Genomic DNA, 47,165 nt, shown 5'->3' on the forward strand with positions numbered 1-47,165 from the left:
CAAATCGAGCATATTTATAGTTTAACCCTTGCAGCCGATTTGCTTGGCGAATCACTTCCTCAAAGTTACCAATTTGAGCGGCTGCGTACAGGCTAAACAACTCTTCGACGGGAGGCATTACCAAGTCTTCTGACTCGCTGGTATTAGGATCGATGGGACTGTTTGAGGTGGAAAAAATCCAGGACAGTCCGAGAGAATTCTCTATTTTTTCTAACAATTCCTCTAGTTGGAAAGGTTTAGCAATAAAATCCGTATAGCCGGTTTGTTCTTGCTTCTGGTTCTCCAACTCGAATATCCCACCAGAGATAATCAGGATCGCCGTATGCTGAAAAGCGGGCAACGAACGCAGTTGGCGACACAGATCAAAACCATCCATTCCAGACATCTTTAAATCGGTCAGAATCAAATCCGGTTGATGGACAATGGCTTTTTCTAAAGCTTCTTTACCAGAACTGGCTTCAATTAACTCAAAGCCAAGCGGTCGCAAAAGTGCCACTATGATAAAGCGTTCCTCTCGCCAGTCGTCAACTACCAAGATTTTGCGCTTTTTGCCTTCGTAACCCGTCACGATTGATTGGGGTTGTACAGGGGTTGGTGTGGGGTGTGGTTTTACAGAAATCGGCAGTTCGATTTCAAACCAAAACTTACTCCCAACACCCAAACAACTTTCTACTTGGAGAGAACCTCCCATCATCGAGACTAACTTATTGGTGATGCTTAATCCCAGACCCTCACCCTTCGCTAGTTGCGAGAGATCGCCCACTTGCTCAAACGGGAGAAATATTCTTTCTAATTGGTCGCTGGAAATGCCTATACCTGTATCTTCAACTTGAAAGCGAATTTTGGTAATTGGGAATGGATTATAACTTTCCCTATTACCGATTACCTCAACTTTGAAAATCACGCTGCCTTTGTTGGTAAATTTAATTGCATTACTCAACAAATTCATCAAAATTTGACGCAAGCGCTTTTCATCACCATTGACGTGATTGGGAATCTGCCCTTCTGTTTGGTAGGTGAAATAAATACTTTTTTTTTCGGCTTTGCTCCGACTGATTATTGATAAATTAGCCAGAAAAGAAGGGAGATGAAAATCTTTCTTAATTAAATAAAGTTTTTGATCTTCAATATTAGACAGATCTAAAATGTCATTAATTAGACTCACCAGGTGAGAACCGCACTGCTGAATCAGGTGAATCCGTTCTTGGTGACGGGGAGTTAGATCTGGCTCGCGCAAAAGAATCTGAGCATAGCCTAGAATGCCGTTGAGGGCAGTTCGCAGTTCGTGGCTCATATTAGCCACAAAAGCATTTTTAGCTTGATTGGCGACTTCGGCAGCTTCTTTGGCGGCTTTTAGTTCGGCGGTGCGTTCTGCAACGGTTTGCTCTAGAGAGTTATTGAGTGTTTCGAGTTGTTCGTTAAGCAGCTGTAGTGCTTGATTTTTTGCTTCTAGTTGTTGTTCCTGGGTATAGCGACGCAGTGCTTCGCTGACGGTCAAAATCAAGTCGGTTTCGTCCCAAGGTTTGGGAATATAGCGGTAGAGGTTAGCACGATTGACGGCATTGACAATGGCTTGAGTATCCGCTTGTCCGGTTAAAAGAACGGTCATCGTTTTGGGATAGTAAGTATGAACTTGGATCAGCAATTCATCTCCCTTCATTCCCGGCATAATTTGGTCTGAAATTACCAGCGCTACGTCAACATTATTTTCTTGCAACTCTGCGATAATCGCCAGGGCATCTTTGCCGCTGCTAGCAATTGCAATGTCATAATCTTTACCAAAAGATAGTTTTAACTGCTCTTGGAGACTCCTTAAGACGATTTCTTCATCATCTACACAAATAATTGCTAGCTGATTCATCAAATTTCCCTATCCTGACCTGGAAATAAACGCGCCGCTGCCGACTTGGCAATAACGTAAAACACCGGCACGACGTAAAGGCTCAATATCGTAGAAACCAACATCCCGCCCAAGATTGCCATCCCCAATGAAATGCGGCTAATTGCCCCTGGACCAGTTGTAAATGCCAAGGGCATCGATCCTAATAGGGTAGATAATGCTGTCATCATAATCGGGCGAAAGCGTACTCGTCCCGCTTCTAGTGCTGCTTTGACAATCGGTAACCCTTGGTCGCGCAGTTGATTGGAAAATTCCACCATCAGAATCGAGTTTTTGGTGACGATGCCGATGAGCATAATTAACCCAATCTGACTGTATACATTTAAATTCATTCCCGATAGCTGGAGTGCCACAAACGCTCCCAAAAGCGAAGGCGGTACGGCGAGGAAAATAATCAAAGGATCGAGAAAGCTTTCAAATTGGGCTGCCAAAATTAGGAAGGTAAAAACTAAAGCCAACCCAAAAATAAACAGCGTCGATTGTCCTGCTTCCCTCAACTCTAGCGATTGTCCCGCCAAAGCCGTGCGAATTTCTGGGGGTAGTTCTTGCCTTGCCAAATTTTCCAATGCAGCGATCGCCTCCCCTAAAGTATATCCCGGCGCGGGAGAAGCCGTAATTGTGGCAGCACGCGCGCGGTTAAAGTGATTAATTTGCGGCGGTGTAGTTGAGGGAGTAACCGTTACCAGGTTAGTCAAGGGAATTAATTGTCCCTGGTTAGATCTGAGGTAAATTTCGCGAATATCTTGCGGGGTGGCGCGAAACTGTTTTTCTGCTTGCACGACGACTTCATAGCGACGATTTCCCTGATTAAAACTGGTAATTTCCTGCCCGCCTAAAAGTATTTGCAGCGTGCGGGATATTTCCCGCACCGAAACACCCAAATTAGCAGCTTGTTCGCGGTTAATCCTCAAGGTTAATTCTGGTTTATTCAATTTTAAATCCGTATCGGCATTGACTAATTGGGGCAGTTGTCTGGCTTTTTGGGCTAAATTTTCGGCTGTGGCGGCAAGTGTTTCCAACTCGCTTCCTTGCAATACAAATTGTACCGGCTGACCAAATCCAGACCCCGGTAACGCGGGTGGGTTAATTGGTAACACCAGCGCGTCGGTAATTTGAGAAAATCGACCAAACAATTGACCAATTGTTGCTTGTTGCGACTGTTCGGGTTTTGGACGTTCGGACCAAGGTTGCAATCTGGCAAAAGATATTCCTTGATTGACTTGTCCGACTCCAGTGCCACCGCCGAATGCACCGATGACAAAGTAAGTGCGGATATTGGGGATGGAAGAGAAAATCTTTTCCACTTGCTGCATCACCCCGTCGGTATAGTTAATCGTAACGCCTTGGGGAGCGCGGACGATAGTGAGGATCGAACCTCGGTCTTCGTTGGGTAAAAGTTCCGAAGGCAATTGTAGATAAACCCAGCCAGCTAGTCCGATCGATACTAAAAAGCTTAATACGACTGCGGCTTTTAAATGCATCAACAAACGCAGCGACGATGCATAACCATCCCTGACCCGGTCTAGGGCCCAATCAAAGGCGTCAAAAAACCACCTTGACCACCAGGGTAATCGGGTTTGTTGGCGCAGCAGTCGAGCGCACATCGCCGGCGCTAGAGTTAAGGCGACGACGGTGGAAAATACAACTGCCCCGGCGATAGTAATGGCAAATTCGTTAAATAGGCGTCCCGTGGTTCCCGTGGCGAAACCGACGGGCAAAAATACGGCGATTAAGACAACGGTGGTAGCAATGACTGCAAACACGACTTCCGATACCGCCGCATAAGTTGCTGGGAAGGGAGCCATCTTTTTTTCTTCGATGTAGCGGACGATATTTTCCAGCACGACGATGGTGTCATCCACGACAATCCCCGTGGAGATGGTGAGGGAAAATAAAGTCAGGGTATTAATGGAAAACCCTAACGCGAACATCAAGCCAAACGCGCCGATAATCGAGACGGCGATGGTGACGGCGGGAACTAGAGTACCGCGCCAGTCTTTGAGAAATAGAAAGATTACCAGGACGACGAGAAAGACTGATAGGTAAAGACTGCCCCAAACTTCATCGATCGCCAGTTGGACAAAATTGGAAGTATCGAAGGCAATTTGGTATTCCATCCCGGTGGGAAAAGTCCGGGATATTTCAAGAAATTTGGCTCTAGCGCCTTTGGCGACTTCGATGGTGTTGGCGTTGGAGAGTTTGACGACGCCTAATGCTACCGCAGGTTGACCGTTGAAGCGGACGAAAGAGCGATCGCTTTCGGCGCCAATTTCCGCCCTCCCCACATCTTTGAGTGTGACTTGAGAACCATCTGGATTGCGTTTGATTACCAACGCTTCGTATTCTGGAGGCGTTTGCAGGCGTCCCAAAGTACGGATCGAATATTCCGAACTTTGCCCTTCAATTAAACCGGAAGGAATCTCGACGTTTTCGGCGCGCAGTGCCTGCTCTAGATCCAAAATCGTCAGGTTGCGCGCCGCTAACCGCTGGGTATCGATCCACAAACGCATCGCATAACGACGTTCGCCGCCGATAGTGACGCTACTCACCCCAGGGACGGTTTCTAAACCGTCCACAACGAAGCGGTCGGCGTAGTCACTTAATTCTAAGGTAGAAAAATTGCTACCGTAGAGAGCAAACCAGATAATCGGGGAAGCATCCCCCGATTGTTTGCGGACAATGGGTGCTTCTGCGTCATCTGGAATATTTCTAGCGGCACGGGCGACGCGATCGCGCACGTCTTGGGCAGCGGATTCGATATCGCGATTGAGTTGAAATTGTACGGTAATGTTGCTAACCGATTCCCGACTTTCGGAACTGAGGGTTTTAATTCCTTCTACACCGTTGAGTTCGGCTTCCAGAATTTCTGTTACTTCTGTTTCTACGACTTGGGGACTAGCACCGGGATAAACCGTGGAAACGTTCACCACGGGGGGGTCAATGCTGGGATATTCCTGCACTGGCAGGCGGGTATAACCCACCAACCCTACCAAGACGATGAGCAACGAACAAACAGAAGCAAAAACGGGGCGTTTGATAAAAAAGTGGGTAAACATGATGGGTCGTGGATCGTGGGTCGTCCGTCGTGGGTCATATTCCGTTTGTAGTAGGCGCTTTAGCGCCCCCGGGGGCTTGACCGCTTGACCGATTGGCAAAAATTATCTGGGGCAGGAGCGATTGCGAAATTATTTGTGAAGCTTTAGTCGATCCTACGAAAGCGTGCGCCTGATGCCGCGACATCTGAGTCACCCTGCCTACTTTAATTTTATAATTATTATTAAAGTTTTTCACAATTTTTTCACCCACATGTTCCAGAGCCGCCTGTAAATTTAAACTAAGTGCAAATCCCTAATCCGATATGGAGTTACCAAAATTTATACAAACGCAACAAGTAGACTTATCCAACTGCGAACCCGAACCCATTCATACTCCTGGTAACATCCAGCCCCACGGCGTCCTGCTGGTTTTACAAGACCCACAGTTAAAAATTTTACAGGCCAGTCGGAATACCCAGGAGTTTTTGGGGATTCCAGCCCAATCGTTAATTGATCGGGACTTAAGTATCTTATTTGATGGCGAGCAAATTGATAGGTTAAACTCCTATGTATTACAGGAAAATATAGAAATTTTTAACCCAATTAAACTATCAATTGAAGTGCAGGGGCAACCTGTATTCTTCGACGGTACTATCCATCGAAATGATAAAGTATTAATTTTGGAATTAGAGCCAGCCAACTATAACGATACGGAATTACCTTTGGGATTTTACCAGTTAATTAAATCAACAATTTTAAAGCTTAAACAATCTTCAGACTTTCGCGAAACAACAGCAATACTTGCCCAGCAAGTCCGCAAGGTGACCGGGTATGACCGCGTGATGATTTATCAGTTTGAACCCGATGATAGTGGCGTTGTGATTGCAGAAGATAAGCCAGAAGAACTTGAGCCTTTTTTGGGTTTGCATTACCCGGCTTCAGATATACCTGAATTGGCGAGAAAACTCTATTATAACAATTGGCTCCGGTTAATTGTAGATGTTAATTATCAGCCGGTAGAAATCTTCCCAAAAAATAATCCTATAACTAACGCTCCACTCGATTTGAGCTATTCAATTCTCAGAAGCGTTGCCCCCGTTCACGTGGAATATTTACAAAATATGGGGGTTAGTGCTACGCTGTGTATTTATTTATTCAGAAAAAAAAGGATTTGGGGTTTAATTGTTTGCCATCATTATTCACCCAGATGCGTGAGTTTTAAAATCAGGAAATTTTGCGAATTTTTAGGGCAATTAATGTCGGTAGAACTAGCGTCAAGGCATGAAAGAGAGTCGGAGCGATACCGAGAAAGAATTAAAAAAAATCAAGAGAAGTTAAAGGGGATTTATTGCAGCATTGACCAAGCTAACCTAATAGAATATTTTCAGGAAAATGCAGAAATTTTATTAGAGTTGGTGAAGGCCAAAGGGGCAGCAATTTATTTAGAGGAGAATTTAACTTTACTTGGTACAACTCCACCGGCACAAGCCGTGGGGGAATTAAAATTTTGGCTGGTGAAATATAGCAGAAAAGAAATATTTTATACGAACCATCTGGCTCAACTTTATTCAAAAGCAAAGGAATTCAAAGACATAGCTAGTGGCTTGCTGGCAATTTCTATTTTTCTCAATCAAACTTCCTATCATATTTTTTGGTTTAGACCTGAAGTAATTCAAACAGTAAACTGGGCAGGAGATCCGGATAAAAATATATCGGTTGGTTCAAACGGAATTTTGCAACTTTCACCGCGGAACTCTTTTGAGTTGTGGAAACAGGCAGTTATAGAAAAATCAAGACCTTGGAAACAACTGGAAATTGATGCAGCACTGGAATTAAGGAATACTTTAATGCTAGCGCTTTTAGAGTTTTCTAAAGCGGCGCTGCAAGCAGCAGCAGAACGAGCAGAAGTAGCGAACCGAGCCAAAAGTCAATTTCTGGCTAAAATGAGCCACGAACTGCGGACTCCCCTCAACGCAATTTTGGGTTTTACCCAACTCATGACCCGCGATACTTCGCTTTTACCCCAACAAATAGAGCCATTAAAAATTATTAATCGCAGTGGGGAACATTTGCTAGCTTTAATCAACGATGTTTTGGAAATGTCGAAAATTGAAGCAGGCAGTTTGACACTGAATGAAACCAGCTTTGATTTGTATCAGTTGCTGTTTTCAATCGAAGATTTGCTGCGGATAAAAGCTTTAGAAAAAGGGTTACAGATTGTCTTTAAACGGAAGCCAGAAGTACCTCAATATATCATTACCGATGAAAGTAAGTTGCGTCAAGTTTTGATTAACCTTATAGGTAATGCGATTAAGTTTACTGCTTCTGGTAGCGTAATTGTGCGAGTGAAAGCGGCGATGGTTGATGACAATTACCAATTAGCAAGTAGCAAGTACCAATACTTAATTTTTGAAATAGAAGATACCGGGTATGGAATTGCTGCCGAAGAACTTGAATCTTTGTTTGACCCATTCGTGCAAACTGAAACCGGACGTAAGTCAATGGAAGGAACTGGGTTAGGTTTACCCATTAGCAGACAATTTATCAGATTAATGGGAGGAGATATCGAGGTTCGCTCTCAATTGGGTATGGGAACGATTTTTACATTTGATATCAAATTGCGCTTGGCTAATGCGGGTGATGTTGAAACAAATTTAAAGACCAAGCGGGTGATTGGTTTAGCAGATGGACAACCCAAATATCGCATTATGGTGGTTGAGGATGTAGAGGAGAACCGCCTTTTTTTAGTCAGACTTTTGCAAGCAGTAGGTTTTGAGGTGCGTTCAGCTGAAAATGGCATTGAAGCACTAACTTTGTGGGAAACTTGGTCACCCCATTTGATATTAATGGATATGCTAATGCCGCAGATGGATGGGTATGAAGCGACTCGACGCATTAAAGCGACGCTTAAAGGTCAGGCTACTGGGATTATTGCCTTGACTGCAAATGCTTTTAACGAGGATCGAGCGGCTATTTTGCAGGCGGGATGCGACGATTTTATGCGTAAGCCTTTCCACGAAGAAATACTCTTTGAGAAAATGGCTCATCATTTGCGAGTGCGTTATCTTTATCAACAGGACTCTCCTGGCGCGATCGCAGCCAATCAAAACCCAGATTTACCCTATAGCATCGATGCTGCGTCCTTACGGGTAATGCCCCGCGAATGGGTCGTACAGCTAAACCAAGCTGCACTGGCACTTAATCACGAACCTATTATGGAGCTAGTTGGGCAAATTCCTCAAACCGAAACCAACTTAATTACCACCTTAACAAACTGGGTTGATAACTTTCGCTTAGATATAATCATCAATTTAACAGAAACCGCACTTAAATGAATGAACTTACTGCATCTACATCCCCAGGGGATATTCTCATCGTTGACGATGCTCCAGAAAACCTGCGACTTTTATCAGCAATCCTCAAGACACAAGGATATCAAGTCAGGCAATCGATCAACGGACAACTCGCTTTAAGAGCAGCCCAGTTAAATCCACCGGATTTAATTTTGCTCGATATTAGTATGCCCCAGATGGATGGCTATGAAGTTTGTAAACATTTGAAATCTTCTGAAAAAACTCGCCATATTCCCGTAATATTTATTAGTGCCTTAGATCGCGAAGTCAATAAGGTGAAGGCTTTTGAATTAGGGGGAGTGGACTACATTACCAAGCCGTTTCACCTCAAGGAAGTATTGATGCGCGTGCAGCATCAGATTGCGCTGCATCGGTTACAAAACCAACTGCAAGCCCAAAATTCCCGACTTCAGCAAGAAATTACCGAACGTCAGCGTGCCGAAGAAGAAATTCGCTTTCTCCTAACTACCACCAAAGCGATTAGCAAATCCCCAGATTTTCACGCGGCCCTAAAGATTACCCTGCGCTATATTTGTTTGATGATTGGCTGGGATTGCGGTGAGATTTGGAGTCCTAACAGCGAGGGAACTAAACTCGAAAGCAGTATTTGGTTTGTGAGAGATGCCAAACAAGAAGCCTTGACCCATCCGAGCGAAACTTTTAAATTTGCCCATAACTTTGGACTCCCGGTACGAGTTTGGTCTTCTAAACAACCTGAATGGATAGAAAATGTTTTAGTCCAAGACATTTCGGCTTTTCTCCGCAGCCAGATGGGGTCTAATATGGAACTAAAAACCGGGTTGGGGATTCCTATTCTTGTGAATGACAGGGTTTTAGCGGTTTTAGTTCTATTCAAAAAAACTCGCTCTCAAGCGGAACAGCGATTAATTGAGGTCGTTAATACTGTAGCCGCCCACTTGAGCGAGTTTATTCAGCGCAAGAAAATTGAAGCTGAATTGGTTGTAGCTTATAAAGAACTTAAGCGGCTTTAGAGAATGGGTAATTGGTAATGGGTAATTCTCACCCCCACACCTGCTCACTTGCTCACCTGCTCGCGCTCCTCCCCAGGAAGCGGTACGATGGGAGCGCCGTCCCTCAGTTTTTGAGTACCGGAGACGATGATTTGAGTTCCTGCTTGCAGTCCAGATACGACTTCGGCTTTGTCGCCTTTGACCAATCCTAATTGAATTGGTTGCCGTTTCGCGATTAAGCTAGGCGCAGGGGACCCGGAATTCTCTCCTGGTGCTTGGTTACTGGCGACATACACAAAGCGCTCTTCTCCTTGGAAAATTATCGCCGTTGTGGGGATGACTACGGCATTCGGTCGGGAATTCCAAATAATTTTGGCTCGCACAAATTGCCCGTCTCTTAGCTGTCTGCTGGTATTATCAAATGTCGCTTTGGCGAGGATGGCTTGGGATTGGGTATTGACTTGGGGTGAGATAAAGCCGATCGGTCCAGTGGCGATCGTTTCCCCTTTTGCTCCTGTTAATTTTACTGACAGACCAGGTCGCAATTGCGACGCTCTTTCTATCGGTATCGACAGGTGCAAATCTAACGCTTGGTTCTGAGTCAGGGTGGTTAAGGTATCGCCTTTTCTGAGATATTCTCCCCGCTTCACGGGGATGTCGCCGATGATACCGGCAAACGGTGCGCGCAGGTTGCTGTCTTCTAGGCGCACTTCCGCTGCGCGGACTTGCGCTGCGGCTTGGGCGACTTGGGCTGAGGCTTGGGCAATTTCTTCCGGACGGCTGCCGTTTTGCAGCTGGCGTAGGGCTTGTCGTTCGCGTTCGACGGCGGCAAGGAGGCGATCGATTTCTTCGGGACGGCTGCCGTTTTGTAACTGTCTTAAGGCTTGCTGTGCTTCGGCGACGGTGGCTGAGGCTTGGGCAATTTCCTCGCGACGAGATCCGGATAGCAACAAGTTTAAAGCTTGCTGGGCTTCTGTGACTGCGGCTTGTCGTTGGGCAATTTCCCCTGGGGAGGTGCCATTTTGGACTTCTGCCAAACGGCGAGAAGCTTCTTGCAGGCTTGCTTGTGTGGTGCGGTATTCTGCGATTACCTCTTGCAGACGCTGTTGGGAAATTGCTCCTTGCTGTGCCAAAGATTGATTTGCCTGCAAGCGCTGGCTTGCCAAATCTAACCTTGCTTGGGCTGCTTGTACTTGTGCTTGTGCTTGGGCGATTTGTTGCGGGTTAGCAGTTTGCGCCGCCGTTAGCTGGGCTTGTGCTTGTGCCAAACGGGCGCGTGCTTGGGCAATTTCTTCTGGACGAGATCCGGCACGGGCCTCTGCTAAACGGGCTTGTGCTTGGGCTAGACGGGCGCGTGCTTGGGCAATTTCTTCTGGACGAGATCCGGCACGGGCTTCCGAGAGACGCGCTTGGGCTTCGGCTATACGGGCTTGGGCTTGGGCGATTTCTTCCGGACGGCTACCGACTTGCAATTGTTTGAGACGAGCTTGGGCGGCGAGTAAATTTGCCCTAGCTTGGACTAATTGGGCGCGCAGTTCCTCACTTTCCATGCGGGCGATGATATTGCCTGGGCGGACAAAGTCTCCCGCTTTGACGAAGAGTTCGCTCAAGCGCCCGTCAATTTCTGCACGTAACGGTAGAGTGCGCTGGGCTTGCAATGTGCCGACAAATTCAGAACTCTCTTCCAAGGTGCTTGTTTGTACGACTGCCAGCTTGACCGGGACGCCTATCGGTCTGGATCGTTGAGCCGATGCGGGGGGGTGGGTGCTTTTTGTCTGCCACCACTGCCAAGCAAAACCGCCACCTGCGACTAAAAGAAGCAATGTCAATGCTAATGATACGCCGCGAGTGCGCCCCGTTTTTGGCGCTGGTGGGCGGGTGGGGTCTGTATTTGGTACGGTGGAATATTGCTCGAGTTCCTGCTGGTCTGTTTCATCGGCGACGGGTGACCATACCCGTTGTGGAGACCGATCTATATCTGCACTAAGCCGATCCTGTTCCAGGAGGGACGGTTTTGCAGATCCATTCACCGAATTGGAGTATTGCTGGCGATCCATCGTTTTTTTTGCTCCAGCCTTGGGGAGTTTTGCTCAACTCAGTACTGAATTCTGAGTAATTAGAAATACTTTATTTAACGATATTGATATAATTTAACATTCTTAGCATGATATTACTTGGTGTTTGCAGCCGTCTATCCGTAGGCAGATTTAATTTTAATGGGGGATATAGGTATAAAAAGCAACCTCCTTGCCCGCTCTTCGGGCAAGGGGGTTAAGGGGTGATTTAATTGAGAGGGATCGCTATTTGAGGGGAACCGCATCCACGTCAACGGTTTCGCCTTCTTTCTTGGCGCTAGATGCTTGATCGGAATTTTGAGTTTGACGCAGTTTGACTTGATCTACCAACAGTTGGGATACTTCAGAAACCAGGAGCGTCATCACGACTGCATCGTCAATCCATCCCAGAACTGGAAAAATGTCGGGGGCAAGATCGATGGGGCTAAATAAGTAAAGGAAGGTTCCCAAAATCAACCACCAGCGGTATTTGGGATTGCGAATCGTGTTGCGATACCAGTTATAAAAAGATTGGACGATATTGTTCATTGTTTAACCCTCGCAGTTACTTTTAATTGTGGCAAATGGCAATTGCTTTCGCGGGTGTGGATCTCCACACGAGGTTTTGATGGCATTACGATAGAGTAGCTTCTGGAATTGGCGGACTTACACTTGGGCGACGTATCACCTTTGAGAGAAACCCGGTTTCTTTGCGTCACTGGAATTGAGTTTGCAGCAAAATTGGTTTTTTGTCGTCAGTCTGAGGGATAGGAAGAGAGACAAGAGGAAGAAGACGTGGGGACATTTTCACTCGACCCTCTCGCTTGTCTCACCCTCACCGGCGTCTTCTTTTCTCTTTGCGTCAGAGCGTCTCACCCTCACCGGCGTCCTGTTGGTCATCTGCCTGACGGTACACTCTTTCTTTACAATTAAGTTGCCCTAAACTGGTAACGGTTCCTGGGGCGATGGGAACGTTGAGCCGGTAATGTACGGAGGAAGCGGAAAACCGTGAACCTGATTAAAGATTTTTTCGAGAAGGGCGGGCCAGCGATGTGGCCTTTGCTGGTACTGTCGATTTTATCCGTCAGCATCATCTTGGAGCGCTTATGGTTTTGGGCAACAACCCTGACCAAGGAACGGGAGATCGTCAACCGGGTTTTAGAGGCGGCGAGTCATGATTGGCAAGCGGCTAGGGATATTGCCAAACGGGCGACGAATAAACCGATCGGAAGATTTCTGTATGCACCGTTGCGGCTAAACCAACCCGATCCGGAAGTGTTTCGCCTCGCCCTGGAGGCGGCGGCGGATGACGAGTTGGGTGCAATGCGGCGGGGGGACAAAATTTTAGAAGCGATCGTGGCTTTATCGCCGCTGTTGGGTTTGTTTGGCACGGTTTGGGGTTTGATTAATTCGCTGCTTTCGATTAGTAAAAGCCAATTAGGTGTAGCGCCTACGGATGCGGATCCGACATCGGGAATTGGTCGAGCTTTAACCGATACTTCCCTGGGAATTGGCGAAGCGCTGATCAGTACGGCTAGCGGTTTAATTGTGGCAATTACGACTCTGGCATTTTATCGCTTGTTTCAAGTCTTCTTGTTCAACCAAATCAAGATTTTTCGCAAGTCTGGGAATGAGTTAGAGTTACTTTACCGCATGGCTTGGTCTGGTAACGAAAATGGTTATGCTGCCAATAAAAACAGCAATTCGGGGATGTCAAAGCCAAGTGTAGATAGTCCTAACAACACTATTGAAAGTGCTGAATAATTTTCACAACTGTAATCTTTCCCTATTTAGACCATGAAAATTAACCTGGATTCCGAATCAGAAGATCTCCGCATAGAAATCGTCCCGCTGATAGATGTTATTTTTTGCGTTTTGACATTCTTTATGCTGGCGACTTTATACTTTGCGCGCTTGCAACTCAACCGTCAGCAAGCGGTTAATGTAGATTTGCCGAAAGCTAGCACCGGCACGACGCCGCAACAGCCAGAGCGGCTAATTGTCCGCATCGATCCGCCTTATGGTCAAGTTTATGTTGATGATATGGTAAATCCGCCGGAGCCAATTATCTCAAAAGACCAACTCCGAGAAAAATTGCAGCAGTTTCGCGCCGCTAAGCCAGAGGGATTGATGGTTCTTTGGGCTGGCAAAGATGTGCGGTACGAGGATGTAGTTCAGGTGTTGGATCAGATGCGGCAAGTGGGAGGCGATCGCGTCGCACTGGCAACCATCCCCGAATCTTTGAACCAATTACCAGGTTCGGGTTCGCTTCCCCCTACTGGTATCCCCGGCTTGCCTGGTGGTGGCGTTAATCCCCCTGTTCCTTATAATCCCTATAACGTGCCAAATCCAGTTACCCCGTTTAACCCGAATCAGCCCCAATTGCCAGCACAACCAGGGGTTACTCCGGTTCCACCAGGCGGGAATTTTCCCACCCCACCAGGTACAGGGGTAACTCCCACACCCACTTTGCCCAGACGCAATTGATTAAAACATTCCGATTAATTGACTGCTTTTGCAGTTTTTTGCTGTAGGGTCGTGTTGGCTTTCAATCGGTTAATTAAGAGGTTTTGAGATGGATCCAGAGCTGCTTAGACTTTTACTCACTTGGCTTGCTACAACTGCCAGTTTGCTGATTGTTTCCAGCTTGCCTTTGGGGGTGGAAATAGACAGCTTTCAAAAAGCGCTGCTTTCGGCTGCGGTTTTCGGCGTTTTGAATGCTTTTTTAACCCCAATTCTACAGCTTCTGGCTTTGCCAATCACCATTCTGACATTGGGTATATTCGCCCTGATCGTCAATGCGATTGTTTTTGGTTTAGCAGCATGGCTGGTAGAAGGGTTTCGCTTGCGTTGGGGTATTTGGAGTGCGCTTTTAGGTTCGATTGCTCTGAGTATCATCAATAGCATCATTTTTAATATTGCCCGCGTCCCTCGCTAAGAAATCTAACTGTTCCCCGGAAGTCCTGCAATTTTGAACCGCCATAGACGCGCAGCGGCTTCCCGTAGGGTAGACGCCAAGGACGCCAAGAAGAGGATAAGAGGAATGGAGGGGGTGTCCAAGTCTGTTTGGTATTCCTGCCAAAAGGTAGAGAGGATTTACCCCATTTTGCAGATGGAACCCTCGCTCTCGATTCGTTACCTTCTGATTGTGGTTGTTTTTACCCCACGCCGATTAGATTTGAGGGGTTTAATATGGATTTCGTCGATATTTTGATTACTTGGTTGGTTACGGCTTCTAGTTTGCTGATTTTGACTAAACTGCCCTTAGGAATTGAAATCGATAACCCTGGCATCGCTTACGTTTCGGCTGCCGTTTTTGGGATTTTAAATACGGTTATCACTTTCTTTACTTTAACCCTGCCGAGTACTCTAACCTTTGGTTTGTACGGATTTTTGATTAAAATTCTCACCCTGGGTTTGTTCTCGTTTTTTATCAACGTTATCGCTTTGACTATTGCCGCTAGATTGGTCACCGGCTTTCGTTTAGAAAAGGGCATTACCAGTGCTGCCTTTGCCGCCATCGCTCTCTCTTTAATTAGCAGCTTAATCTACACTCTCTTTATCAATCCCAGCCCCGCTCTTGCCTAACTCTCTCCTTCTTTTCCTCCAACTGAGATTTCCTCCCTTGGAGGATTTCTCTTTTGAGCTAAAAGCTTAATTTAGGTCATACCATGCCTAAAGATTGTACCCTATTTTTTATATAACAGGAACTAATCGTTTTTGTCAATTTCTGAAACAACGCATTTTGGTGATTTAATTGAGAAGATTTTTTAATCTTTTTTGAATGCAATAATCTAAAACCCGTAAAATGGCGTTTTTTACAATTTGTAATATAAAAATTAGTACGGAGTTGCAACAGTAGAATGGGGGATACAGCGGATAGAGTATACAGTTTTCCTATAAATGGGCGGCACAAGGGGCGGGGCGGGTTTAGTTAAATTGTTTGTTTGCATCAAAGGCGATTGGAAAAACCCGTCCCTACGATCTGTATATGTTGAGGTGTAGCATTATCAAGGGAAAGAGGTATGATTTGTGAAACTGATATATCGGCATTAACGCAAAAAACCGGGTTTGTTTAATTGAAGACCTTGCAAGCGCCTTCTAGGCGCTGCTGTAATAAAGTATTTAAAGCCGCCTGCCGTTGTTTTAAACTAACAATCTGGGGATGTGTGTCGATAAACTTTGTTTTTGCCTCGATTAGTTGAATATCTACTTTTTGGGCTTCATTTGTAATGGTTTGGACGCCAGGAATGACGCCCAAACTGGCAACATCGATGGCTTTTACTTGGCGCTGACGTAACTTGTAACAAGCTGCTTGCTGAGCTTCTTGTTGAGTCCGCGCAACGTACCCGATCGGTCGAGTAGAACCGAAGCACCCAGCTAAGGGAAGTGATAAAGAGAAAGCTGCAATGATGAGCCAACGCGGCTTTTGTGGAAACATACGATCGGTTTTGGTCAAAGAAACCCGGTTTCTTGAATAATATTTTCGCCAATTTTGTCAAACGCCTCCAGGCTCAAGCCTGGGGCTACACAAACGAAGCCCACCGACCTGGACTAAAATTTTTACAGCCCTTGCCTTGCGGGCGAGAGTTTGTATAGCGATACGCTTTAGGGTGTCGGCTTTTTGGTGAAGGTATGGTTGAAGCAACCGGGTTTCTCGATTAAGCGGGAACTTGGATTTTCTGACTACCGGAAAGACCGAAGGCGCTGTGGATGGCTTGCAAGGCGGTGACGCCTTGGTCTTGGTCAACGACGCAGCTAATTTTAATTTCGGAGGTGGCGATCATTTGGATGTTGATTTGGTTTTGGGCGAGGGCTTCAAATAAGCGCGCGGCGACACCGGGTTGTCCTTCCATTCCAGTACCGACGGCGCTGACTTTGGCGATCGCATTATCCACGACAACTTCGCCGCAACCGATTTCTTGAATAACGGTTTCCAGGGTATTCTTAGCTGCTTGGGCATCGCTTTGGGCGACGGTAAAGGCAATATCGCGACGGGGAGTACCATCAACGATGCGACAGCGCTGGGATTGAATAATCATATCGACGCTGATATTTTGCTTTGCCAATGTTTGGAATATCTTTGCCGCCATTCCCGGACGATCGGGGACGTAACGAATGGCAATGCGAGCTTGATTGAGGTCGAGGGCGACACCGCGTATTGGGGAAGAGGACGCGGGGAGGTGGGGAGGCGGGGACGCGGGGACTTCTTTACTGTCCGCGTCTCCCTGTCTCCCCATCTCGGCGTCTTCTTTACTCTGCGCGTCAGAGTGTCTCCCCATCTCGGCGTCTTCTTTACTCTGCGCGTCAGAGTGTCTCCCCATCTCGGCGTCTTCTTTACTCTGCGCTTCAGAGCGTCTCCCCATCTCGGCGTCTTCTTTACTGTCCGCGTCAGAGTGTCTCCCCATCTCCCCATCTCTTCGTTTAACGGGGGAACTATTAACATCGAAGGCGGAACAAAGGGCGGTGATGGCGCGATCGCAATCATCGGCATCGACTACGCAGCTGACTTTGACTTCCGAGGTGGAAATCATTTGGATATTTACGCCTGCATCTGCAAGGGTAGCGAACATTTGGGCGGCGACGCCGGGGCGTCCGATCATTCCGGCACCGGCGATGCTGACTTTGGCGATTTGTGCATCTACGATTACTTCAGCTGCTTCTGGGATATCGCTGTTACCGCGAAGGACGGGTGCGATCGCCGATGCGACTGCTTCGGCTTTTTTCAGTACGTTTTTGCTAACGGTAAAGGCGATATCGTTAGTAATGCTTTCGTGAATTGACTGAATAATTAAATCCACATCCAAATCTTGGGTGGCAATTTCGCCAAATAAACGCGCCGCGACGCCGGGACGATCTGGTACGCGCAACAGCGCTACTTTTGCTTGATCCGTATCGAATTCCACCGCATCGACTGGGTGAACCAATTCTAAACCTTCGATGGCGCGCGGTTGAAGTGCGGGTGCGACGACTAAAGTACCGGGGTCATCGGTCCAACTCGAACGCACAACTAAAGGTACGCCATAATTGCGAGCAATTTCTACGGCGCGGGGATGCAAAACCTTTGCGCCCAAACTTGCTAATTCCAGCATCTCATCGCAAGTAATTCGATCCATTAATTGGGCGTCTGGTACAAGGCGCGGGTCGGCGGTTAAAATACCCGGAACGTCGGTATAGATTTCGCAGCAGTCTGCACCCAATGCTGCTGCCAAAGCTACCGCAGAAGTATCCGAGCCGCCTCTACCCAAGGTGGTAATTTCTAACTCTTCCGTACTGGTAATGCCTTGAAAACCTGCGACTACGACAACTTTACCGGCATTGAGGTGGCGTTGCATCCGTTCGGTTTCAATGCGTAAAATTCGCGCGCGGGTATGTTCCGCTTCGGTGACGATGCCGACTTGCGCGCCAGTGAGAGAGATTGCGGGTTGTCCTAATTCTTGCAGTGCCATGCTGAGGAGGGCGATCGAAACTTGCTCGCCGGTGGAGAGTAGCATATCCATTTCCCGGCGACTGGGATTAGTAGAGATTTCGTTTGCCAGTTTAACCAACCCGTCGGTAGTTTTGCCCATCGCCGAAACCACGACTACCAGCGAGTTACCCGCAGAGACTGCTTTCAACACCCGCTGTGCGACGGATTGAATGCGTTCAACCGAACCAACCGACGTACCACCGTATTTTTGGACTATAAGTGCCATAACCTGTTTTTCCCAAGCGCCTCCGTTTCAAGGATGGGTAGAGGCGACCGACCTAATTAAAGGTATCAGACTATTGGGACTAGAATCCCTATGCATTTACATTTTTTTCTAATTGTACAGATGGCGTGCGTTCGCTGCTTCCGTAGGTTGGGCAAGTGGAACGAAACCCAACAAAGGCTAAAATTGCGTTCGAACCCCAGTTTTTATTAATGCCATGACTGCTGCAATTCCTAAAGTCATTCATCCAGATAGGGTCGAAACTTTACACCATTGGAAACCTGCCACTTGGGAAGATTACATAGCCTATCGCGACGATACAACTAATGAGAGAATGAGGTTGTTTTTTAATGAAAAGTCTCTTTTAGTAATTGATCTGAGTGGAGAAGGCATCGACCACGGAAGTATCTGCAACCTGTTTACCATGTTGTTTTATATCTGGTTTAGTCAAAATCCAGGTCAAATTTTCAGTTCATTAGGGCGTTGTTTGCTCGAAAAACCCCAAATTAAAGCCTGTGCGCCCGATCTAGTGCTTTATTTAGGCGAAGACTATCCCCGGTGGCAAGAAGGAGAACCGCGCCGAATTGATTTAGATCGGTGGCGAGTTCCTAATTTAGTTGGCGAAATAGCCGATACAAGTTTGGCAACGGATTTGGATGAAAAGAAACATCTGTATGCTGAATTGGGAATTCCTGAATATTGGGTAGTTGATGTCCGAGGTCAACGGGTGTTTGCGTTTCAGTTACAGGAAAATGGTGAGTATAAAGAATGCACTATTTCTTTAGCGCTGTCGGGATTACCCATTTCTTTATTAGCCCAAACTTTGTCCCGTTTGAAAGAAGAAACAAATGGCACTGCTGCTTTGTGGTTTGCTCAACAAATTACTAATTTAAAGACAGAGTAGGTAGGGAAAAAAGGTGCGAACGCATATCGTGGCTAAGAAACCCGGTTTTTTAGAAAAACCGGGTTTCTGTAAATGATAGACTCAATACAGATACACTCACGCTTGTAAATATGCCCAAGTACCTGACTATCGAAGAAGCACAACAACAGTTACCCGACTTGCCGAATGAATTGGTAGCTGAACCAGCTATTATTACTCAAGATGGCAAACCCGTGATGGTCGCCATGAGTTTGGAACAATTTGAATCTTTATTAGACCTCTCCAAAAAACAAACTCAAGGACAGGCGAGACGCCTATCCCACAAGAGTTATTGCCGAAGTCTATTGGAAACCATCGATATTATTGCCGAGCGAGAATTTATGGCACAGTTGCGAGAAGGCATTCGACAAGCAGATGCGGGAGAAACGATTAGTTTATAACAATTAAAGGCTAAGTTAGGATTTTAACAGCACCAAGTTATCCCGAATAGAAGTGAGAGAATAGGAGCGGGTTTTGTGCGATCGCAAGTTTTTCCTCATACCTGACTCAACATGTCCAAAAACTCTTGCACAACGAGATCTGGTTGTTCGCGGCAAGAGGTGGAGTCGTAGTGCTGGATGATGGGGATACCGTGGGATTGGAGGATGCGATCGCGTTCCTCATCTACCTCACCATCAACCTCAAGAATACCCCACTTGCCATTGTGGAAGATGAGAAAGTCAGGTTCTTGATTTTCTCTGCCTTCAGTTGTTGTAATCCTTGCCTTGGAATTAGGGAAAAACAGAACACCTGCGCGATCGAGTGCTTCGGCAATTTTTATTTGTGCATCTGAGCGAAAATGGAAACCATTCCAGTGATAGATTTGTTCTTCAGAGTTAGACTTAATTCCTTGATTATGTCCTTCTTCACCATCTATGCTTTCTTCCTCTAGTTCAGCCTTATCATCAAGCATGACTACTTTCTGCTTATCTGCTTGACAAAAGTCTGTTTCAATATTTGCTACGAGTCGAGTCCCACTTAGGTTAGCACCACTAATATTTGCCCCGCTAAGGTTTACTTCAATCGTAATATTTTTCTGGACATTCACTTTATTTCGCCGCAAATAACGCTTCAATACTGATTGCAAATTACCTTTCTTGACCTTTTCGTCAAATGCTATTGATAGCAGCTTCCAGAGTTCAGCACCAGCAACTCTGATAGAATCATATTCATATTCGGAGCTTCTAGCAATTTCCTTATAAGAGCGTCCTTCCCAAGACTGGCGAAACACAAGTTCTTGAACTTTATTGAGGTGTTGATAGTCTAGGACAATTTCTACAAGCTCCAGTGCTTCGTCAACGGTCATGTGTTAAAATTCCTCAGTCGTGGAATGTTGAGCCGCGTCGGTCGTGGCGGAATCCCTTGAACATGGGATCTCTCACCAGACATAGATTTTACCCCAGCAGCCACCAAATATTACTTTTTTATTACTTTTTTATTACCTTTTTACCCTGTCAAAACTTATACATAGTTACTACAATTGCCTCAAAGGCAGAAATATTTGAATGGCAATAAGGCTGAATAAATATGGGTAGACTCAAAGAAGAGCTAGAAAAAGTAATGGAGAATTTAGCTTCTCCTAATATAGCTGTGATTGGTCGAACTGGGGCTGGAAAAAGTACCTTGATTAACGCAGTGTTTGGTGGAGAATTAGCTAAAACTGGAACGGGTTTACCAGTCAGCGATGCTTTTATCCGATATCCCAAAGACGATCGAAAAGTCCCTGTTGTTATTTATGACTCAGCAGGCTATGAGATGACCAAAGAAGAAAAATTCAAAAATGACGTATTTGAATTTTTCGATCAAAAAAAATCTGAACCTATAGACAAGCAAATTCATCTGGTTTGGTATGTGATTCATGCAGGTTTAAAAAGGTTTGAATATTTTGATGCCCAAATAATTCAAGCATTGAAACAGAGAGGTTTACCTTTGATAGTTATCCTCTCTCAAACCGATCTCGCTCGAGCCGTAGAAATTTATGAAATAGAAAAAACAATTAAAAATTATCAATCGGAATACAAGCTCGATAAATTAGCGATTCTTCAAATTTCAGCGAATCCGATTATTGGCGAACCTTTTGGTGTAAAAGAATTAGTCAATAAAACAATTGATTTACTGCCAGAGCTTTATACAGAAGCGTTGATTATTCAGCAAAAAGCTAACCTAAAACTCAAAAGAAAAACAGCCATTAACTATATAAAAGTTGCAGCGAGTTCATGCTTTGCAGCAGGATTTGTTCCCATACCATTAGCAACTCCCGTAGCGGCGATTGGAACGCAAACCGTTCTTTGTACAAAGATTGCTGCTCTCTATGGTTATGCTGAGTGGGTTGAAATTATAGACGAAGTTGGTGGTCTTACAATTTCATCTATATTGACTTATATCGCAACTGGTGTTGCAGACTTAATAGCTGGTATGACTTTTGGTGGTAGTGTAATATTAGGCGGTGTTTCAGGAGGAATAGCTGCCAGCTACATAGTAGCTCTGGGATTAACTTATACATCAGTTTTTGAAAAGTTAACTGAACAAGACCTAAGTGGGTCTGGAATGCAGGAAATTGAGGAATTAATTAAGAAAACTTTTAGGAAAGAGTTTCAAAAATACGCCTCAATTAAGATACTATCTCCTGGGGATTTAGATAATTTACAATAGTTTAAAGGTAGAGGAAAATCACAGAGCCATAAAAGCGATCGCCCAATTCACTTACCAACATTCTCCGCTTGCTTTTGCCAAGGGTTTTGTTGTGCGATCGCCTGACTATAAAATACTAATATAGAATGCGATCGCATACTATATTTCCGATGGGGGATGAAGTCCAGCGATAGCCAATAGACGACGCAAATTAACAACACCCGTTCTGTTCAAACGAAGTGCATTAACTGTAACTCTGCCACAAGGAGTTTTTCCCATAACTTCAGTGAAGTCATCACTCCAGCCAAAATGCTCTGTCCAAACTTGTTGTCGGGGATTAAACAGAGCCACTTTTTCACCTGTTTCAGGATCGACATCATCAGTTTTGGTATGCTTGTGACCGTTACAACCAAAACAAGCCCAAGCTAAATTGTCTAATGTGGTTTCGCCACCTGCTTGACGGGGTTTGATATGGTCAACTGTAAGACCATCGATAGAGTAATCACCTGGACTCCGGCAATACTCGCAATAATTTTTTGCTCTCTTTGAAACAGCTTGTTTAATAGCAGATGTAACTCGATCAGATGTCATTCGATGTTGTTTCCTCTGATCTAAACTCCCCGTTCAAGGTTGCCAAATCAACCTTTCTAATTTTAGCCAGTTCAATTAATGCTCTGACTCGCTCCACATTTAGACTTTCTACCCGTTCTTCATAGGCTAATAATTCATTATATTCTGCTGGATTTAGTTCACCCCATTCATTGCGATCGCGTAAATCATCCAGTCTTTTTTGGTCATCTGCGGGTAGTCGGCGTCCAATGATTTGCAGTAATGCACTTTCTTCAGAGATTGATGGTTTTTCATCTCCTGCTTGATTAGCCTTTAAGCACAAAGATTCAAGTAAGTCAACGGCTTCAAATAACATTTCTTTTGGCAATTGATCGACTAACTCAATTGCTCTTTGGCGAAGTTCTGTTGGTGTTGTCATATTACACCTCGCTAGTTCATCCTCATTCTATTCTAGCGGCGTCAGGGAACAGTAGGACATTCTTTGCGATCGCACAACTCACTTAGCAACATTCTCCGCTTGCTTTGGCAAAGGGTTTTGTTGTGCGATCGCTTCAAAGTCATCAAAAACAAATACCATTTCACTCCTGAGACTCGAACTCAACTTTATCGTAAATATCGCCTAACGCAATTTGAAATGGCAAGGAAGTTAATGCTAGCACTGCATTTTCTCCTTCATACTCCGAGAGTATCCATTTGTTATCATCGGTTTTGGAAAATTGTTCTACTTGCATTTCCGATTGAGCAATCAGAATATATTCCCTCAAGCTAGGAATAGAACGATAAAGTTTGAATTTTTTACCTCGGTCATAGTCTTCGGTGGAGTCTGATAAAACTTCGGCGATCGCTACTGGATTGGTAATCGTATCTCTACGCCCTTCAGCATACTCTAACTCACCCGAAACTATCATCACATCTGGATAAGTGAAAAGTCGCGTCTGGGGTATCCACAAGCGTAAATCGCTCATAAATACCTGTGCTGGTTGTCCTTTGAATGCGAAATTTAGCGCGGCATAAAAATTGCCTGCTATCTTATTGTGATTCGGTGTTCCACCTGGCATAGGAATTATCTGACCCTTGTAATATTCGCTTTTGGATTCTGCTGCTGTTTCTAGTTCCAGATATTCTTTTGGAGAGTAGTAGCGCTGTTCTTTATTTTCTATCGGGTTTGGACGAATTTCTGTTGTTGTCATTATCTTATACCAAATTAGGTTATTTGAGCTTATATTGTAGCAATAAAAGAAGCTTTGAATTAAAATTCAAGCTTAAAGCTTAAACCAGTTAAAACTGGTTTAAATATTAATATGCTCGGTTTTTGAGTCAGTTTAAATTGAGATCTTGCACCATTCTCAATAATCCGGAGGCGGAGCCTCCAAACCCTCGTTCCCAGGTTGAACCTGGGAACGAGAATCTAGAGGCTCTGCCTCCAGTTGCAAATGGTGCAAGATCTGAGTTTAAACAGACTTATAGAGACGTTACATGTAACGTCTCTACTTCTGGCTGTGAATTTTAATTCAATGCTCCAACGCTATGCTTGCGGATGTCTTTGGTTGGAAGATTGTGCCAGTTGGCAGATTGTCCACTCGCGGGGTGTGGGATTGGTGTGCGATCGCACACCCCATAACTCTTGCTGCGAGAGAACTCTAGCACTCGGTGTCACATCGATGGGGACAGCGGACACCTGCTAACAGAGGTCACATTAACCAGTGACACAAACAGCGTCCCCAGGTTGAGCGGGTTTTTTTAATCTAAAAACATAGCAGGAAATTCGCTAACCAAAAGCAGCAAACAAGGAGCATCAATTTTATGACAACCGATACCAACCTATCAACAGTAGCTATTATCAACGATCTGGAAGCTCTAATCTCAGAAATAGATAATAACCCCGAACTGTCTCCTTGGGTGGTGCGCCTAATACTAAAATCGATTAAAGATAAAGCTAAAAAAATGGCAACCGAGTTTCCGCCTAGACTTACTTCCGTCCCCGAAACAGCGAAGTCAGAAGTTTTCTCCGATTCACCCTTTCTTGGTACGACAAAAGTCAAGGTTTTGCAACAGCGGCGGTATGTTTGAACGTGAGTAGAAAGCGAGAAGCGGTGACGCGGAAAGAGTTGTGGAAAAATTAAAAGCGTCCCCGCGTCCCCGCGTCCCTATGTCGCCGTGTCTTCTTCTCCCAAGTGGGGAATGTCGATTTTCTATCCAATTGCGATCGCGGCTACAGATCGATGACTGCGTTCTTGATAATGTGAATCTAGCCAGCAAATTGGTAGGGCTTCACCAGAGGTAAAAATTAACTCTGACTTCAGGAAGGTTTCTGGGTCTTGCAGTTCTTCTCCCGCGTGGTATCGCCCTATAATCTCGTTCGTGCAAGGGTTATAAAGAGCATCCACTGTCAGCACTTCTACCAAGTCGCCACTGCGAAAGTGTTTGAGAAACATACCATCTCTCCTTTATGACTAATAGCTGAGCCTATTAGTCACATAGCACATTTTTAATATCAAAAACATTAATATTTGTCAAGTACATACCTCACCCGTGGGGGGATAGAGTCTGATGTATTGCTTGGGAGCGATCGCGGGCATTATATCCATAGGACAGACCAAGAAACCCGGTTTCTTTGAAACATCGCCGGTTTGGTAACGAGAGATCGACGCAGAAACCGGGTTTCTGTCGCCGCTTGTCTTCTCTGGCAGGCACATTAAGATAGAGTAAATTCTGTAAAGAAGCATTGCCCGCAGGTTGACAAAAATCAGCTTGTAAGCAATCTCAATCGAAGGAAGGAAATCGCTCTTATGGTAAATGGCGCAGAAAATCAGTCTCCACACCACGTAGTGATTATCGGCGGTGGTTTTGGCGGACTTTATGCTGCTAAAGCACTGGGTAACGCACCAGTGCAAGTGACGCTAATCGATAAACGCAACTTTCATTTATTTCAACCGCTGCTGTATCAAGTTGCAACGGGGACATTATCTCCGGCGGATATTTCCTCGCCCCTGCGCTCCGTCCTCAGCGAGAATAAAAATACCAAAGTGCTGCTAGGAGAAGTAACAGACATCGATCCCGATGCTCAAAAAGTCATCTTGCGGGGCGAAGAAGTGAGTTACGATACATTAATTGTAGCGACGGGTGTGAGCCATCACTACTTTGGCAAAGACGAATGGGAAACCGTTGCACCGGGATTAAAAACAGTAGAAAATGCCTTGGAAATGCGGCGGCGAATTTTCTTGGCGTTTGAAGCAGCAGAAAAAGAAACCGATCCGGAAAAACGACGTGCTTGGTTAACATTTGCGATTGTGGGAGGAGGGCCGACGGGTGTAGAATTAGCGGGAGCGATCGCCGAACTCGCCTACAGTACCCTGAAAAAAGATTTCCGCAACATCGACACGGCGGAAGCCAGAATTTTATTGCTAGAAGGCATGGATAGAATTCTGCCACCTTACAAACCAGAATTATCCGCCAAAGCCGCAGCATCGCTCAAAAAATTGGGCGTAACGGTGCTAACAAAGGCGCTAGTTACCAACATTGAAAATCACGTAATTACCGTGAAGCAAGGCGAACAAATCGAACAAATTCCGGCGCGAACGATATTATGGGCAGCAGGGGTCAAAGCATCGCCCATGAGCAAAGTTTTAAACCAACGCACGGGTGTAGAACTCGACCGAGTAGGGCGCGTCATAGTCGAACCAGACTTAAGCATAGCAGGACATTCTAATATTTTTGTAATTGGCGATTTGGCTAATCTTTCTCAAGACGGGAAACCCTTACCAGGCGTTGCACCTGTAGCAATGCAAGAAGGGGAATATGTCGCTAAATTGATCGAACAAAGATTGGCAGGTAAACCAGCACCGCCCTTCCGCTATCTTGACTTTGGTAGCTTAGCAGTCATCGGGCGCAATGCGGCGGTAGTAGATTTGGGTTACGTGCGATTTACAGGTTTATTAGCTTGGTTGTTTTGGGTATTTATCCATATTTACTACCTGATTGAATTTGACAACAAATTGGTAGTAATGATTCAGTGGGGTTGGAACTATTTCACCCGCAAACGCGGCGCGCGTTTGATTACTGGTAACGAGTCGATGGGAATTGTTGCAGTTGATGTTAACGGCGATTATTACGTGCCAGATAAAAGTAAGTCAACGGTTGAAGTGTAGCATCCCAATCCGCCAGGAAATCAATTTCCGGATTATTGTAGAGACGTTACATGTAACGTCTCTACAATTCGGTTAAAACCGACTGAAATGCATCAATTGAGAAACCCGGTTTCTGCGAGAAACCGGGTTTCTGTCATCAAGCACGTGGCGCGATCGATCGCGTTAATATAATCAATGCACGATCTACGATTAATCGTTCCAGACTATTACCGTATTGTAGAGTGCCGCGAAGGTCGCTGGTTCTTCAAAAAAACGACTCTGTTCTACAACTTGCTGCCGATAGCGGTTGATTTTCAAGATTTAGAGTTGTTGTATGGCATTTCAAAGCAGCAGATTGTGAATGATATGATGTCCGTTGAATTGCCCATAATAAAAAAACCTCACCTCGTCGTTGCGTAGGGACTAAGGCTAAAGAGATATTTCGGACAAACAGATATCTTTAATAATGCCGTGTCCCGGCGTCTGATTATGGGTAATCGACCGGACATGATATGAGATGTTTCGTATGAAAGGGGGTCAGACTGGCTTTTATCTCGCAAATTTAAGGCACAAGCGATACTACTATTGCGGTATAGATGTTGTCGATATTAAAGCAATGTTGCGTTCTCTTGGCATCGGTCGGGACGATTTGATTGATAATTAATATCATGTCCGCTGGCATCGTCATCGCGCCCTTGCGGGTTTATCAATACAATTCGCTATTGATCAAATATGTCTGGTAAAACCCGCCCCTACAACACCATTAACCATAGGAGTAGAGACGTTACATGTAACGTCTCTACTACCGGACTGGATATAATCCATCTTAGCAGGGGGCGGGTTTATCAATACAATTCGCAAGGCATCAAAAGTAACTGGTAAAACCCGCCCCTACTTGAAACCAAGATGAATTTTGTTGTAAACCAACTCACGCAGTAAATTCGCTTGCTGATTCGCAATCGATGCGTGCAAACTCTGCAAAGTCATCCGCACTAGCAAATTCTTTTGATTTGGTTGAATCCCCAAACGTTGAATCGCTGGTTGCGGGAGTTGATTGTAGTGAGTTTCGCTCAATATCTCGACAGATTCTAACAGTTCGGCATCTTCTCCCAACGCCTCGACAATTTTTTCGCAAATATCTTCCAACTCGGTATCGAGTCGAGTCACAATCGACATATCTCGACTAATTTTGGGCTGATTTGATACGGGATAATAAGGTTCTAAATTAGTCATCTGGATGGCAATTTTAGGATGGGTGCTTCGCAGCAGGCGAATATCATCCATTCCTTTAACTAACATCGCCAAACGATCTAATCCCCAACCCGTCGCCAATCCCGTATATCCTGGTTGTAATAAACCGGGATGCGCTTCGCCACCTTCTCCCACTTCGATCCAATTTCCATTTACTAACACCTCAATTTCTACACCGTTGCGGGTATAAGGGTGCGATGTTTCGTTGAGGCGGTAGGATACGCCTGGAAGAATTGCATCGAGAATAGTTTGGATGAGTTTGATTAAATCTTCCCTCGCCAGGTGCTGGGTATCGCTTATCCACCATACATCCATTTGATGAGGTTCCCCTACGTGGCGAAAATCCACTACATCCCGCCGATAGCAGATACCGGGATGCACAATTATTTGTTCCCCTTTGATGATGTGGGTGAGTAAGTCTGGAATAATCGCGGTAGTGTGGGTTCTGAGTAACCTACCGTCGTCGAGGTAGCGGGTGTATTTGTGACTTCGCGACAAACTCTCTGGGGGGAAATAAAGCTTGTCGAAGTTATTGGCGACGGTGGTAACGGGATGCGATCGCCATATAGTTACTTCTGGATAACCGGATGCTTGAAGAGACTCGGCTATTTTATAGACGATGAGATTTATAGCATGAATGCCATTTACCGGGTTCGTCAAGTCCGGTTTTAAAAGTCCAGGTGGTTCATTTTTCGCCTCTGGTTATGAGTGTTTTACTTATTATACTACACTATGTATTTTTTGTCAATTACACCTAGGGTCAGAAACCGGGTTTTTTAGAAAAACCCGGTTTCTCAATTGGTCAATTTCAGGTTATGATATCATGTTCGGTCGATTACCCATAATCGGAAGCCGGGACACGGCATTATTAACCTGATCTGTTTGTCCGATAAATCTCTTTAGCCTTAGTCCCTACGCAACGACGAGGTGAGGTTTTTTTATTATGGGCAATTCAACGGACATCATATGACTCGTTCAAAGCACTGATACCTTTGCGAAATTCTTTAACTGCTTCCAATGGAGAGGCAAACATAGTGCAGCGAGTCAGTAGATCTAAATCTAGATCGGGTAGTACCTCACTGCTAGAAATTCGCTCATAGTCTTGTTCTCGTAAATGATAAACTTCAAGCGTGCCATCTTGCCAAAACCATAGTTCAGGCACTTTCATTAATTGATATTTTCTCAGCTTAATCGGACTGCCGCTGGTAATGACAATTTCCACGCATAAATCTGGCACAGGTTTATCGGTGTCGAAGCAGTAAGATAAGTCTGACTGGTACTCAACAGAACCCTCAACTATTTGGCTATAACTACCGCTGGGAAAAAATTCAATTTCCTTGACCTCGAAATAAGTTATTAGTAATGCAGCAATCAGACACTTAGTTGCTTCATGAGGTTTGCTAATTCCCACTATTTCTAAAACTCCTTCACAATAAAATAAACGCACCCCCGGTACGCCTTCAAAGGCAGCTTGAATTGCTTTAAATTGATGCCATTGCAAACCGCGCCAAGTAAAACGTTGTTCTGGGATGGGATTGCTTGGATTGTTTAGGGTTTGAATCATAATGCTTTTTGGAATCAATTACGATTTAAAATCTTGCAACACGGGTATTAAATATTGCGTCAAGGTAAAGGCATCAACGCCTAATTCAGTGCGTTCTTTTGCTGCTAAAATTCCGGCTTGAGCGTGCCACCATGCGCCTGTTGCGACTATTTCTGCTATTGACATTTGTGGGGAGGATGCTTGCGCTAGCAGTCCACCGAGTATTCCAGTTAACACATCGCCGCTACCGCCACGGGCAAGGGCGGGAGTGCTTTCGGGGATAATATATATAGAACCGGAAGGATTGGCGATTGCAGTCCTAGCTCCCTTCAACAATACCACTGCATTGCTTTGTTGGGAGGCCAGGGAAACTGCTTCTATTCTATCTTTGGTCGGAGCGGCAATATCGGGAAATAAACGTTTGAATTCGCCAGCATGAGGTGTGAGAATTGTAGGTGCTTCTCGCGGGGATAGTTCTAATTGGGCGAGGATATTTAAACCATCGGCGTCTAATACTAAAGTGCGATCGCTTTCCAAAACACTTTGCACAACTGGAGTAGCATCAGTAGTTAAACCTGGACCACAGGCGATGGCGCTATAAGAGTCCAAGTTTATCCCATCTGGAAGCGAAGCGATCGCGCCCGTTTCTGTTTCGGGACAATCTATTATCAAAGCTTCGGGTAAATGGGATACCAACAGCGGTTTTAACGATGCTGGTACGGCAATTGAAAGCATTCCGACACCGCTTCCCCTTGCACCCAATCCGGTTAAAATTGCTCCCCCAGCATAGCGACGAGAACCGCAAATTAAGAGTAAATGTCCTTGTTTATATTTATGCGTCACTGGCGGACGAACTAAGGGCAAATTAGCGTAAGCATTTGCTTTCGTCACGCGCTGAATTTTGGGCGTTGCGCCCAATACTGCCGCAATATCTGCTAAAGGTATATCAAAACCAATTAATTCTGCTTTGCCGATATATTCCAAAGCTTGGTCTTGCAGAAATGCCGGTTTCCACAACCCCAAACACAAAGTCCGAGTTGCGCGAACTGCGGTTCCCAATACTTCTCCTGTATCAGTATGCAAACCGGAAGGAATATCGATGCTGATGATTGGTTTAGACCATGAATTTAACTTGTTTATGGCATCTGCAACCGAGTCGGAAAGCGGTTTTTCTAACCCAAATCCAAATAACCCATCAATAATGATATCGCAATCTTGCAGCGGTTCAATTTGGTCAAAAAATGGAATGGTGAGACTGCGTGCATATCTTGCGTGCTGGGATGTTAATTCTTTGAGTTTGGGAAAAGCAAGATAAATCGCAACTTTATAGCCTTGACAATGCAATTCACGTGCCACAACTAAAGCATCGCCACCATTATGACCGGGACCTACTAAAATGCCAATATTTAAAGATTGGTAATTGCTGATTGGTAATTGGTTATCGCTGCCCTTTAATGGATAGATTTCCTGAATTCTGCGAGCAATTAATCCTGCTACTTTTTCCATTAAAGCTGCAACGGGCATTCCCGCAACAAATACCCGCTCTTCAATTTGGTGCATTTGTTCAGCGGTGACTACAAATTGAGCGATTTTGGATTGGTAATTGTTATTTGAATTATGCACCCCTTTCATTTTTCCCCCTTTCTCCCCATTACCCATTACCCTCGTGACCAGGGCTCTGCCTAGTAACGCCATTACCTACTATAATAAATTTGTGCATTTTCCATGCCAAAGTCCTGTAAATAGCGATGCCAGTTTTCGGCGGTTTCGCGGTTACGGAATGGCCCTACCATGACATACGATCCATCCGCTTCGTTGCGTCTGGAAATACCTTCTTGACTGCCAAAATCGGGTGCCATTTGCCTTACTTGTGCTTCAACTGCGGGTAGTTCTTCTTCGCTGCATGGAATGACTACTGCATAGTAATCATCGTTAACTGAAGCAAGGGGCGGTTGAAGAGGACGCGGTGACGCGGGGATAGGGTGACGCGGGGACACCCCATGGTAGGCGCCAGGGGATTCTCCACGAATAAATGAGGGGGATTGTGACCAAGTGCTTCGCTCTTGAGAAGGGTGCAAGAGAGCGTCTCCCCTTCGACGCGAAAGGGCGTCGTCTTGGTCATCGCCTACAGCTTCAAACCTAGCCCAACTTTCTTCAAATTCAATGATATCGACACGAGGGATAAGGCGGCGATCGCGCAGTCTCCTTGCTAATCTCAGCGCCCTATCTTCGCTGTCAAATATTCCGGCGCGAATCACAGTTCTTCCCCGGTACCTTACATAAAAAGCATTGGAATCAACTTCCCGCACTTCTCTTAAAACGCGCGGATCGCTGCTAATGACGTAGACAAAAAACTGACGCGCATAACGCCTCGTATCAACCGTAGCAATGTCAGCAATAATGCCTCGACGTTCTAGATCTCGAATTCTATTTTCTGCGGTTGAACGGCTTCTGTATATGGCTAATTGAATAACATCTCTTCCTTTAAAGCGTACCCGCGTTGCCGATCTTTCTATTCGTTGAACCGCTTCTAATAAGTTGCGACTATAACGATCCACATAAACTAGATAGCCGTCAATATCGCCTCGCCTTCGCGCCGCTTCTGGGTAGTCGCGTTTGACCGCCGTTGGCGGGACTGACTTGGCGAGGGTGGTGGGGGAAGCGATCGCTATAGTACCCCCTAACAGTAAACCTCCCCAGAAACCCGGTTTCTTCAAGAAACCGGGTTTCTTCACATACGTCGAATGTCTTCTCATGTCCATTCCTTCCTCATCCTCAAATTTTACCCAGTTTGACGCAAATTTTACAGTCAGTGTACTATAAGACATCTCTCAAGAGTTTGCACTTTCAAAAGCTTCCACAACCATCCAAGATTTATCTCAAAGTGTTAACTTAGAAAAAGTTAGTTCTATGGATGTTTAGTTCGAGTCGATTTCAATGCTATGAACAGAGTAGTTGTTGGCCTTTCTGGTGGCGTTGACAGTTCAGTAGCAGCCGCCATTCTCCATAATCAAGGATACGAAGTTGTCGGTTTAACCCTTTGGCTGATGAAGGGGAAAGGTCAATGCTGCTCTGAAGGTATGGTAGATGCTGCGTTTATTTGCGAACAGTTGGGTATCCCCCATCACATCGTCGATAGCCGCGATGTGTTTCAAGCCCATATCATAGACTATCTCGTCGCCGGATACAGCGACGGCATTACGCCCCTGCCTTGTTCCCAGTGTAACAAGACGGTGAAGTTTGGCCCGATGGTAAAATATGCCCGCGAACAATTAGGTATCGCTAAAATTGCTACGGGTCACTATGCCCGAATTAGTTACAATTCCGACACTGGTCGCTATCAATTGCTACGGGCGGTGGATCAAAGTAAAGACCAGTCTTATTTCTTGTACGATTTGACACAAGATTTACTGGGAGCTTCTGTATTTCCACTAGGAGAAATGCACAAAACCGAAACGCGGAAAATTGCCGCAGAATTTGGCTTGAAGACTGCCGATAAACCAGAAAGTATGGACTTGTGTTTGGTAGAAGCTAATGGTTCAATGCGCGAGTTTTTGGATAAGTATTTAGCTGCGAAAAAGGGCGATATTGTGGACAGAGAAGGGCGCGTATTGGGTCAGCACGATGGTGTCCATCATTACACGATTGGACAGCGCCGGGGGCTGGGGATTGCGGCGGCGGAAGCTTTGTACGTGATTGGGATCGATGCGGTGAATAATAGGGTAGTGGTGGGCGATCGCACCCATCTCACTCAACCCGAATGCACCGTCTCTCGCGTCAACTGGGTCTCGATTGCACCCCCGACTACACCGATTCGCGCCGAAGTCCAAATCCGGTATCGCACGACGCCTGCACCCGTTACCGTGATTCCTTTGATGGACGGGCAAGATGCCCATCCCACAAGAGTTAAACTGGTGTTTGACGAACCCCAGTTAAGCATTACACCCGGACAAGCTGCTGTTTGGTACGACGGGGATATCTTGTTAGGTGGGGGAATTATCGAACGGCAAAATTAAATAGGCGAAAAAAGAGGCTCAATAATTGTTGGCCTCTTTTTTATTCAATGCTGAAGCGATCTATAAAAAAATGTCATACAGTGATTTTAATTTCAGCGAAATCAAAAATAAATTTCAACTTTCATTCGTTGAAGTCACAGGGGTATTTAGCACTTATACATCTCGCAATCCGGAGCCTTGGTTGATATCTTTCCTCGCTCAAACTATCCCATTAGCATTAGCAATTAATACTGAAAAAGCTCGTTCAGAACTGATTGTAGCCCCCTTGCTATTAGGGTTAAAAAACTTGTTTAATGGAAGTATTAGTATATTTTCAGGCAATGATTTTACTGTAGATGCCAGCCTTGGACTCAACGGTAGAATAGATTTTTTAATCAGCCGCTCTTCAGAACAACTGTTTATAGAAGCTCCCGTTGCTATCATTGTAGAAGCGAAAAATGAGAATTTAAATGGAGGTATTCCTCAATGTATAGCCGAACTTATAGCCGCTTCACGGTTCAACGAACAGCAAGGAAATAAAATTTCTCCTCTTTATGGTGCGGTAACAACTGGCAGCTTGTGGAAGTTTTTGCAGTTGGAAGGAAATACAGTCACGATTGATTTGAATGAATATCCTCTTCAACCTGTAGAGGGGATTGTGGGAATCTTAGCTCATTTAATCGAAGAGACAAAATAGAGAGTTTGATAATTTGAATTGTTTGAATGAATTCAGACAACATATTAAAAATCGATAACATCGTCTCCAGATGTACTTATTTGGTTTAATTGCCGCTCCCGTATAGAGTTTTATCCGCTTGCCTCGAATGCCTTGAATTACCAAGTAATGCTCGCTTGCTTGCTCGCATTCGACACAGTAAAAATTAGCAAAGCCACTGGAAATTTATCTGATTAGGAAAAATTGTTGAACGCGAATTTGAATAATATTCACCTCTAGTGAGAATCAAGAGACATTTTAGTATAGTCTTCCATCTAGCTTAACCAGCAGTGTAAAATCAAAAGTTGGTTAAATTAAACCACCCACCTACACCGCTGCCAGCTTATATCAGCGGTTAACCCGTTCTATCAGTCGCTATTCGCAGAAGAAGGAAACACTTTGAGTCAGCATCTAGACGGCATCCCCCCTCACGGCGGTCACTTAATTAATCGCATTGCTACCCCGCAAGAAAAGCAAGAATTTCTCGCGCAAGCGAATTTCCTGCCCCGCGTCCAACTCGACGAGAGGGCGTTTTCTGACTTGGTGATGATTGCCATTGGCGGTTTTAGTCCGCTGCATGGCTTTATGGAGAAACCAGACTACGAGCAAGTCGTCACCGATATGCGCCTGATCAATGGTCTGCCTTGGTCAATTCCGGTTACCCTGTCGGTAGCGGAAGCAGTGGCAGAACCGTTAAAAGAAGGCAGCTGGGTACGTTTGGACGACCCGAATGGGCGATTTGTGGGGGTTTTAGAATTAACCCAAAAATATCGTTACAACAAAGCTCACGAAGCGGTGAATGTCTACCGCACCGACGATATCAAGCATCCAGGCGTGGAAGTGGTTTATAACCAAGGGTCGATGAATTTAGCCGGACCAGTTTGGCTGCTGGAACGGGACCCCCATCCCCAGTTTCCCAAATATCAAATCGACCCAATTGAGTCGCGGCGGATGTTTAAAGAAAAGGGATGGAAAACGATTGTCGGCTTCCAAACGCGCAATCCTATTCACAGAGCGCACGAATATATCCAAAAAGCGGCGATGGAAACCGTGGATGGGTTATTCCTGCATCCGTTGGTGGGCGCGACGAAGGATGATGATATTCCCGCAGATGTGCGGATGCGGTGCTACGAGATTATTCTGGAACACTACTATCCTAAAGACCGGGTAATTCTGGCGATTAATCCTTCGGCGATGCGCTATGCTGGCCCGCGGGAGGCAATTTTCCACGCCATCGTCCGCAAAAATTACGGCTGCACCCACTTTATCGTGGGACGCGACCATGCAGGCGTGGGCGACTACTACGGCACTTACGACGCTCAATACATTTTTGATGAATTTGAGCCAGGGGAAATGGGCATCGTGCCGATGATGTTTGAACACGCCTTCTACTGTAAGATTACCGGAGGCATGGCGACGACGAAGACGAGTCCCAGTACCCCCGAACAACGGATACACTTGTCGGGAACGAAGGTGCGCGAGATGCTCAGACGGGGAGAACTACCGCCCCCAGAGTTTTCCCGCCCTGAAGTTGCGGCAGAACTAGCAAGAGCTATGCGAGTTCCCACCGAGGTTTAACTTGCTTTTAGTCGTTAGTTGCTAGATTTTAGTGGGTAACGCTCACAAAGAACTCAGATTTATCCAATGAAGCGACGAGCCTTTTTGCAACGAGCTGGTTTAGTGCTAGCAGCTATGGGTGTTAGCGAGGCAGGGTTATTGCGCTTTACCCGCTACTCCCAAGCGTTAGCGCAAACCAGTTCCCGCAAGTTGGCGCTACTGGTGGGTATTAATCAGTACCCCCAATTGCCCGCGCTTGCGGGTTGCGTCACCGATGTAGAACTGCAACGGGAACTGCTAATTTATCGGTTTGGCTTCCAAGCGCAGGATGTTCTCGTTTTAACCGACGGACAAGCGACGCGACAAAATATCGAAACTGCTTTCATCGAGCATCTGGTTAAACAAGCTAAACCGGGGGATGCGGTAATTTTCCACTTTAGCGGCTATGGTAGCCAACTGGTGGTGACAGGCGAGACGCCTATCCCACAAAGAGAGATGCCTATCCCACAAAGAGATACGCCTATCCCACAAACAGATACGCCTATCCCACAAACAGATACAACCCAATTACCCATTACCAATGACCCATTACCAAAAATCCAAAATTGTTTGATTGGGGTTGATGGGTTGCTCTCAACTAAAGATACTTCTGGGGTGAACGTGCTGGCACAAGAGACGCTGTGGTTGTTGTTGCGAAGTCTCCAAAGCGATCGCATCGCCACCATTTTAGATACCAGTTTCACTGACCCCAGCCTCAAGGGATTTATCCCACCGTTACTGGGTAATTTACGGATGCGATCGCGCCCGACCCTCCCAGGCAATCAACTCAGCACCAAGGAACTCGAGTTTCAAGCTGAACTCGCTAGCCAACTCAAAACTAATCCGATTCAAAAATTACTCGGTACTGATAAACCCGGACAACTTTTAGCCGCTTCTGACTCCAACCACATCGCCACAGAAGTGCAGAGGAACGGTTTCAGCGCCGGGTTATTTACCTACGCCTTAACCCAACATTTATGGCAGGTAACAGAAGCGACAACGGTTCAGCTCAGCATCAGTCGAGTTGCCAGCACCGTCAAACAAGTTGCAGGCGATCGACAGCAACCTAGCTTGACCTGTCCGCGCGGCGAACAACAAATCCAAACTTATTACCTTTTGCCCGATTTAAATACAGGTGCAGAGGGTGCAGTCATTGGGCTAGAAGATAGTGGAAAAACTGCATTATTGTGGCTGGCAGGACTCCCCGCCACAATTGTAGAATTCTACGGGATTAATTCTCTTCTAACTGTAGTCCCACCGCCCGATGCAGACACCGAACAGACTTTACCAATCTTACAAATTCGTTCTCGCGAAGGTTTAAAAGCTAAGGCGCGAATTCTTTCTACTGATGGGGATAAACTACAGCCAGGACAACTCGTACAAGAATCGATTCGAGTTTTACCCCGCAATATTGGTTTAACAGTCGCCCTCGATGCCAGTTTAGAGCGAATCGAGCGCGTAGATGCGACGAGTGCGTTTGCCAACTTGCCTCAATTCTCGTCGGTCATCGCTGGAGAACAACCCGCAGATTGTTTATTTGGTCGAGTTGAAAATACTGCTGTTTCATCGATTCCGATTCCTCAATATGGTTTGTTCAATTTAGGAAAACAACTGATTCCCAATACTACAGGGGAACCAGGGGAAGCGATTAAAACAGCAGTGTATCGATTGACACTTAAATTGCGAACCCAACTAGCGGCGAAGTTATGGCGCTTGAGTGGAAATGAAGCATCTTCTCGCTTAGCTGTAAAGGCGACGCTGCAAAGGGTTGCTCAAGGGGAACAGATGTTAATGCACAAAGTTACCCGCCGAGCATCGAGGACAAATACCAGTAACGCGGTGTTGTCAAGTGTTAATAACGCTCCAAGTATACTGAAGATTCCCAGGGGGAGCCAGATTCAGTACCGACTGGAGAACGAGAGCTTGCACCCAGTCTACGTGATGTTGCTGGGAATCGATGGTGGGGGGAGTGCGATCGCATTATATCCCCAAAAAACCAACAGCTTTGACCTGGTAATTCTTCCCGGAGAATCTATTACCATCCCCCAAATTTCCAATCCGTTCAAATGGATTGTTTCTGAACCCTCTGGACTAGCAGAAACCCACGTGATTTTTAGTCGTGCGCCTTTTACCCAAACACTCGCCGCTTTGGATAGCATGAATCATCCACGAGGAGATCAAAGGCGAATTGCACGCTTATTAAATCCTCTAGAAGTTGCGCGTGCCGTTTGGCAAGACTTGCACCAAGCGAGCGCAGTTACAACCGAGATATTAGGTATTTCTTCTGATAGTTGGGCGATCGATGTCAATGCTTGGGCGACGCTGAGTTTTGTTTATGAAGTTGTTGGTAATGGGTAATGGGTAATGGGTAATTGGTAATTGGTAATAGGAGATTCTGTAGGTTGGGTTTCGTACCTCAACCCAACCTAATTTAGGCAACAGGACTTACGCACCCTGCGCCAAAAACAAAGGTGATGCATCAATCTCGCGAGTCTACACGCACGATTTTTCGTATAAACCGGGTTTTTTGCGTAATATCGTTGACCGTTGCCTCGGAATTACGACCTGTATGGAAAATTAGCAATTAGCAATTAGCAATTAGCGATTGGCAAGAAAGCTAATTATTCCGATGCAACCGGATTTGATATAAGTCCTGGGCAATATATTTAATGACGATTAACTTAAACCAAGGTTCCCTAAAAAAATTTTAGTAAATAATCCGGATTTCCCCGCTGAAGTTTGGAAGGATTAATTAGAAAATTGAACTTCTACGGATAATTTTATGAAAACTAAGCAATCATCTTTGAAAAAATTAACAGCATTCGGTCTGATGACTTTAGCAGCTACATCCTTATCAATGATTAGTACTACAGCGTTTTCAGTTCCTGCTGTAGCGCAACAAATCAGACCGCGCATTGCCAATCCCAATATTGCCCTAGAGGGAGATTGGACGTTGTTTTGGCGCTCCAACGGCATTACTCATCGCGCTAGACTATCTATGGATGGTAATTTTGGCACAATGGTCGTGAATGTTCGTCTTCCGAATGGGCGACTGATTGCAGCTCAACAACGGATGACGCTAACGCCTACTTCTAATGGCTTTATTTTACGCGGTAGCAGACCCACTTACCCAGGAACTAGAACTCCCAATCCTAATTACGAACCCGATGAATTTGAGATTCACCCTACTCGTAGCAGTTCTTTAAATGTGAGAAATTGTAGCGCTGGTTTCTGCGTTCCAGTGACGATGCGACCTTTGTAGCTAATGGCTAATGGCTAATGGCTAATAGCTAATTGTATAGCTGGAAAAAACTACCCAATATCAATTAGCAATGAGCAATTAGCTATTAGCTATTTTTCCACTCAAACCAACCGTGTTTCTGATATTAAACCTCCCACTCTTGCTGATGGTAGCCCATATCCCAAAACAAATATTCCATTTTTGAAGTGATGATAAAATGGTTTTTCACTGCTTCTTTTTGCGGTTGTGTTAACCCAAGATCCAAGTTATCCATAACATGCAAAACAGCTTTGACAACCGCTTCAAATTCATCGCTGGCATAGGTATCAATCCACTGCTGATATAAAGGATTGACCGACCCTTTTTGCACTAATTCTTTACCAACTTGCCAATAAATCCAATAACAGGGTAAAAACGCACCCACCGCTTCATAATAAGGCCGTCCTAACGCCACACGTAGCAGATAAGAAGTATAGAGCAAACAGTTAGGAGCAGGTGGGGTATTGTATACCTGTTCAGGCGTCAACTGCCACGCTTTAAAAAAGCTATCGTGCAGGCTCCGTTCGACTAAAATAGCATTACTGGCATGGTCGCAGAACATCAAAAAATCATCGTCGCTGTCTGCTTTTGCACCTAAAATTGCCAGTCCTCTAGCAAAGTCTTGTAAGTACAAAGCATCTTGGATGGCATAAAAGCGAAAAGCAGATTCATCCAACGATCCATCGGTTAACCCTTGGACAAAGGGATGAGCCAAAATTTTGCTATAAATCGCTTCAATCGAGAGCCACAAACTATCTGTAAAGTTCATAAAAATGGCTAATGGCTAATGGCTAATTGGTAATTGGTAATATCATATCCTTAAGCATCGGTAGTCAGGCGGGGCAGGTTTAACGAAATCAGGACTTATAACTGGTTAGTATTACCCGCACCTACAGTATCAAAAACACTTGCACAACCTTTGCTACCGGACATGATATAATTGCTGATTTTAGATTGATTTTAATCAAATTGGCAATTAGCAATTAGCCATTAGCAACTTTACAAATACTTTTTCAACAACAGCCCCATCTTTTCTAGGGTTGCTGCTGAAACTTTATCCAAGGGCGTTAAAATTGCATACTTCAACGCCGAATGAGCATCTGAAGCGGGTGGATTTTGGCTGAGGCGCCGCACGGTTTCTTGGATGGCTTTTTGGGCATTAACTGCATTGCGTTGTAAATTAGCAATTACCATTTCTACGGTGACGCTGTCGTGGTCTGGATGCCAGCAATCGTAATCTGTAACTAAGGCTAAAGTTGCATAGGCAATTTCTGCTTCTCTGGCTAACTTTGCTTCGGGTAAATTGGTCATGCCAATAATTGTTGCGCCCCAACTGCGATATAAATTCGATTCGGCTTTAGTAGAAAATGCGGGTCCTTCCATACATACATAAGTGCCGCCGCGATGCAAAGTTACGTCTGGTAATTCTAAACTGGCAACCGCATCCGCGACAACGCCAGCCAGATTTTTGCACACCGGATCGCCAAAGGCAATATGGGCAACAATTCCTTCGCCGAAAAAGGTGGAAATTCGATTTTTCGTCCGGTCGATAAATTGATCCGGCACTACCATATCTAGCGGTTTTGCTTCTGCTTTGAGCGAACCCACCGCCGACGCCGAGATTAAATATTCGACGCCCAAACTTTTCATGGCATAAATATTCGCCCGAAATGGCAACTCGGAGGGTAAAAGGGTATGGTTGCGTCCGTGACGTGCCAGGAAGGCAACCCGCGTCCCTTCTAAAGTGCCCAAGATTAAAGCATCGGAAGGCGACCCAAAGGGGGTGTCCACTCGCACTTCTTCCACGTCCTTGAGGGCGTCCATTTTGTAAAGTCCGCTACCGCCGATAATCCCAATTTGTGCTTGAGCCATCTTATAAGCTTTTTTCCGCGCTGCAATGCCAAGCTATTGTACCGAGATAGTGGATCTGTGGCAAAAGGGAGAGGAAGAGCTGGTGAGCAAAGCGAGCAGAGGAGCAGAGGAGCAATTTTCGCCGCTACTTATGATGGCATCCGGTTGGGATATAGGAATAAGGGGAAAGAGGAAATTTTGTCAACGAGTAAAATCACAAAGCTGTATAAAAATCCTCACGGCAATCTAGGCCGCAAATCACCACTGGCTGCGATCGCATCCCCCATATTTATAACTGAGTTTGGTTATGTAGCGTTTAGTTCCTCAAATCATTATGTCAGAACAAGGTGCATTACCCAACATCTCCCTGGAAGTCATCGTCGAACGCATCTTTTCTAGTCGTCAAATTAGCCGCATTCACCAAAAGCTACTGATGTCAGTAAAACTGTCTAATAATTTAATCAGCGATGCGGAGAAACAACTGCTCGACCGGGTGTTTGATGGTTTGCAAAGGGGTTTCCTCAAAGTCGTGGATTAAACTAGAGAGCGTTTGTCCTGCGACTTGAGCGAATCGCATCCCCAGGTTAAATTATTTTTGTGTCCGATTGATCCAATCTTCACCCCCCGGTAGCTGAATTAGGTTCTCCGCCACTACTGCGGGTAATTCCTTTGACGAATGGGAGTAAGTTAGCAACAAAAATTTTTTCGCCTTCTGAGTAAGTTGGGTTTTATCTAACATTTCGGCTAGCTGAAATTGACTGTATTGTCCGTTTAATACTTCATCACTTGCATCTGCGATCGCATTCTCTATTACCTCTTCTATCAAACTTTCCCATTCATCGGAATTGATGTAATATGATGTTTTGTTCTCTTTGAGATTCAACTCTCGAATTTCTCTAATAGAATTGCGAATAGAACTCGCCCAAGAATTGGTGAGCCGCTGTTCAACTTGATTTTTAATTAAATGAATCAGCAAAATCGTTAAAAAAGATTTGATTTGACGTAAAATAGACTTTTTACTCATTCCCTCTAGCTCATCGACGATTGCTAAAGCATCGGCGTAGCGTCCTTCAAGGATGCTTTGTCTTAAATCTATCAGTTCTTGCGTCATAATAATTACCAGCACTTATTTTCGCTGATAATTATAGCAATCGCCAATGCCAGTTGATTTTCGCAATACTAACTCAGTCTGGGCTTCGATTTTAGTCGAAACTCTCCAAAGACTGGGATTAACCACCGCCGTTATTTGTCCGGGTTCTCGTTCAACGCCGCTTGCTGTCGCGTTTGCTCAAAATGAAAAAATAGCAGCAATTCCCGTTTTAGACGAGCGTTCGGCAGCATTTTTTGCTCTAGGAATTGGGAAACAATCGGGATTACCTGTAGCCGTTGTTTGTACATCTGGAACGGCGGGAGCGAATTTTTATCCAGCAATAATTGAAGCGAGAGAAAGTCGCATACCTTTGTTAATTTTAACCGCAGATCGCCCGCCAGAATTACGGGATTGTCATTCCGGACAAACGATTGACCAAGTGAAATTATATGGCAATTATCCCAACTGGCAAGCAGAATTAGCCGTACCGTCTCTGGAAATGGGAATGCTGCGATATCTGCGGCAAATAATAGTATATGCTTGGGAGCGATCGCAAACTCCTACCCCCGGTTCCGTCCATCTCAACATCCCCTTCCGCGACCCCCTCGCACCCATTCCCCAATTCGACGCCCAATCGTTCCAATCTCAGTTAAAAGAAGACTTCTTTACTAGCATTACCCCCATTACCCTCGTTCCCTGGCTCTGCCAGGGAACGCCATTACCCTCGTTCCCTGGCTCTGCCTGGGAACGCCATTACCCACTCCCAGAATGGCTGCAATGTGACAAGGGTATAATTATTGCCGGGGTTGCACAACCTGCAAAAGCCGAGGAATATGTAAAAGCGATCGCTCGCCTTTCCCAAACCTTAAAATGGCCTGTTCTAGCGGAAGGACTCTCCCCTTTAAGAAACTATGCCGACCTCAATCCTTACTTAATTTCCACCTACGATATGATTTTACGTTCGCCACAATTATCACAACAATTGACGCCAGAAATAGTCATTCAAATCGGAGACTTACCCACGAGTAAAGAACTGCGGGAATGGTTACAAATTACTCAACCAAGACAGTGGATAATTGACCCCAGTCACCACAACCTCGACCCCCTCCACGGTAAAACCACTCATCTGCGACTATCAATTGAACAATTAACCTCTGTCCTCCCCTCCCCGCCATCGAAGGCAGAAGTTCCATATCTTGATTTGTGGTGCAATCTTGAAGCCAAAGTTAGGTCAGCAATTGACCAAAAAATGGCTAGCGAAAACGATATATTTGAATGTAAAATACCTTGGTTACTCTCAGAGATATTGCCACCGGGTACGCCGATTTTTATTGCCAATAGTATGCCCGTGCGGGATGTAGAATTTTTCTGGCAACCTAATAACTTAGGGATTCAACCCTTTTTTAATCGAGGGGCGAATGGAATTGACGGCACTTTATCCACTGCATTAGGAATTGCCCATCAAAACCAAAGTAGCGTCATGCTAACGGGAGATTTAGCTTTGTTGCACGACACGAATGGATTTTTATTGAAAAACAAATTTGTCGGGCATCTGACGATTATTTTAATTAACAATAACGGCGGCGGCATTTTTGAAATGTTGCCAATTGCCAAGTTCGATCCGCCCTTTGAAGAGTTTTTCGCCACTCCCCAAGATATTGATTTCTCTCAATTGTGCGCTACCTATGGTGTGGAACATCAATTAGTGACTGATTGGGAAAAGTTCAAATATCTGTTAAATCCTCTACCTGTTCGGGGGATGAGGGTGTTAGAATTGCGAACTAACCGGAAGGCAGATGCTAGATGGCGGCAAGATAACTTAAGGAAATTTTCATCTGGCATCGGCTAATCTGGGTTGGTGAAACAATGCGATCGCATTCCAGGCCATCACCTTTGTTTCTTGGTAGATCTCTAGTTTAAAATCGACGATTTTTCCTAGAAACAAAGGTGATTTGCGTCAGTCCTGATTCTGATTGTTGACCCCTAAAATTGACTTGGCGTGAGGAGATTTAAGCAAAATGTCGTTAAGTAAAACCCTGTTGAAGTTGTTACCTGCAACTGCTATTGTTATCCCGATCGTAACCGGAGCCATTTTTAGTTCGGCGGATGCGGTTCAGCGATGGGTTAGACTAATCAGCGACAGCGATACTGCCATTTATATCGATGCTGCTTCGATACAAGGTAGAACGCGATCGCGTTTTTATTGGCAGCAGGTTGTTTTCAACCGCCCACAATCGCTTCAACTTTATAGTTTTGGTCCCGCTTCTAGAGTCCCAGTCTACGGATTTATGATCTATAGTTCCGTTGACTGTCGCACCAAAATTACCCGTTTTCGCCGCGTCATAGCCCTTGACAGAAATAACCGAATCATTGTCGAAATTAACCAAGATAACTACGGCAGGTTAGAAAACCTTAATCGTACTCGTTCATCCGCAAGGCACGCAGCAAATTACGCTTGTGCCCGTCAAGGTCGTCGGTAATGAGGAAGCTCAAAAGCTGTGTTAACAGGTGTTGTAGGGGCACGGCATCGAGGGCTTTTGATTTCTGGTAAAAATTGTTTAATGCCTTGCCGCTGCAGGTGATTCAAAAGCTGTGTTAACAGGTGTTGTAGGGGCACGGCATCGAGGGCTTTTGATTTCTAGGGGACTGACGCAAGGGCGTTGCCAGAAACCCGGTTTTTTCGGGAATCTATGTTTGCCAAACTCACGATTTATCGTAAAAACCGGGTTTCTTTGCGTCAGTCCTGTTCTAGCAAAAATTGTTTAATGTTCCCTACAGGCTGAAATTTATTTCAACGCTTGGGTGCAAAATTCAATATTTAACCAGCATTAGGTAAACGAGCTTGCCTAAAAAGTAACTCAGGAATTAACTCCAATCCTTCAAATAATGGATCGGTGAGTTCCATTGCTTCCCTGTAAGTCCGGGGGCGAGCATCTGAATAAAATACTGTGATACTTCTAGCTTGACAATCCACCAACCAAACTCTTAACACTCCTGCCTCTAAATACTCAGTTGCTTTGTCTACCAATTCTCCAAATGTTTGTTTGGGTGAAATCATATCGATGACCAATTCCGGAGCAGTTGGGCAAGCTTGATCCTCCATCCAACCTGCTGGTAAACGTTCGTAGGATACGTAACACAAATCTGGCACTTGTGTCCAATCTCCACCCGTTCGTTTGATATTTATTGCCCGTTTGATAGCGACTTCACCCCTATCTTCGCACCATAAATCGAGGAGTGTAAATAAAGCGCCAGTCACTTTAGAAACAAAGCGCTGCGGCAGCATTTCTGGTACTGGTTGTTCCTCTGGTGGCGGGGGTAGAGATTCTTCCGATGTAAGTTGATTTTCTGTGGGTGTTTCGGTTGCTTCTAATTGAGTGAGTTCGTTTTCTGGTTCATCCACTTGGGTCTGATTTTCGATATCCGTATCCTCAACTTGAATCGTTTGATTTTCTACTTCTATTTGGCTCAAATCCGATTCTTTAGAATCAGCACTATTTTGGCTGATTTCCTCTTGTATTATTGGGGTTTCTTCAATTTCTACATTGGCAGCTTCAACCATCTCCGAAGGCTCTTTTGCGAGATCTATCACAGGACTTTGGCTATTTTGCGGGCTTTGGGTGACTTTTGTAAATGGGGTAGCGATCGCTCCAATTAACCTACCCCATCCCTGAGAGTTTCCCAACAGCGCCACCATAGCGATACCGCCGAAGTATAAACCCACCACCGCGCCTGCTAAAAGCGTTTGGGTTATCGGATCGGTAGAAGGCGTCAAAACTGCTCCTAAAACCGCTGACCCTAGTAAAACGTATCGCCAACCAGAAAGCATCTGTTTAGCAGATACAATCCCCAACAACCCCAATAAAATTTGAATAACTGGAACTTGAAACGCTAACCCCGTACTCAACAAAAGTAGCAAAACAAATTCAAAATATCGGTCAATTGACCAGAACTGATCTACAACATCCTCCCCGTAGTTCATAAAGAAATTAACCGCCGCTGGAATTAGCAGTAAATAAGCAAATACCAACCCAGCTAAAAACAGAACCGTAGAACCCGCAACTACGGGTAAAATTAGCCGTCGTTCCCGCCTCGTTAATCCGGGGAGAATAAATTGAATAATTTGGTATAAAATAACCGGAATCGCCACCAATAAGCCGCTGTATCCCGCTACTTTCAGCGAGACAAAAAAGAATTCTCCAGGTGCTAATTGCAGAAACTTGATGCCCCGTGCGGGCGCTTCTAGCAGTTTGACCAAGGGTTTTACAAACAGAAAACACCCAACTGCGCCTACCACTAACGCAATTAAAGAGTAGAATATCCGCTGCCGCAATTCCTCCAAGTGGTCGAATAGGGACATCTCGACATCATCGGGGAGGTCGTCGAGATAGTCTATTGTTGGGTCTGCTAAACCTTGCTCAGTTGAGGATTCTACTAGATCTAGAGGCGTCATGGGTTTGCGTTTATCCGAGATTCTTTGCATTATAGAACAGCACGGGAAAACCCTGCATCAAGAGACCAGGGTTTTCCCGTGAGACTAAAAGTCTCACGCTTGATTGATAATTTATGATTTTAGATTTTAATTCTAAAGGGCGTGGTTGTTAAACCGTTGCTAAGTCTTCAACAGAGGGCCAGTTGCCCTTAGGCTTTTCGGATTGCGGCTGGTGTTTTTCAGATATGCCTCCGCCATTTTTTTGGGGTCAATTCCGTTGTAGCGAACTAAATAGTTGATTGCGTTTTCGGTTGAACTAAAGCTGCGTGGCATTGAATGTATAGTGCTTGCCAAAATTTCGTTTTTTCCTTGCACAATGCGACCAATACAGTCTGGTTCAACTTGTAATCCGGTGCTGGGAGTGTATTTTTCTTGGTAGCACCAAACCTCGTACTCGACGGATATCGAGTCGTCGGTGCGCCGCAGGTAGGTTCCTGTTGGGCAGTCGTTTTGGTCAATCTCTACGGTTTTTTTAGCAGCAGTAAGCGCTTGGTACATCTCTTGGTGCTTGCAGTTTTCGCCTGTGTGCCGTCGCCGCATTTGCCAGTCGCGGCATGAGCAAGCGTCCCAAGATACTGTATATTTGTTGCCGTTTTGCAGGTTAAGACAGATGGCGTATCCTGCTTTTTCTTCCCACGTGTACTTCTCTTTAGTGGGTTCGGGCTTCTCTGCCTTAGCAGCCGAAGAAGCTGCCTCGATTTTTCCTTCCAGTTGCGTGATTTGGAAGGCAGTTTTGCGGATCAGTTTGCGGCAATTCAGCTTAATAACTGCTGCGAGTTTCTTGGTGAGCGCTGCCAGCCTTTTGGTCAGTTTGGTGATGTCCATATATAATAGAAGCTAATTTGTTTTTTTTTTGGCGCGGTGGGTTTCCTCCACCGTGCTTTTTAGTATATATTATGTTATCTGTGGTTGTAAATGGGGAACAGGGGTTTTTTTTGGTATATTGGTGTTGTAGGATTGGTGATCGATGTGGCTGTACCTTTTAAGGATCCCCAGAGCGGTAAATTTACTAAAGGCAGATTTTCCCGGAAGGTTTACGGTGTCCGCTTGAGTGTGAAAGCTGATGAGGTTTTCCGTCAAATCTGTCATGCGCGCGA

At 45.3% G+C, this 47,165-nt stretch carries 44 protein-coding genes and 1 pseudogene (1 of these 45 only partly in view); 21 read left to right on the top strand and 24 right to left on the bottom strand.

Annotated elements, in window-relative coordinates; translation table 11 throughout:
• A protein-coding gene (locus ACE1CM_RS23525) for a response regulator (RefSeq protein ID WP_374880900.1) crosses the window boundary here: on the bottom strand, positions 1-1,861 show its 5' portion. Its footprint begins 83 nt before the window's first position; only the first 1,861 of its 1,944 coding nucleotides appear in the window; its start codon is at positions 1,859-1,861; its stop codon lies beyond the left edge, outside the window.
• A complete protein-coding gene (locus tag ACE1CM_RS23530; RefSeq protein WP_374880902.1) occupies positions 1,861-4,956 on the bottom strand; it encodes an efflux RND transporter permease subunit in 3,096 nt (1,031 codons plus the stop codon). The genes ACE1CM_RS23525 and ACE1CM_RS23530 overlap by 1 nt, the downstream gene beginning before the upstream one ends.
• Positions 4,957-5,258: 302 nt before the next feature.
• On the opposite strand from ACE1CM_RS23530, the gene ACE1CM_RS23535 reads away from it, so the two are divergent.
• The gene (locus ACE1CM_RS23535; protein WP_374880904.1) at positions 5,259-8,270 is read left to right on the top strand and encodes an ATP-binding protein; all 3,012 of its coding nucleotides are present in this window, start codon (positions 5,259-5,261) and stop codon (positions 8,268-8,270) included.
• On the top strand, positions 8,267-9,280 hold the full coding sequence (locus tag ACE1CM_RS23540; RefSeq protein WP_226581941.1) for a response regulator: 1,014 nt from the start codon (positions 8,267-8,269) through the stop codon (positions 9,278-9,280). Before ACE1CM_RS23535 ends, ACE1CM_RS23540 begins: the two co-directional genes overlap by 4 nt.
• A 44-nt stretch (positions 9,281-9,324) precedes the next feature.
• Here ACE1CM_RS23540 and ACE1CM_RS23545 read toward each other — a convergent pair whose 3' ends face one another.
• Together ACE1CM_RS23545 and ACE1CM_RS23550 are read right to left on the bottom strand one after the other, a co-directional pair.
• The gene (locus ACE1CM_RS23545) at positions 9,325-11,316 is read right to left on the bottom strand and encodes an efflux RND transporter periplasmic adaptor subunit (RefSeq protein ID WP_374880907.1); all 1,992 of its coding nucleotides are present in this window, start codon (positions 11,314-11,316) and stop codon (positions 9,325-9,327) included.
• Positions 11,317-11,559: 243 nt separating this feature from the next.
• Positions 11,560-11,862 (bottom strand): YkvA family protein, encoded by a 303-nt coding sequence (locus ACE1CM_RS23550; protein ID WP_374880908.1) that lies wholly within the window; start codon positions 11,860-11,862, stop codon positions 11,560-11,562.
• Positions 11,863-12,363: 501 nt separating this feature from the next.
• On the opposite strand from ACE1CM_RS23550, the gene ACE1CM_RS23555 reads away from it, so the two are divergent.
• The 4 genes from ACE1CM_RS23555 to ACE1CM_RS23570 all read left to right on the top strand — a co-directional run bounded on the left by ACE1CM_RS23555 (position 12,364) and on the right by ACE1CM_RS23570 (position 14,901).
• Positions 12,364-13,077: a MotA/TolQ/ExbB proton channel family protein gene (locus ACE1CM_RS23555; protein WP_374880979.1), complete on the top strand. Its 714-nt coding sequence runs from the start codon at positions 12,364-12,366 to the stop codon at positions 13,075-13,077.
• Positions 13,078-13,110: 33 nt separating this feature from the next.
• Complete coding sequence (locus ACE1CM_RS23560; RefSeq protein ID WP_374880910.1) at positions 13,111-13,800, top strand: biopolymer transporter ExbD; 690 nt, start codon at positions 13,111-13,113, stop codon at positions 13,798-13,800.
• A gap of 88 nt (positions 13,801-13,888) precedes the next feature.
• Complete coding sequence (locus tag ACE1CM_RS23565) at positions 13,889-14,251, top strand: phage holin family protein (RefSeq protein WP_374880912.1); 363 nt, start codon at positions 13,889-13,891, stop codon at positions 14,249-14,251.
• Between the two features lie 254 nt (positions 14,252-14,505).
• Positions 14,506-14,901, top strand: coding sequence for a phage holin family protein (locus tag ACE1CM_RS23570; RefSeq protein WP_374880914.1), 396 nt, complete (start codon positions 14,506-14,508; stop codon positions 14,899-14,901).
• Between the two features lie 487 nt (positions 14,902-15,388).
• Here ACE1CM_RS23570 and ACE1CM_RS23575 read toward each other — a convergent pair whose 3' ends face one another.
• Positions 15,389-15,754, bottom strand: coding sequence for a hypothetical protein (locus ACE1CM_RS23575; protein ID WP_374880915.1), 366 nt, complete (start codon positions 15,752-15,754; stop codon positions 15,389-15,391).
• Between the two features lie 220 nt (positions 15,755-15,974).
• Positions 15,975-18,008, bottom strand: coding sequence for an aspartate kinase (locus ACE1CM_RS23580; protein ID WP_374880917.1), 2,034 nt, complete (start codon positions 18,006-18,008; stop codon positions 15,975-15,977).
• Between the two features lie 214 nt (positions 18,009-18,222).
• Here ACE1CM_RS23580 and ACE1CM_RS23585 point away from each other — a divergent pair, with 214 nt between their 5' ends.
• Together ACE1CM_RS23585 and ACE1CM_RS23590 are read left to right on the top strand one after the other, a co-directional pair.
• Positions 18,223-18,909, top strand: a complete 687-nt coding sequence (locus ACE1CM_RS23585; protein ID WP_374880919.1) for a Uma2 family endonuclease — start codon at positions 18,223-18,225, stop codon at positions 18,907-18,909.
• Positions 18,910-19,019: 110 nt separating this feature from the next.
• Positions 19,020-19,328, top strand: coding sequence for a type II toxin-antitoxin system Phd/YefM family antitoxin (locus tag ACE1CM_RS23590; RefSeq protein WP_374880921.1), 309 nt, complete (start codon positions 19,020-19,022; stop codon positions 19,326-19,328).
• A 95-nt stretch (positions 19,329-19,423) separates the two neighbouring features.
• Here the strand turns inward: ACE1CM_RS23590 and ACE1CM_RS23595 are convergent, their stop codons facing one another.
• The gene (locus ACE1CM_RS23595) at positions 19,424-20,233 is read right to left on the bottom strand and encodes a pentapeptide repeat-containing protein (RefSeq protein ID WP_374880923.1); all 810 of its coding nucleotides are present in this window, start codon (positions 20,231-20,233) and stop codon (positions 19,424-19,426) included.
• Between the two features lie 221 nt (positions 20,234-20,454).
• Between ACE1CM_RS23595 and ACE1CM_RS23600 the strand changes: the two genes are divergently transcribed.
• Positions 20,455-21,579, top strand: a complete 1,125-nt coding sequence (locus tag ACE1CM_RS23600) for a GTPase family protein (protein WP_374880925.1) — start codon at positions 20,455-20,457, stop codon at positions 21,577-21,579.
• Between the two features lie 138 nt (positions 21,580-21,717).
• On the opposite strand, the gene ACE1CM_RS23605 is transcribed toward ACE1CM_RS23600, so the two are convergent.
• From ACE1CM_RS23605 to ACE1CM_RS23620, 4 genes are all read right to left on the bottom strand, one after another.
• Positions 21,718-22,149 (bottom strand): HNH endonuclease, encoded by a 432-nt coding sequence (locus ACE1CM_RS23605; protein ID WP_374880927.1) that lies wholly within the window; start codon positions 22,147-22,149, stop codon positions 21,718-21,720.
• Positions 22,139-22,546 (bottom strand): hypothetical protein, encoded by a 408-nt coding sequence (locus tag ACE1CM_RS23610; RefSeq protein WP_374880929.1) that lies wholly within the window; start codon positions 22,544-22,546, stop codon positions 22,139-22,141. Before ACE1CM_RS23610 ends, ACE1CM_RS23605 begins: the two co-directional genes overlap by 11 nt.
• A 160-nt stretch (positions 22,547-22,706) precedes the next feature.
• Positions 22,707-23,321 carry a Uma2 family endonuclease gene (locus tag ACE1CM_RS23615; RefSeq protein WP_374880981.1) on the bottom strand — a complete coding sequence of 205 codons (615 nt, stop codon included), beginning with the start codon at positions 23,319-23,321 and terminating at the stop codon, positions 22,707-22,709.
• A gap of 332 nt (positions 23,322-23,653) precedes the next feature.
• Complete coding sequence (locus tag ACE1CM_RS23620; protein ID WP_374880931.1) at positions 23,654-23,806, bottom strand: hypothetical protein; 153 nt, start codon at positions 23,804-23,806, stop codon at positions 23,654-23,656.
• 125 nt (positions 23,807-23,931) lie between these two features.
• On the opposite strand from ACE1CM_RS23620, the gene ACE1CM_RS23625 reads away from it, so the two are divergent.
• A complete protein-coding gene (locus tag ACE1CM_RS23625) occupies positions 23,932-24,198 on the top strand; it encodes a hypothetical protein (protein ID WP_374880933.1) in 267 nt (88 codons plus the stop codon).
• Positions 24,199-24,320: 122 nt separating this feature from the next.
• On the opposite strand, the gene ACE1CM_RS23630 is transcribed toward ACE1CM_RS23625, so the two are convergent.
• Positions 24,321-24,563 carry an acetyltransferase gene (locus tag ACE1CM_RS23630; protein WP_374880934.1) on the bottom strand — a complete coding sequence of 81 codons (243 nt, stop codon included), beginning with the start codon at positions 24,561-24,563 and terminating at the stop codon, positions 24,321-24,323.
• Between the two features lie 354 nt (positions 24,564-24,917).
• On the opposite strand from ACE1CM_RS23630, the gene ACE1CM_RS23635 reads away from it, so the two are divergent.
• The 3 genes from ACE1CM_RS23635 to ACE1CM_RS23645 all read left to right on the top strand — a co-directional run bounded on the left by ACE1CM_RS23635 (position 24,918) and on the right by ACE1CM_RS23645 (position 26,919).
• Positions 24,918-26,276: an NAD(P)/FAD-dependent oxidoreductase gene (locus ACE1CM_RS23635; RefSeq protein ID WP_374880936.1), complete on the top strand. Its 1,359-nt coding sequence runs from the start codon at positions 24,918-24,920 to the stop codon at positions 26,274-26,276.
• A gap of 174 nt (positions 26,277-26,450) precedes the next feature.
• Positions 26,451-26,675 carry a hypothetical protein gene (locus tag ACE1CM_RS23640; protein ID WP_374880938.1) on the top strand — a complete coding sequence of 75 codons (225 nt, stop codon included), beginning with the start codon at positions 26,451-26,453 and terminating at the stop codon, positions 26,673-26,675.
• Between the two features lie 106 nt (positions 26,676-26,781).
• Positions 26,782-26,919, top strand: a complete 138-nt coding sequence (locus ACE1CM_RS23645) for a hypothetical protein (RefSeq protein WP_374880939.1) — start codon at positions 26,782-26,784, stop codon at positions 26,917-26,919.
• Between the two features lie 227 nt (positions 26,920-27,146).
• On the opposite strand, the gene ACE1CM_RS23650 is transcribed toward ACE1CM_RS23645, so the two are convergent.
• The 4 genes from ACE1CM_RS23650 to ACE1CM_RS23665 form a co-directional block, all read right to left on the bottom strand.
• Positions 27,147-28,166 (bottom strand): hypothetical protein, encoded by a 1,020-nt coding sequence (locus ACE1CM_RS23650; RefSeq protein WP_374880941.1) that lies wholly within the window; start codon positions 28,164-28,166, stop codon positions 27,147-27,149.
• A 292-nt stretch (positions 28,167-28,458) separates the two neighbouring features.
• Positions 28,459-29,070, bottom strand: coding sequence for a Uma2 family endonuclease (locus tag ACE1CM_RS23655; RefSeq protein WP_374880943.1), 612 nt, complete (start codon positions 29,068-29,070; stop codon positions 28,459-28,461).
• An 18-nt stretch (positions 29,071-29,088) separates the two neighbouring features.
• Complete coding sequence (locus tag ACE1CM_RS23660) at positions 29,089-30,681, bottom strand: NAD(P)H-hydrate dehydratase (RefSeq protein WP_374880945.1); 1,593 nt, start codon at positions 30,679-30,681, stop codon at positions 29,089-29,091.
• 62 nt (positions 30,682-30,743) lie between these two features.
• The gene (locus tag ACE1CM_RS23665) at positions 30,744-31,877 is read right to left on the bottom strand and encodes a hypothetical protein (RefSeq protein WP_374880947.1); all 1,134 of its coding nucleotides are present in this window, start codon (positions 31,875-31,877) and stop codon (positions 30,744-30,746) included.
• Between the two features lie 114 nt (positions 31,878-31,991).
• Here ACE1CM_RS23665 and mnmA point away from each other — a divergent pair, with 114 nt between their 5' ends.
• Both mnmA and ACE1CM_RS23675 read left to right on the top strand, forming a co-directional pair.
• The gene (gene mnmA / locus ACE1CM_RS23670) at positions 31,992-33,065 is read left to right on the top strand and encodes a tRNA 2-thiouridine(34) synthase MnmA (protein WP_374880949.1); all 1,074 of its coding nucleotides are present in this window, start codon (positions 31,992-31,994) and stop codon (positions 33,063-33,065) included.
• Positions 33,066-33,090: 25 nt separating this feature from the next.
• Positions 33,091-33,741: a hypothetical protein gene (locus ACE1CM_RS23675; protein ID WP_374880951.1), complete on the top strand. Its 651-nt coding sequence runs from the start codon at positions 33,091-33,093 to the stop codon at positions 33,739-33,741.
• Here ACE1CM_RS23675 and ACE1CM_RS23680 read toward each other — a convergent pair.
• On the bottom strand, positions 33,721-33,945 hold the full coding sequence (locus ACE1CM_RS23680) for a papain fold toxin domain-containing protein (protein ID WP_374880983.1): 225 nt from the start codon (positions 33,943-33,945) through the stop codon (positions 33,721-33,723). The two genes, ACE1CM_RS23675 and ACE1CM_RS23680, sit on opposite strands and share 21 nt — an antisense overlap.
• Positions 33,946-34,158: 213 nt before the next feature.
• On the opposite strand from ACE1CM_RS23680, the gene sat reads away from it, so the two are divergent.
• From sat to ACE1CM_RS23695, 3 genes are all read left to right on the top strand, one after another.
• Complete coding sequence (gene sat / locus ACE1CM_RS23685) at positions 34,159-35,337, top strand: sulfate adenylyltransferase (protein ID WP_374880953.1); 1,179 nt, start codon at positions 34,159-34,161, stop codon at positions 35,335-35,337.
• A gap of 66 nt (positions 35,338-35,403) precedes the next feature.
• On the top strand, positions 35,404-37,713 hold the full coding sequence (locus ACE1CM_RS23690) for a caspase family protein (protein ID WP_374880955.1): 2,310 nt from the start codon (positions 35,404-35,406) through the stop codon (positions 37,711-37,713).
• A 424-nt stretch (positions 37,714-38,137) separates the two neighbouring features.
• Positions 38,138-38,617, top strand: a complete 480-nt coding sequence (locus ACE1CM_RS23695) for a hypothetical protein (RefSeq protein WP_374880957.1) — start codon at positions 38,138-38,140, stop codon at positions 38,615-38,617.
• 124 nt (positions 38,618-38,741) lie between these two features.
• Here the strand turns inward: ACE1CM_RS23695 and tenA are convergent, their stop codons facing one another.
• Together tenA and ACE1CM_RS23705 are read right to left on the bottom strand one after the other, a co-directional pair.
• Positions 38,742-39,404, bottom strand: coding sequence for a thiaminase II (gene tenA / locus ACE1CM_RS23700; RefSeq protein ID WP_374880959.1), 663 nt, complete (start codon positions 39,402-39,404; stop codon positions 38,742-38,744).
• 230 nt (positions 39,405-39,634) lie between these two features.
• Positions 39,635-40,507: an S-methyl-5'-thioadenosine phosphorylase gene (locus tag ACE1CM_RS23705; protein ID WP_374880961.1), complete on the bottom strand. Its 873-nt coding sequence runs from the start codon at positions 40,505-40,507 to the stop codon at positions 39,635-39,637.
• A gap of 313 nt (positions 40,508-40,820) precedes the next feature.
• Here ACE1CM_RS23705 and ACE1CM_RS23710 point away from each other — a divergent pair, with 313 nt between their 5' ends.
• The gene (locus ACE1CM_RS23710) at positions 40,821-41,024 is read left to right on the top strand and encodes a hypothetical protein (protein WP_374880963.1); all 204 of its coding nucleotides are present in this window, start codon (positions 40,821-40,823) and stop codon (positions 41,022-41,024) included.
• Between the two features lie 51 nt (positions 41,025-41,075).
• On the opposite strand, the gene ACE1CM_RS23715 is transcribed toward ACE1CM_RS23710, so the two are convergent.
• The gene (locus ACE1CM_RS23715; RefSeq protein ID WP_374880965.1) at positions 41,076-41,597 is read right to left on the bottom strand and encodes a DUF29 family protein; all 522 of its coding nucleotides are present in this window, start codon (positions 41,595-41,597) and stop codon (positions 41,076-41,078) included.
• Positions 41,598-41,643: 46 nt separating this feature from the next.
• Between ACE1CM_RS23715 and menD the strand changes: the two genes are divergently transcribed.
• Positions 41,644-43,425, top strand: coding sequence for a 2-succinyl-5-enolpyruvyl-6-hydroxy-3-cyclohexene-1-carboxylic-acid synthase (gene menD, locus ACE1CM_RS23720; protein WP_374880967.1), 1,782 nt, complete (start codon positions 41,644-41,646; stop codon positions 43,423-43,425).
• A 169-nt stretch (positions 43,426-43,594) separates the two neighbouring features.
• Positions 43,595-44,056, top strand: a complete 462-nt coding sequence (locus ACE1CM_RS23725) for a hypothetical protein (protein ID WP_374880969.1) — start codon at positions 43,595-43,597, stop codon at positions 44,054-44,056.
• A 338-nt stretch (positions 44,057-44,394) separates the two neighbouring features.
• Here the strand turns inward: ACE1CM_RS23725 and ACE1CM_RS23730 are convergent, their stop codons facing one another.
• From ACE1CM_RS23730 to ACE1CM_RS23745, 4 genes and pseudogenes are all read right to left on the bottom strand, one after another.
• On the bottom strand, positions 44,395-45,273 hold the full coding sequence (locus ACE1CM_RS23730; protein WP_374880985.1) for a Uma2 family endonuclease: 879 nt from the start codon (positions 45,271-45,273) through the stop codon (positions 44,395-44,397).
• A pseudogene (gene tatC, locus ACE1CM_RS23735) lies at positions 45,256-46,029 on the bottom strand (twin-arginine translocase subunit TatC); the annotation flags it as partial. The pseudogene tatC and the gene ACE1CM_RS23730, both read right to left, overlap by 18 nt.
• A 159-nt stretch (positions 46,030-46,188) precedes the next feature.
• Positions 46,189-46,893, bottom strand: a complete 705-nt coding sequence (locus ACE1CM_RS23740) for a hypothetical protein (RefSeq protein ID WP_374880971.1) — start codon at positions 46,891-46,893, stop codon at positions 46,189-46,191.
• Positions 46,894-46,962: 69 nt separating this feature from the next.
• Positions 46,963-47,165: hypothetical protein (locus ACE1CM_RS23745; RefSeq protein ID WP_374880973.1), on the bottom strand; the 203-nt coding region annotated here is incomplete at its 5' end.

Source organism: Microseira sp. BLCC-F43, assembly GCF_041929235.1.
GTDB lineage: Bacteria > Cyanobacteriota > Cyanobacteriia > Cyanobacteriales > Aerosakkonemataceae > Microseira.

Bases quoted from the DNA above. Each gene is read 5' to 3' on its own strand.
- ACE1CM_RS23530 (WP_374880902.1), bottom strand. From the start codon at position 4,956: ATGTTTACCCACTTTTTTATCAAACGCCCCGTTTTTGCTTCTGTTTGT.
- ACE1CM_RS23535 (WP_374880904.1), top strand. From the start codon at position 5,259: ATGGAGTTACCAAAATTTATACAAACGCAACAAGTAGACTTATCCAAC.
- ACE1CM_RS23540 (WP_226581941.1), top strand. From the start codon at position 8,267: ATGAATGAACTTACTGCATCTACATCCCCAGGGGATATTCTCATCGTT.
- ACE1CM_RS23545 (WP_374880907.1), bottom strand. From the start codon at position 11,316: ATGGATCGCCAGCAATACTCCAATTCGGTGAATGGATCTGCAAAACCG.
- ACE1CM_RS23550 (WP_374880908.1), bottom strand. From the start codon at position 11,862: ATGAACAATATCGTCCAATCTTTTTATAACTGGTATCGCAACACGATT.
- ACE1CM_RS23555 (WP_374880979.1), top strand. From the start codon at position 12,364: ATGTGGCCTTTGCTGGTACTGTCGATTTTATCCGTCAGCATCATCTTG.
- ACE1CM_RS23560 (WP_374880910.1), top strand. From the start codon at position 13,111: ATGAAAATTAACCTGGATTCCGAATCAGAAGATCTCCGCATAGAAATC.
- ACE1CM_RS23565 (WP_374880912.1), top strand. From the start codon at position 13,889: ATGGATCCAGAGCTGCTTAGACTTTTACTCACTTGGCTTGCTACAACT.
- ACE1CM_RS23570 (WP_374880914.1), top strand. From the start codon at position 14,506: ATGGATTTCGTCGATATTTTGATTACTTGGTTGGTTACGGCTTCTAGT.
- ACE1CM_RS23575 (WP_374880915.1), bottom strand. From the start codon at position 15,754: ATGTTTCCACAAAAGCCGCGTTGGCTCATCATTGCAGCTTTCTCTTTA.
- ACE1CM_RS23580 (WP_374880917.1), bottom strand. From the start codon at position 18,008: ATGGCACTTATAGTCCAAAAATACGGTGGTACGTCGGTTGGTTCGGTT.
- ACE1CM_RS23585 (WP_374880919.1), top strand. From the start codon at position 18,223: ATGACTGCTGCAATTCCTAAAGTCATTCATCCAGATAGGGTCGAAACT.
- ACE1CM_RS23590 (WP_374880921.1), top strand. From the start codon at position 19,020: ATGCCCAAGTACCTGACTATCGAAGAAGCACAACAACAGTTACCCGAC.
- ACE1CM_RS23595 (WP_374880923.1), bottom strand. From the start codon at position 20,233: ATGACCGTTGACGAAGCACTGGAGCTTGTAGAAATTGTCCTAGACTAT.
- ACE1CM_RS23600 (WP_374880925.1), top strand. From the start codon at position 20,455: ATGGGTAGACTCAAAGAAGAGCTAGAAAAAGTAATGGAGAATTTAGCT.
- ACE1CM_RS23605 (WP_374880927.1), bottom strand. From the start codon at position 22,149: ATGACATCTGATCGAGTTACATCTGCTATTAAACAAGCTGTTTCAAAG.
- ACE1CM_RS23610 (WP_374880929.1), bottom strand. From the start codon at position 22,546: ATGACAACACCAACAGAACTTCGCCAAAGAGCAATTGAGTTAGTCGAT.
- ACE1CM_RS23625 (WP_374880933.1), top strand. From the start codon at position 23,932: ATGACAACCGATACCAACCTATCAACAGTAGCTATTATCAACGATCTG.
- ACE1CM_RS23630 (WP_374880934.1), bottom strand. From the start codon at position 24,563: ATGTTTCTCAAACACTTTCGCAGTGGCGACTTGGTAGAAGTGCTGACA.
- ACE1CM_RS23635 (WP_374880936.1), top strand. From the start codon at position 24,918: ATGGTAAATGGCGCAGAAAATCAGTCTCCACACCACGTAGTGATTATC.
- ACE1CM_RS23640 (WP_374880938.1), top strand. From the start codon at position 26,451: ATGCACGATCTACGATTAATCGTTCCAGACTATTACCGTATTGTAGAG.
- ACE1CM_RS23645 (WP_374880939.1), top strand. From the start codon at position 26,782: ATGAAAGGGGGTCAGACTGGCTTTTATCTCGCAAATTTAAGGCACAAG.
- ACE1CM_RS23655 (WP_374880943.1), bottom strand. From the start codon at position 29,070: ATGATTCAAACCCTAAACAATCCAAGCAATCCCATCCCAGAACAACGT.
- ACE1CM_RS23660 (WP_374880945.1), bottom strand. From the start codon at position 30,681: ATGAAAGGGGTGCATAATTCAAATAACAATTACCAATCCAAAATCGCT.
- ACE1CM_RS23665 (WP_374880947.1), bottom strand. From the start codon at position 31,877: ATGTCTTATAGTACACTGACTGTAAAATTTGCGTCAAACTGGGTAAAA.
- mnmA (WP_374880949.1), top strand. From the start codon at position 31,992: ATGAACAGAGTAGTTGTTGGCCTTTCTGGTGGCGTTGACAGTTCAGTA.
- ACE1CM_RS23690 (WP_374880955.1), top strand. From the start codon at position 35,404: ATGAAGCGACGAGCCTTTTTGCAACGAGCTGGTTTAGTGCTAGCAGCT.
- ACE1CM_RS23695 (WP_374880957.1), top strand. From the start codon at position 38,138: ATGAAAACTAAGCAATCATCTTTGAAAAAATTAACAGCATTCGGTCTG.
- tenA (WP_374880959.1), bottom strand. From the start codon at position 39,404: ATGAACTTTACAGATAGTTTGTGGCTCTCGATTGAAGCGATTTATAGC.
- ACE1CM_RS23705 (WP_374880961.1), bottom strand. From the start codon at position 40,507: ATGGCTCAAGCACAAATTGGGATTATCGGCGGTAGCGGACTTTACAAA.
- ACE1CM_RS23710 (WP_374880963.1), top strand. From the start codon at position 40,821: ATGTCAGAACAAGGTGCATTACCCAACATCTCCCTGGAAGTCATCGTC.
- ACE1CM_RS23715 (WP_374880965.1), bottom strand. From the start codon at position 41,597: ATGACGCAAGAACTGATAGATTTAAGACAAAGCATCCTTGAAGGACGC.
- menD (WP_374880967.1), top strand. From the start codon at position 41,644: ATGCCAGTTGATTTTCGCAATACTAACTCAGTCTGGGCTTCGATTTTA.
- ACE1CM_RS23725 (WP_374880969.1), top strand. From the start codon at position 43,595: ATGTCGTTAAGTAAAACCCTGTTGAAGTTGTTACCTGCAACTGCTATT.
- ACE1CM_RS23730 (WP_374880985.1), bottom strand. From the start codon at position 45,273: ATGGTGGCGCTGTTGGGAAACTCTCAGGGATGGGGTAGGTTAATTGGA.
- ACE1CM_RS23740 (WP_374880971.1), bottom strand. From the start codon at position 46,893: ATGGACATCACCAAACTGACCAAAAGGCTGGCAGCGCTCACCAAGAAA.